Raw genomic sequence first — 44,015 nt, forward strand, 5'->3', positions numbered from 1 at the left:
CTGTAGGGGAGGCGGGGGGGACGGCGGACACGGTGCGGTTCACCTCCGGAGGCCGGTGGGTGATATCCAGGTCCCGACGATGAAATCCATTCGCATCTCCCAGCTCCTCGAGGACCAGGGCCACGACCTGCGGCTGACCCTGATGGCGGGCACCCAGGGGCTGGCGCGCACGGTGGACTCCTCGCGCATCCAGAAGCCGGGCCTGGCGCTGGCGGGCTTCACCGAGCACCTCCACCCGCACCGCGTCCAGGTCTTCGGCAACACTGAAATCTCCTACCTGGCCACCCTGGCGGAGGACGCGCAGCACGCCTCGCTGGCCAAGCTCTTCAGCGAAGAGGACCTGGCGTGCGTGGTGGTCACCAAGGCGCTGGACGTGCCGCGCGCGCTGGTGGACGCCTGCGAGGCCGCGGGCCTGTCGCTGATGAAGACGCCGCTGCTCTCCAGCGAGTTCATCCAGCGGGTGCAGAACTTCCTGGAGGACGCGCTCACGGAGTCCAGCAGCCTGCACGGCGTGCTGATGGACGTCTTCGGCGTGGGCATCCTGCTCCTGGGCAAGAGCGGCATCGGCAAGAGTGAAATCGCCCTGGACCTGGTGATGCGGGGCCACCGGCTGGTGGCGGACGACATCGTGGACGTCACCCGGCGCAAGGGGGCCGTCTACGGCGCGGGCAATCCGGTCATCAAGCACCACATGGAGATTCGCGGACTGGGCATCATCAACATCAAGGACCTCTTCGGAGTGTCCGCCGTCCGGGAACAGAAGAAGATTGAGCTTGTGATTGAGCTGCAGGAATGGGATCCGCACCAGGAGTACGACCGACTGGGCGTGGAGGACAAGCACCTGCAGATTGTTGGCGTGGACATCCCCCTGTCGGTCGTCCCCGTGCGTCCTGGACGCAACATGGCCACCATCGTGGAGGTGGCCGCGCGCAACCAGCTGTTGAAGCTTCAGGGCCACCATTCGGCGCGAGAGTTCGCCGAACGACTCAATCGAGCCATCGCCCAGGGGGCGATGCGCCGCACCTTGGGAGAAGAGGTCGAGTGACCGCCCCCGCGAAGCAGATCATCGTCATCACCGGCATGTCAGGTTCCGGTAAGTCCACGGCCATCCGCGCGCTGGAGGACGCCGGCTTCTTCTGCATCGACAACCTGCCGGTGCTCCTCCTGCCCAAGCTCACGGAGCTGGCGGGGGGCGGCAACATCGAGCGCATGGCGCTGGTCATCGACGCGCGCGAAGGCGTCTTCCTCAAGGACGCGCCCCGCGTGCTCGCGGACGTGCGCCGCGCGGGCCACCAGGTGGACGTGCTCTTCCTGGACGCCAGCGACGACAGCCTCATGCGCCGCTTCAGCGAGACGCGCCGCCGTCACCCGCTGGCCCCGGACGGCACGGTGGCGGAGGGCATCCACGCGGAGCGCGAGGCGCTGAAGGACCTGCGGGAGATGGCGGACCAGGTCATCGACTCGTCGGCGCTCAACGTGCACGACCTGAAGCGCATGGTGCAGGGGCGCTTCAGCCCGGAGCCCACGACGGGGCCCAGCCTGTCCATCATGTCCTTCGGCTACCGGTACGGGGTGCCGCCGCAGGCGGACCTGGTGTTCGACGTGCGCTTCCTGCCGAACCCGTACTTCGTGCCGGAGCTCAAGGGGCTCACGGGCAAGAACCCGAAGGTGTCCGGGTACGTGCTGGAGCGCGAGGAGACGCAGCAGTTCCTGGAGAAGGTCGTGGACCTCTGCCGGTTCCTGTTCCCCCGCTACCAGAAGGAGGGCAAGGCGTACCTCACGGTGGCGCTGGGGTGCACGGGCGGCAAGCACCGCTCGGTGTCACTGGCGGCGGAGATGGTGCGACGGCTGTCCGCGGACTACGGCCGCGTGCAGCTGTGGGACCGGGACATCGAGAAGGAGTAGGGCGCTGGAACGTCCTTGCGGACCCCCGGGTTTCAGTGCCGGGTGTCCGTGACGGGCGTGAAGCAGGCGCCGGTGATGCCCTCCTTCTCCAGGGCCTCCTTCACGGCCTCGGAGACGACGAGGGTGACGGGCCAACCCCAGGGGCGGAACACGCGGGCGCGGCCCACCTGGTCGGGGTCGATGCGCAGGCCTCGGACGGAGCGGTACTGGCCCACGCGCGAGGGGACGCCGTCGCCGGGGCCATAGTGGTGGACCTCCAGGCAGGCGGCTTCGTCCACGCAGCGGATGAGGCGTGTGGCGACGACGAGGAAGTACGGCTCCATCTGTCCCTCGATGTGCACGGGGATGAGCTGCACGTCCTCCGGCGCCAGGCGCGCGAGCACGGCGGCGACGCGCGGGTGCACCACGGGGGTGAGGCTGGCGCCGGCGAGGCTGAAGTCCAGCGGGGCGGCCTTCTGCTCGTTGGAGATGTGGAGGGGGCCGGGCGGGTTCACGGGGCGCCCGGCGGTGAACATCCACATGTCGCCCACCTCCTTGTCCTCCGGGTCCAGCGGGTCGCCGGGTTCCCAGCGGCCGGGGGCGCGGAAGTCGTCGTGCAGGTCGTAGAAGCGCGGGGGGGTGACGCCGGCGCGGCTGGACGTCTTGCGGTTGCTGACATGCGGAGCGGCCCCGTGCGCGACGATGCGGACGGCCGGGCGGCGTGGGCGGCTGGTGCGGACCGGAGGCGAGGACTCCTCCGAGACCGACGCGCGCGAGCGCCGGGGCGTGGCGACGGTGGGGCCGGTACCGTCGGGCAGGCTCTGCCGGTTCGGGGGGCTGCTTTCGGTGGGGCGGAGCCACAGCCGTCGCAGCGCGTTGGTGAGACGCCGGAACATCAAGCGATGTTACCCAAGCGCCTGCTGGAGGGGAGCCCTTCCTGTGGGCTTCCTCGCTCGTTCTCAAGGCAGGCCGGCGGCCGTACCGGTTTTCAACGAGGAGGAGGCTTCCCGGGGGCCGTTTCCAGCGTGGCTGGGCCGCGAGGGGCCATGCCATGGTCCGCGCCATGACGACTCCGAGCCCGAAGTCCGAAGCCCCCGCCACGCCGGAAGCCGTGTTCTCCAGCCTGCTCCAGGAACTGGGGGAAGCGGGCCGGGCCCCCACCGGAGCGGCCGCGTCGCCGAGGACGCCGGAGGCATTGGCGGCGGCCCTCTTCGACGTCGCGGGCAGGACGGGCGCGGCGATGTTCTCCGTCTGGGCGGCGGACGACACGGACAGCGTCTCGGAGGAGGACGACGGCGACGGCGACGAAGCCCGAGCGGAGACGGGCGGCCGGGTGATCAACGCGGGCATCACGCTGTTCTTCATCGCGAAGGACACGCCGGGCACGGTGGGCTTGCTGGGCGCGGAGCGGGTGCCCGTGCGTCAGCCCATGGCGTATGAGCTGTATCGGCCGTTGGGGAAGGCGCTGACGGCGCACGCGAAGCGGGGTGCGGATCCGGTGCTGCCCGACCGGGGTCACGTGTCCTTCCCGGCGGGCGCGGCGGATCCGGACATCGAGTTCCGAGTGTCGTTCCGCGAAGACGAACTGGGCACCTGGACCACGGTGTTGGCAAGGGACCGGGAGACGCGCCAGGCGTACCCGAGCATCGCCAGCCTCCCGCTCTCCGCCGAAGCGGCGGAGTTCCTCAAGGGGCTCTTCAACCGCCTGGACAAGACGCTGTTCAACGGCCAGTTGGTGCTGCTCACGGGAGCATCCAACACGGGCCGCAGCACGACCCTGCGGGCGGTGATGGATGCGCTGCCCGACAACGTGCACGCGCTCGCGGCCGTGGAGGATCCGAAGGGAGGGCCGGGAGGCGCCATCGGCGTCGTGAAGGTGAGCGCTGAGTTGAAGCTGGTGCAGGCGCTGCGTTCATTCCTGCGGCAGGACCCGGACCTCCTCTTCGCGGACGAGGTGCGCACGCTGGAGGACATGCAGATGCTCTGCACCGCGGCGCAGACGGGACACGCCACGATCGCCGTCCTGGAGGCGAAGACCCCCGAGGAGGGCTACGCGTGGCTGACGGAAGCCATGCCGGGGATTCCCACCCCTGCGCTCATCGTGCATCACACGCGTGACGCGGCAGGCGCCCTCGCGATGACGCTCCACGAGGCGAAGCCCACGGAGGACGGCAACAGGCTGCACGTCGTCCCGTGGGCGCCGCGCGGGTGAGGCGGGTTGGGACCGGCGCCACGGTGACGAACAGGCGAAAAATCGCCTCGTGACTCGCGCTGCCGCGAACATCCGGTGTAGCGGTCCCTCGTGCTGGTGCGCTTCGAGGTCAGGATGCCACCACAATGCCGAGAGCGGGCTAGCGGTGCCGGATCATTGCAAAGCCTCGTCAGGCGGGGCGTAAACACGGCGACGGCCCTACGCACGCGAAGTTTCCATCTGTCCACCTGTAAGGCCTGCCTCAGAGCGCCAAGAGGCTGAGTTCGCTCCATCGGAGCGCTGTGACAGGGTCCCCGCCATCTGATGCGTCCTGCGCGGCGGACTCGGGTCCCGCTCTGGAGACCCTGCGCGACGCCGTCAGTCAGAAGCGGCTGCCACTTCCGCTCTGGACACGAAATTGCAGTCGCCTTCGGAGTCATGGGTGCCCCTTTAGGAAGTGAAGGGGGCAGCGCCATGTCCATGCACTCGGGAATCGAATTGTCCCGGCTCGCGAAGGCCGTTCTGAACTCTATGCATACATTGATTCCGTGGGGGCTGTTCCGGGCTGTCGTGGCAGGCACATCTGCGCGGTTGCTATTGATCTCCCTGGCGCTCTGGGCTGCCGCCAGCGATGCCAACACTCCATCCAATCAGGTGGACCCCTCTGCCACTTGTGAGACCTGCTGCCAGCATCCCCCATGCTCGACGCCCCCCCCGCCCAGGGCGTGTACCTTCACGTCAGGGGTGAATAACGGTTGTTCGGGACTGAGCTATGCCAATGAGCAAGGGATCTATGGCCCCTGCGAAGTCACGGAGACCAGCAAGCGTGCGTGTAGTTGTGGAGCGACAGGCCAGGGAACCCAGATGTGCCTGGGGGATGGCAACTTTGGCGTCTGCCAGAGCCAACTCGCGCCCAGACCTGAAACGTGTAACTCGTGTGATGATGACCTTGACGGCATCGTTGACAACATCACCCCCCAAGGCTGCTCCGTGAACAAACCGGGTGCGTGCTCCGCCGGCCGGTTGATTTGCTCCAACGGAGACTACGCCTGCGAGCAGGTCATCTTTCCCACTCCGGAAGCGTGTGACGGCGTCGATAGTGATTGTGATGGCGTGCGCGACGAGGACGAGTTTGGTCGGATCTCTTGTGGTGTTGGAGATTGCTATACCTCGAAATACGCCTGTCAGGGCGGTGTCTGGCAGGTCTGCTTCCCTCTGCCGTCCTCCCCTGAAGTCTGTGACGGGCGGGACAACGATTGCGACGGTGTGAGTGATGAAGGGCTGGGAACATTGAGCTGTGGGCAGGGGCAATGTGCGGCATCCGTCCCGGCGTGTCGTGATGGCCAGCCCCAGACATGCATCCCGCTGGCTCCAGAGCTTGAGCGCTGCGACGGTCGGGACAACGACTGCGATCTCGCTGTGGACGAAGGCGATGTCTGCCGGTTTGATGACATGTCCTGCGAATGCACGCCAGTGCCACAGACGGAGGCCTGCGCCCATACCGCTTGCGGTGTCGCTCCGGATGGCTGCGGTGGCAGCCATGATTGTGGAACGTGCCCGACGCTGTGAATCCCATCCGCTCTCCTGATTCTCCGCATGGGGGCGTGCGAATCCGTCGGTGTGTAAATAATTTTCACTGAAACATCATAGATTATCTCGGGAATCACCATGAAACGAGTCTCTGCTTGCGCGGTGGTCTGGATCTATGCCACGCAACTCGTGGCCAGTTGTAGCCCTTCCGCTCCCATCAACGACACACGTCAACTCATGGCCACACGGCGCCAGCACATCGGTGATGCTTCGCCCCCTGTCGTCGATTCCGACACCGTCCTTCAGACCCAGACGAGTTCTTCGAAAGCCGCAGGCTCCACGATGCCTGGTGCATGGGTCACGTCGGTGGGCACCGCCCGCTACACGTTCCCATTGTGGACGTCTCCAGGGCGACTGGGCATCGAACCACGGCTGGCGCTGAACTACAGCAGCGACAGCGGCAATGGGCTGATTGGAATGGGTTGGAATCTCGCCGGCCTTTCACGCATCACACGCTGCCGCAAGACGATGGCCCACGATGGTGCCTCTGACCGGATCCGCTTCGATACGAGCGATCGCTTCTGTCTGGACGGCCAACGGCTGATGGTTGTCTCAGGCGCCTATGGTGCTGACGGAGCCGAGTATCGCACCGAGAATGATGTCTATGCTCGCGTTGTATCTCTGGGTGTAGGCGACAATGGACCCGCCACCTTCAAGATGTACACGAAGGATGGTCTGATCCTTACATTGGGGGGGAGCGGCTCCGCGACCCACCAGCAGCCCATACCGGAAGGGGGCACGCGCACCTTCGCCTGGGCCCTGTCCCGCGTCGAGGATCGCAGCGGCAACTTCCTCACGGTGACATACGACATTCCCGCTGCGGCAGAGGAGCAGCTGCCGGTGGAGATCCGATACACAGGTTCCTCCGTGGCGGGAGCACCTCCTGCGCTCGCGAGCGTCTCCTTCGCGTACGAACCGCGTACGGATGTGGTGGGCAGCTTCGCAGGCGGATTCTCCCTCCAGCTTCGGCGCCGGCTGAAGAAAATAGAGGCATGGGGGCCTACCGGGCTGGGCCAGACGCGCTCCTTGTTGCGTTCGTACACGCTGGGCTACCGCTACGACGGACTGCCGAACGAACCGAATGGGAGCGCCGCGGGAATCAGCACCCTGGGCGAAGTGACGGAGTGTGACGGAAGTAACATTTGCCGAAACCCCTTCCGGTTCACCTATGCCCAAAGCCTTGACCCCACTAGCTGGGGAAACCTGTGGAACTACGCGCTGACGACAGAGCCTCCAAATCCGAGCGCATATGCTGACCTGCAGTCCTTCTTGGGCGCTGACGTCAATGCGGACGGACGGGACGACCTCGTCTACCGCAAGCGGGTGGGAACCTCGGCCGTGCAATGGTTCGTGCGCTACAGCAATGGCACGGGTTTCGACGCCGAGAAGCCGTTGGCCTTTCTTCCGGTGCCCCCTTCTGCCGGGGAGTCCACCTCCGATGGGCGCTTCACCGACTGGGACGGAGATGGACTCCTGGACTTCATTGTTTCCACGAACAATGTCCCAACGGGCGAGCGGATCCTTCACCTGATGAAGAGCTGGGGCGGTGGCGCGTTCAGCCGAGAGGAGCAGCAAGCCGAACTTGGGACTTCGTTGCGCAACTTCTGGACCGTGGACCTGAATGGGGACGGACGGCTGGATTTGCTCCGCCCGACAGGGCTGCCGATGGGTGGCCAGGGCCTGGTTGGACTTGGGTACCGGCTGGGACCCATCAACAGCGGTGCTCCATTCTCCATGGGCCTCGCGCCTCCCAGTTTCCCCGCGTTGACAACGGCATTCCCGCTTGACCTGGACGGCTCGGGGCGCACGGGTCTGCTCATCCCCAGGTGGGAGAGCGATCCGGGTGATGACGCAATTCCCTATATGGTGGGCAGTAACTACTGGTTTCTGGGCATGAAGGCGGATGGAACCTCTCTTTGGAAGGAGACTTCAATCCCTCGTGAGGAGACGAGCGGACAGAGGCACTTGTTCGTTGACGTCAACCGCGATGGCCTGACGGACCTCGTGTCCTATCCTCAGGCCGGCGGAGACGCGACCCTCTCGCTCAACACGGGACTGGGCTTCGTGCCGCAACCCACACAGGGTTTCCCGGCTGAGGCCAAGGTGGGGCCGGCACTTGAATACCTCAATCCTCCGCCCGAAGGCTGGGGCAACACACGCCATTCCATCGATAACGGTGTGCGCGTGGCTGATATCAATGGTGATGGGCTTCAGGACATCGTGCTTTTGGATCAGGGTGTCGCGACTGTTCCGGGCTCCTTCGCACGGTCCCGGGCTCGGGTGCTTCTGTCGCGCGGGTCCAGCTTTGTTGATACCACGCTCTTCATCCCCATTGGCGCGGTGTCCGCGGATCGAGGGATGTATCGCTCGCTTGCGCTGGATGTGAATGGCGATGGGCAGATGGACTTCGTGCAGCCGGATAGCTCAGCCTCCGCACTCCAGATATGGATCCGACAGGGAGTAAAACCCTTTCTGTTGCGGTCGGCGACAGATGCCATGGGCGCACGGGTGGAGTTCGACTACGCGCCGCTCACGGACACGGCCACGTACACTCGAGGGCAGAGCTGCATCTACCCACAGCCCTGCGTGCGGCAGGGCATGTGGCTGGCTTCCGAGATGCGAACCGAGGCGGGGCCGGGCCACCCGATGCGCCGCGTTTCCTACCAGTACGAGGACGCCCGCCTGGATGCCATGGGAAAGGGGCTGCTCGGCATTCGCAAGCGAACGGTGACGGACCACTCTTCTGGATCCGTCTCGCGTGAGACCTATGCCCTCGCTCCTCTCGTGGGGACGAGGTACCCGCTGGCGCGGCAGCTTCTCAATCGTACGGTGCGCACCCCGCTGTCGAATGGCAGAACCTGGATCCGGGAAACCGTCGCCACTCCTGCGTATGTTGAGCGCACCGCGGCGGATGGAACTCGCTACTTCGCCGTCTACACGGCATCGAAGGCCGAGCATGCGTACGAACTGGGGCTGCCCACGCTGTGGTCCGTGACGCACACAGTGGAGGATTTCGATGCGGACTTCGGCAATGTGAAAGCGGAAAAGTGGGTGTGGTCGGATGGTTACGTGTCGCGGCGTGACACCACCTATGAGAACCGTGCCTCGACATGGCAGGTGGGACTGCCCAGCCGGGTCACGGAGACCGCTACGACTGCCCTGGGGGTATCTCGTGCGCGCAGCCGGAGTTTCACCCATGCCCCGGGCTCGGGCCTGCTCACGGACGAGGTGATCGAGCCGGACTCGACGGACCTCGACGTCTACCTGGCCGCCCACTACGACTACTCGCCGGACGGAATGGGGCTTCGCAGCGGCGTGACGCTGCGGACCCTGACCGGAGAGACACGGACCACGTCATACGAGTACGACGCCGCCACGAAGACCACTGTCTCCGCCATCATCAATCCGGCCGGGCATCGCCAGATGATGGCCTATCACCCTGGACTGGGTGTGCTGGCCGCAACCGTTGATGCGAATGGGGTGCGCCAACGCCGGCAGTACGACGCTTTTGGCCGCCTGCGCGTCGAGGACGGACCGACGCTCGCGGATGTTTCGTACGAATACCTGCCGGGCAGTATCCGGACGACTCGGGCGGGAGGCAGTGCGGAAACGGTCTTTCTGGATTCCTTGGGTCGAGTGGTGACACGGCAGCGCCAGGATTTCGCCGGCAGCCCTACTGAGGAGAACTACCTCTACAACGCTGCTGGACGCCTGGTGGAGGTGCAGCGTCCCTCTCCTTCGGGCGGGACGGCTGTGGCGAGCACGCGCTATCAATACGACGAGCTGGGGCGCCTCACCCGGCTGACGCAACCGGACGATAGCTTCCGTCTCCTGACCTATGAGGGGCTGACCCTTACGGAAACGGATGCGCGGGGCAATGCCACCAAGACCGAACTGAATGGTCGCGGGTGGGCCGTGAAGGTCAGCGAGCCGAACCCGGTGGGGGGTGTGCTCAACACGATCTTCGAATACGGCCCTTTTGGCACGGTGACGGGAACCGAGTCCGTGGGGCGACACGCCAGCATGGAATACGACGTGCGGGGCCGGCGTACCCGGTTGGCCGACCCTTCGAACGGCGTATCCGTGACGCGTTACAACGCCTTTGGTGACACGCGCTTCATGGAGGACGCGGAGGAAGAGCAGCAGGTCTTCCTCCGCGATGCCCTGGGCCGTACCACCAAGGTCGTCACTCCGCTTGGAGAAAGCACGTACTCCTGGGACACGGCGGTCAACGGCGTGGGCGCACTGGCGGGCACGACGAGCGCGGACGGTGTGTCCACCGCCTATGCTTACGACACGCTCGGTCGTCGCAGCCAGGAGACGACTCTGGTAGAGGGCGCTCCCTACGCCTTCGACTACACCTACGACGCGTACGGCCGGCTGAAGATGGTCGCCTATCCGGAAGTCCGGGGGGTCTCACGCCTCCAGCTCCAGTATGGCTATACGCCGCGTGGAGACCTGCTGGACGTGCGGAACGTTGCATCACAGCTTGTCTACTGGCAGGTGGGGGCTCGCACGGCCAGCGGGCATTTGAGCCATGCCGTTCTGGGAAACGGTACGGAGAGCCATTACGGCTATGACAGCGTGGGCTCATTGCGTCTGGTGGAGACGGGGTTGGGAACGTCCAACCTCCAGCGACTGCTCTTCAGCTATGACGCGAACGGCAACCTCACCGAACGCAATGACGGCGTGGCGGAGTCGACCGAGGAGTTTGATTATGACAGCCTGGATCGACTGACTCGATGGACGGTGTATCAGAATTGCCAGCGCGCCATCTTTGAGTACGGCTTCTCGCCGGACGGCAACCTCACGAGCCGCACGACCGTGGAAGGTGGCTCTCCCAGCGAGTCGTATGTCTATGGCCAGAACGGCGCCCCGCCGCACGCCGTGACTCAAGGCCCCCCGGGTTCATACGGATATGACGCGCGTGGCTTCCGGGTGACGGCCCCGGGGAGCACCAGCGTGGAGTACACGGTGGCAGGGCTCCCCCACCGCATCCAGCGTGGCGCGGAGGAGCTGACCTTCCAGTACGACGCCTTCGATGCACGTGTGCGCAAGGCGCGCTCCAACGGGGAGTCTTCCGTCATGGTGGGGGCCGGGCTGTACGAGAAGCAGGTGGAGAGATGGCGGACGCGCCACCTGTTCTCCATCACAGCGGGGGGACGGCCCGTTGCCCGAGTGACGCTGACCCGGAGGGAGTCAGGCCCGTTCGTGCAGGACATCGCCTACGTTCATCGCGATCCGCTGGGCAGCGTGGAGGCGCTCTCCGACCAGCAGGGGGCGCTGGTTGCTCGGATGAAGTTTGACCCGTTCGGTCGTCGTGTCTTCCCTCAGGCGCTTGCAACGGCCAACCTGCCCGTCCTGGGGAAGGGCCTGCCTGAGGGTTTCACCGGCCATTCACATGACGATGAATTAGGGCTCATCAACATGAAGGGACGCGTCTACGATCCATCCGTAGGCCGCTTCCTGACTCCGGACCCGTTCGTCCAGTCGCCGTTCAGGAGTCAGTCCCACAACCGCTACGCTTACGCGTGGAACAATCCGCTTCGCTACACGGATCCAAGTGGGCTCATGAATGATGGGGGTTGCGTTGGAACCCCTGATGATGGCGGATGCTGGGAGAACGTCGCGGTAGGAGGTGACGGAGGCGGGCAATCGAGTGACCCCAACGTCTACGGCCCCTACTTCGGCTGGCAGAACGACACCTGGTATGCGACGGGGCCAGACGGTCGGAGACGAGGACCGGGGCGTGTGCCAGGAAGTGTGACGGCGGGCGAACTCGAGGCGATGACGTCCGAGGCGCGTCGGGCATTCTTCCAGGCCGAATCGACAGGGGGCCAGGTGCCCGCCAACTTCGGTACGGATGAACTGGATGCTGCAGTCGACCAGGTCGACGATCAGTTCCTACTTGGCATGGCGAAGATTGTTGAGCGCCTCGGGCAGGTTGCAGGCAGAGGGGACTCGGGAGACGATGCGACCCAAGCGACGGCTGCCGTGATCGCCGTCAAGGTTGGAGGGGACGGTGGACGCGGCGCAAACAATCTGAAGCCTGACCTTAGGGCGGAGGGGCCGCATACGACGTTCAAGAAAGATTCGCAGGGGCGTGTCACTGGTTACGCGGAATGGCAGCCGAACCCGCGGAATCCGACGGGCTTTGACCAGGCAAAGCGAGTGGATACGCAGCACGCGAACCCCCACACGCACAACAACGTTCCAACGCCGCACGTCCATGAAAAGTCCGCGCCAGGGGGCGTACGGCCCCCGCGACCGGATGAGTTGCCTCGATAGGGGAGCGCACCATGCCAATGCCGCCGCACAAAGTGGGGATCGTGGTTGATCAGGGGTTCGGAGACCGGGTGGCTGAGCTGGCTCGCGCCTTTCACGTATGGGTCGTTGAATCGCGCGAGAACACTCCAGTCATCCAAGGAGTTTGGAAGAGCGGCTTGGGGGATGCGGCAGCCGATCCTCTTGCGGTGGGCGTCACGTCATTCGCCGCTCTCGAGGGAGAATCTCCTGAGGCGATGTGCGCCAGGATTGCCGGTGATGTGGCCGAGCACCATGGTGAGTTCGCACACGACCCCCCGTGGTCCGAAATGGAGGTCTTCGGGGTCAAGTTGACTTCAACCTTGCGGCACGTCTTCGAAGAACTCGAAGCAACGGCCTGCATTCCAACTCCGGAGGGGTTCGTCTGTCGGCGGTTGTTGCCGAGCGGCACCTGAGCGCCCGGCCACGGATGCAGACAAGGCACCGCACATCGTCTCCTTCTCAGCTTGTGCATCCGCGCCCTCTTCCTTCGGGAGGGGGCGCGGTCTTCTGGGCTCGGGCTCTTGGAAGAGGGTTCCGGGAGTATCCAGCGGAACGCTGTATTCGACGCGGAACGGAGCCCCCGCGACCAGGGGCCTCCACCCCGCCGTGAGTGCCCGCCGGCTCATGTCGCGAACCTGGCCCGGAGTGACGGCCCTCTGGTGCGACTAGAAATGGGGCTCACCGAAGCGAACCCGGCAGGTGCCCTTCCTGGGAAGGGTCATGCCGCGTGAGCCTCCCGGGTCGCCGTCAGCTGCCGCATGCCCCAGCGCAACGGAACGCTGCCATCCGCGCGTCGCAGCGGTTCCACGGCCTGAAGGAACGAGGCCTGGAGCGACGCCTGTGCAGCCGGGGACAGACGGTCCGCATCGTACGTCGTGAGCAGCGACTCCCAGACCTCATGGGGCGACCCATCCCCCTGCACGGAGAGGGACTGCACCGCGACGTCCACGAAGCCTTCGGCGAAGAGTTCTCGCAACCCATCGCTAGTACGGACCCTCGGATCGCCCAGCCGAGTGGGAGGAACCGCCGCCGCGCTCTTCATGAGTCCGGCGAACACCTCCAGCGCGTTGCCCGGCACCAGGTCTCCACCCACGACGATGGACACCCGTCCGCCCGGCTTCAGCACGCGCCGCATCTCCGCGAGCACGGTCTCCACGTCGTCCATCAGCATGAGCGCCAGGTGGCTCAGCACGACATCGACATTGGCATCGCCGAGAGGAAGCGACTGCGCGCGTCCCTGGAACAGTGCCGCAGCGCCGTGCAACCGCGCCCGTGCCGCGACAAGCTCGTGCTCGCTCATGTCGAGCCCCATCAGGGACAGCCCGGGCTGCTTCCTCCGTGCAAGCAGCTCCAGGAGGTAGCCATCCCCACAAGCCAGGTCGAGCACCGCCAGGGGCCGCGCGTCGTGAGGCACGACCGCCTCCAGCAGCGCATAGGTTGAAGGCGCCGTCTCCTCATCCCGCTGCACGGGCGCGTGCCCGAACCATCGGGACGTCACGCCCGCGAGGCGCGCATGGAAGTCCAGCAGGTATGACTCGGAAGGGGAGGGCATGTGCACCTCTTCAGCGCTGGGGTTTGTCTCAGGGAAGATCCATCAGCCAGGAGTGCCAGTCTGTTGGAGCCGTCCATCGCTGGTTGTATTGCTGCCGCTCCTCAGGAGACAAGCGTTGCCAGAACGGAGACCAGACGTGAGCAAACCAATACTCCCCATTGCCCTGTCGCCATCCTGAAGACACGGGCTCGTACCCGGGAAATGCCTTCCAGGGGGGCGCCATGTCCCCGGTCTGGTTGAGCTCCCGGGTCTTGAGGAGAAACGCTTCGTTCTGCCCGATCAGCGCAACCTGGCAGACCCACTCGCTCCAGGAGTTCACCTGGACCAGGAGTCGCGCTTCGTCCTGGCGCCCATGCTCTTCACAATGGGGAACCGCCGCCAGGATCTGCTTCCGGCGAAGGAGGCCCATCCATCCTGGGGCAGCATGGACTGGCAGGAAGCGCTGCACTGCTCGCAGACAGACGCAGCACTCCTGGGGGAACGCCAGAGACTGTTCCGTCCGCCAGCGCTCCAGTGCAGGGACGGAAAGGAACACCTCCGCCTGCCGCAGCATGGGATAGCCCATGAATGCTAGGCTCGTATCGCTCACGGGCAGGGGCTGCTCTCGCACGGGGACCGAAGATTTCTCGAGCCCGAAGACGCGGTGGATCTGTCGGTCCAGATTCATGATCCCCAAGAGTCAGACCCCTCAACCGAGGGTACCTTCAGCGCCGGGGCTTCTTCTGTCCCGCGTTCGTGGCTTCCGCATTGAGCGCCAGCACGGAGTACAGGTTCATCGTGTAGACGCTGTTCTCCGGCTCCAGGTCCGAGGCCATCTTGAAGAACGCACTGGCGCGTTCGTAATCGCGCTGGTGGTTCAGGATGATCATCCCCATGCGGTTGTAGAGAGGCGCGGGCTTCGGCAGGAGCCCGATGCTGCGCTCCAGCAGGTCCAGCGCCTCCGCCATCTTCCCCGCCTGCTCCAGCCTCACGACACGCTGGAGCACCTCCTCCTGCGCGTCCTCCTTCCTGGCCACCGGAGCCGGTGCCACGGAAGGAGGCTTCGACGTCAGTGCCGAGGCCAGTGAGACCGAAGGCATCGGCGCCTGCCGCGGAGCCTGGGTTCGCGCCGCCGGAGCCGCCGCCACCTTCGCGGCCGCAGCCGGAGGCACGGTCTTCGGCTCGCGCGAGAACGCAGGCACGCCATCCCCCGTGAACGCCACCTCCGCCGACGCCAGCGTGCCCACCAGCTTCGTCACGCCGCGCTCCGACAGCGACTCGAACACCGCGCGCAGCTCCAGCTCCGTCAGCTGGGTGATCATCGCCATGTCCGCCAGCGCCGTGCGCCCGTCCACGAACGACAGCACGTACGCCTCGAACGGGCTCAGCGGCCGGTTCACCAGGTCCAGGCTCGCGACGATGACCGGCCGCACCGGAGGCCCCTTCGTCTTCGGCTGGGCGTGCGCCTGGAACGTCACCACCCGCGTCGCCTCCTGCTGCGGCGGACGGGGCACTCCGCGCGCTCCCGTCTGCTCCGGCCTCGTGAGCAGCGCGCGCACCAGCGACACGTTGTCCCGGGGCGGCAGGTCCTCCACGCTCCTCACGAGCAACAGCTCACAGCGCGCGCACTGGAAATCCCCCGGCTTGCACGACGCGCCACAGTGCGGACACGCCAGGTCCTCCGGCGGGTGCTCGAAGGCGTGCGCGTCCGCGTAGTAGTGCTTCCGGATGGCCGCGCGGATGGACCTGCGCACCGCCACGAACGGCAGCACCTGCGCCACGCCCACCGTCTTCGCGATCTCCTCCAACGCCCGCTGCCGCTGCGGCTCGGAGATGGCCACGTACAGCGCGTCCTGCACCAGCCGCAGCGGCATGAAGTCGAAGCCCTCCGCCAGCCGCACCGGCACCCGCTCCAACAGCGCCGCGTCCACCTTCGCCTGCGCCAGCTTCTCCGTGGACACGAAGCGCGTCTTCAACTCCTGCGCCAACAGCCGCAACACCGGCGTCTCGTCCACGCCCAGCCGCACCAGGCACTCACCCAGCTTCAGCCCCGTCTCCTTCTGCCGCGCGAGCGCCCGGGACAACACCTCCGGCGTCAGCACTCCATCCAGGACCAACTGCTCCCCGAGCTTGCGCGTCATGCCCCCGATTCAAGGACGCCCGGGCCCACCCCGTCCACCGGCATCCACGCCACCTACACCGCTTTCCCGCACGTCCTGTTGCGAATGTGTATTAACAACACTAAGATGGTGTCCAGGTTACACAAACCAAACGCAGCAGGTGAGGGGGATGCGCGGATGTTCTTCGGGTACATGAAGTCGACGCCGACCACGTACGTGATGCAGTACCGGGACGGCGAGGTGGTCCGCGAGGGCGCGGGCCTGTCGTTCCTCTATTGGAAGCCGGCGACGACGCTGGTGGCGGTGCCTCTGTCGAGCGCGGACGTCCCGTTCGCCTTCAACGAGGTCACCCGCGACTTCCAGCCGGTGACGATCCAGGGGCAGCTGACATACCGGGTGGAGGACGCGCGGAGGCTGGCAGGGCTCTTGGACTACTCCATCACCCCGGCGGGGCGTCACCGCTCCGACGACCCGGAGAAGCTGTCGGACCGGCTGGTGCAGGCCGCGCAGGTGCGGGCCCGCGCGGTGGTGCAGTCCCTGAGCCTGCGCGAGGTGCTGGTGCAGTCCGACATGCTGGAGGCCCGGGTGCTCGCGGCGCTGGCGGAGGCGGAGTCCGTGAAGGCGCTGGGTGTGCACGTGATGGCCTTCTCCGTGCTCTCCATCCAGCCCACGCCGGAGATGGCGCGCGCGCTGGAAGCCGCCGCGCGTGAAGGGCTCCAGCGTGAAGCGGACGAGGCCATCTACGCCCGCCGCAACGCGGCCGTGGAGCAGGAGCGCCGCATCAAGGAGAGCGAGCTGGCCACGGAGCTGGTGGTGGAGGAGCGCCAGCGCCAGATTCGCGAGGCGAAGATGGCCGCGGACATCGCGGTGGAGGAGCAGCGCGCCGCCCTCATGGAGCGTTGGGTCCAGAACGAGCGCCAGTCCGCGGATGCGCGCGCGTACGCCTTGGAGAAGACGCTGGCGCCGGTGAAGGACGTGGATTGGAAGACGCTCCTGGCCACGTCCGCCAACGGCGCCGACCCCGCGCTCCACATCGCCCTGGCCTTCCGCGAGATGGGCGAGAACGCGCAGCGCATCGGCGAGCTCAACGTGTCGCCGGACCTGCTGCGCTCGCTCTTGCCCGCAACCTCAGGCCCTCGCGGCAACAACCCCGGCCCCGCGCCCAAGCCCGGCCGCCCGGACGTCCACAACTTCGACCCCCGCGACCGCTGAAGTCCCGCGAAGGAGGCTCGCCATGTTCGAGAAGGTCGTCCTCGTCACGCGCAAGACGCGGCTGGCGGACCTGGTGGTCCGCTTCAACACCAAGAAGCAGGCGAAGTTCTACGTGGAGCACAACGGCCAGGACTTCAACGGGTTCGAGGCGGAGGACGACACCTACCGCCGCGCGGTGGACGCCCTTCGCTCGCAGCTGGACGTGGGGTTGCCGGTGCAGCAGGTGGACCGCTCGCTCGTGCCCACCTTCCTCTTCACCGGCAAGGAGGTGGTGGTGGCGATAGGGCAGGACGGGCTCGTCGCCAACGTGGCCAAGTACGTGGGCAGCCAGCCGCTCGTGGGCGTGAACCCAGACCCGGAGCGCTTCGACGGCGTGCTCCTGCCCTTCCTCCCGCGCGACGCCCGGAGCGCGGTGCAGCGGACCCTGGAGGGCCGCGCGAGGATGCGCCAGGTGCAACTGGCGGAGGCGCGGCTCCAGGACGGCCAGCGGCTGCTCGCCTTCAACGACCTGTTCATCGGCGCGCGCACGCACGTGTCCGCCCGCTACCAGGTCCGCTACGGCGGCAAGGAGGAGTCGCAGTCCTCCAGCGGGGTGCTCGTGTCCACCGGCGCGGGTTCCAGCGGGTGGCTGTCGTCCGTGTTCGCGCTCGCGCAGGGGCTCACCCGCTGCACGGGCGGCACGCCGGGGAAGCCCTGGACGCTCGGTTGGGAGGACGCGCGGCTCGCCTTCGTCGTGCGCGAGCCCTTCGTCAGCCGTCACTCCGGCGCGGACATCGTCGGCGGCTTCGTCACCGCCCAGGCGGAGCTGGTGCTCGAGTCCCGCATGCCCCAGGGCGGCGTCATCTTCAGCGACGGCATGGAGGAGGACTTCCTCACCTTCGGCGCCGGCGCCACCGCCCGCATCCGTCCCGCCGAGCAGAGGGCTCGCCTGGTCGTCCACTGAGACACCGCACCCGATGCGACAGGTCCCAAGAATCCGGTATGCCCCGAGTACCGTTGGACCTCGCGGGCCCTCCCGGGATTCCCAGGTGATACAGCCGCTCCCGCGCGACGGCACGGTCGCCTTCCTACCCACCGAGCGGGGGCGCCGGGCTCGTCCCGCGGGGCACGCACCGCGGGGCCGCACCGCGCATCTCCTAGAGCGTGGGGAGACCGCGCCCGGCTCCCCGTCCGGCAGACGACACCCCGTCCCTTCCCCGGACCTGAAATTCCAGGCATGGTGGGCGCAGTCGCCTTACCTTCGAAGCGAAGTCGTTGGGGAAGCGGTTCCCAGGTGCAGGCGGAATACTTCGCCGGAGTTGCGTCCGGTCGTTGATGGGCGTAGGACGCAAATTCTCCCGGGAAGTGGCTCAGGGGTGATCAATGGTCGGCCTCGTCATCGCATCGCACGGGCGTCTCGCGGATGAGCTTGTCTCAACCGCTGAACAGATCGTGGGCAAGCTGCCCGCCGTGGCTACTTGCAGCATCGAGCCGGGGGCCCCTGTCGAGGACCTCCGCGCCAAGATGAAGCAGGCGGTGAAGACCGTGGATGAAGGGGACGGTGTCATCATCATGGCCGACCTCTTCGGAGGTACCCCCTGTAAGGAATCGCTGATGATGTGTCAGCGGATGAATCTGGAAGTCCTGGCCGGCGTCAATCTGCCCATGCTGCTGAAGGCCAACTCGCTCCGTTCGGAGCAGATGGCCCTGTCGGACATGGCCAACCAGCTGGCGTCGTACGGCCAGCGCAACATCACCTGTGCGTCCGCCCTGCTTCGCGAGGCCCAGCAGCAGCCGCGAACTTGACGGACCCGCACGGGTCGGCGATTCGAGACTGCCGTGATCACCCTGGTCCGCGTCGACAACCGCCTCATCCATGGTCAGGTTGTCGAAGCCTGGCTCCCCCACCTCAAGGTGTCCCGAGTGGTGGTGGCGGACGATGAGGCGGCCTCCAGTCCACTCATCCGTGCCGCCATGGCGCTCGCCGTGCAGAGCGCCATCGAGGTGCTGATCCTCCCCCTGGCCCAGGTGGACTTCGCCGCCCTGTCCAAGGACGGCGTTCGCACCCTGGTGCTCCTGAGGGATGTCGCCTCCGTGCCCTTCGCCTTCCAGCACGGGCTGGTCATGGACCAGCTCAACCTGGGCAACGTGCACTTCGGCACCGGAAGGCGGCAGGTGTCGCCGTCCGTCTTCCTGGCGGAAGGGGAGCTGCAGGCCCTCCAGCAGCTGTCCGCGCAGGGCGTGCGCGTGGAGGCGCGCGCCGTGCCCGCGGAGAAGTCCGTGGACCTGCCGGACCTGACCGAGCGCTGGTCGAAGGCCGGGTGAGCCGGTGAACGTCGGCTGGACCCAGGTGGCGCTCGCGTGTCTCTGGGGGGGGCTGGTGGCCGTGGAGCGCAAGGCGTTCCTCCAGGCCATGCTGTCCCGGCCCCTGGTGGCCGCCACGTTCATGGGCGCCCTGCTGGGCGACGTGGGCGGGGGCCTGTCCGTCGGCATGCTGCTGGAGCTGTTCTACCTGGGCACCGCCAACCTGGGCGCCTCACTCCCTGAGAACGACACGCTCGCGGCCACCGGCACCGCCGCCGCCGCCGCCACCCTCACCGCCGCCACCGGCGCGGGCTCCACGCCGGCCATCTGGTCGCTGGCCGTGCTGCTCTTCATCGGGCTGGGGCGGGTGGGGCGCAGGCTGGACCGGCTGCTGGAGGGCTACTCCGCCCGGCTGGCGCGCGTGGCGCTGTCGTCCGCGGAGGCCGGCAACCTCAACCGCGCCATGCGGCAGAACCTGTGGGGCATGTGGCCGCACTTCGTGTCCTACGGCGCCATCACCGGCGTGTGCGCGCTGGCCGGCTACTTCCTGGAGCCGCTGATGGTGGCGCTGCCGCACGGGCTGGTGCGGGGCCTGGCGTGGGCGTACCCGGCCATGGCGTCCGTGGCGGCGGCCATCGCCGCGCAGTCCAGCCACGCGAAGCGCGCGCCCCTGTACGCGGGCCTGGCCGCGGCGGCCGTCACCGTGGCGGTGGTGCTGGTGCAGTTGCAGGAGCAGCGGCCTTGAGCACGACGCCCACTCCCGTGCCTTCCGCGCCCGCCGCCGCGCCGGCCTTCACGCCGCCCGTGCGGCTGTCCCGGGGCACGCTGCTTCGCGTGTTCCTGCGCTCGCTCTTCCTCCAGGCGTCGTGGAACCCCAAGGGCATGCAGAACCTGGGGCTCGCGTACGCCGTCTACCCGGCGCTGGCGAAGCTGTACCCGCCGGGTCCGCTGCGCGAGGCGGCGGTGCGCCGGCACCTGGTCTTCTTCAACACGCACCCGTACGTGGCGGCGGCCATCGTGGGCGGCGTGGTGAACCACGAGCAGAAGATTGCCCGGGGGGAAGAGACGCCGGACCGGGTGGTGGGCTTCAAGGCGGCGCTGATGGGGCCGCTCGCGGCGCTGGGGGACGGGTTCTTCTGGCTGTCGCTCAAGCCCGCGGTGGGCGGCCTGTGCGCGGCCATGGTGCCGCTGTTGGGCGTCTGGGCGGTGGCGCTCTTCCTGGTGCTGTACAACCTGGTGCACCTGCTGCTGCGAATCCGGCTGTACTGGCTGGGCCTGAATCTGGGAGACCGGTTGGTGGAGGCCGTGGCGCGGGTGAACCTTCCCGCCAAGGGCGCCCGGCTGAGGGGCGTGGCGGCGGCGAGCGCGGGCGGCCTGGCCGCGTGGCTGGCGTTGAGCTTCGGGGCGACGGCGGGCGGGACCTGGGCGCCGTTCCTGGCGGTGGGGTGCCTGGCGGTGGGCGTGTTGGCGTACGTGCTCGTCAACCGGCGCGTCCCCACCTACGTGGTCCTCTACGTCGCGGCGGGATTGGCCTGCGCGGCGGGTGCCTTTCTGTGAGTACGAACAGTCGAGTGAAGCGGGAGTCGCACGATGGCCAGTGAAGCCGAGGGAACCTTCGAGATCATCAACGCGCTGGGGCTGCACGCCCGGGCCGCGGCGCAGATGGTCAAGGTGGCCAACCGCTTCAAGAGCGAGGTCTTCATCAAGGCCTCCGGACAGCGCGCCAACGCCAAGTCCATCATGGGCGTGCTGATGCTCGCGGCGGCCCAGGGCACCCAGGTGACCCTCACCTGCAAGGGCGAGGACGCCGAGGCCTGCTTGTCCGAATTGAAAAAGCTCATCGAGGACCGGTTTGGCGAAGCGCAGTAAGCGTCAAAAGGGGAGTTAGACTCCCCAAGAGGTCAGGAGAACCGTGAGCAGCCAGGCCACCCCTACACTCAGGCTGTCGGGCATCGGCGCCTCCCCGGGCGTGGCGGTGGGCCACGCCTTCATCCTGGACAGGAAGCGCATCCGCACGCCCAAGCTGCGCCTGGCGGACGCGGAGGTGGAACCCGAGCGGATGCGGATGAAGACCGCCATCGACCTGTCCGACCGCCAGCTGGCGGAGCTGAAGGACCAGATCACGCGCACGGAGGGCAGCGACCACGCCCTCATCCTGGAAGCGCACCGGCTGATGCTCCACGACCCCATGCTCGTGGATGAGGTGAACCGCCTCATCGTGGAGGACCGCATCAACGCGGAGTGGGCGGTGCGGCGCACGGCCCGCAAGATCAAGCACCTCTTCGACAACATCCCGGACGAGTACTTCCGCGAGCGCCGCTCGGACGTGGACTACGTGGCCGACCGCATCATCCGCAACCTGATGGGCCAGGTGGTGGATGAGGACGTGGAGGTGCCCGCGGAGGCCATTGTCGTCGCGCATGACCTGCCGCCCGCGGACGCTGCGATGATGGCTCGCAGCGGCCGCGTGGCGGGCTTCGTCACCGACCTGGGCGGACAAACGAGCCACACCGCCATCGTCGCCCGCGCGCGGGAGACGCCCGCGGTGGTGGGCGCGGGGCGCGCGAGCGAGCAGATTTCGCCGGGCGACCTGGTGGCCATGGATGGCACGCGCGGCGTGGTGCTGGTGAACCCCACGGAGGACCAGCTCGCGCTGTTCCGGGAGGAGCAGCGCCGCTACCTGGAGAGCGAGCAGCTTGCGCTGGCCACGAAGGACCAGCCCGCGGTGAGCACGGACGGCTTCCGCATCCGGCTCAACGGCAACATGGAGTTCCTGGAGGAGATCCCCTCGCTCCTGGCTCACGGCGCGGAGGGCATTGGCCTGTACCGCACGGAGTTCATGTTCCTGGACCGCAAGACGGCGCCCACGGAAGAGGAGCACTACCGCGCCTACAAGCAGGTGCTGGAGGCCATGGGCGGCCGTCCCGTCACCATCCGCACGCTGGACCTGGGCGGCGACAAGGTGCCGGGCAAGACGAAGCACGAGAAGGAACCCAATCCGGCCATGGGCCTGCGGGCCATCCGCTACTGCCTGTCCAACCGGGAGCTGTTCCGCGTCCAGCTGCGCGCCCTGCTGCGCGCGAGCGTGCACGGCAACCTGCGCCTCATGTTCCCGCTCATCTGCGGCGTGAGCGAACTGCGGGAGGCGCGCAGCGAGCTGGAGGCGTGCCGCACGGCGCTGGGGCGTGCGGGAGTGCCGGTGGGCAAGCGCTTCCCGGTGGGCATCATGGTGGAGACGCCCAGCGCGGCGACCATCGCGGACCGGCTGGCACAGGAAGCGGACTTCTTCTCCATCGGGACGAACGACCTCATCCAATACTCGCTGGCCATCGACCGCCAGAACCGCGAGGTCGCGTACCTCTACCGGCCGCTGCACCTGTCGGTGCTGCGCATGCTCCAGGGCATCGTGGACGCGGCGAAGGCCGCCAACATCCCCGTCTCCATGTGCGGCGAGATGGCGGGCGATCCGCTCTTCACCCTGGTGCTCCTGGCGCTGGGCTTCGACGAGCTGTCCATGACGTCCGGGCAGATTCCGGTGGTGAAGCGGATGATGCGCCGGGTGAGCCGGAGCGAAGCGGTGGAGATGCTCCAGGGCGCCATGGAGCTGACCACCGCCGAGGAGATCGAGCGCTTCGTGCGCACGGAGATGGACCGGCGCTTCGGCGGCGGCCAGGAAGGACTGCTGCTGCCGCCGGCGCATGATCCTGAACCTGAGTCCGTGTAGGCCCTGCTCCCTTCGCATGAATGCGAGGGGAGGGGGTCGCCGTTTCCAGGGGGAGTGAGCACGTTCGCCGGACACGAATGCAGGAGGCAGCAGCGTGTTCAAGCCAACGGACATTCAGCGGGGCATGACGGTGCGGGACCGGGACGGCGAAGCGCTCGGTGGCATCGTCGCGGTGGACCCGCGCGGCTTCACCATCGGCACGGGGCGCATCTTCGAGCGGGAATACCCGGTGCGCTTCTCCGACGTCGCGGACCTGGATGAGGACGACGTCTACCTGCGCCAGGACCTGGCCAGCCTCCCGGGCGCCATGCTGGCCGAGGGCGCGCTGGACCTGGATGATGACTCGCGCCACGACATGGGGGACGCGTCGCACCGGCCGGTGGCCTACACGCACGACCTGACGGGCGCGCTGGTGCCCGTGGAATAGGGGGCGGCTGGCGGGTGGCCGCACGCACCCCGCACGTCACTCGGGACGGGACTCCTCTTCACCCGTGGGGGGCCCGTCCTCGCTGTTCCTGCCGTCTGGCGGCTTCCTGTATTGCCCGGCGTGCCGTCCTGTTTCGGGCGACAGCATCCGGGAGATGGGGCGCAGCACCACCAGCGACAAGAGGGCCAGGGCCACGGTGGCGCCGGCCGCCACGTAGAGCCCCAGCCCGCAGGCCAGGCCCACCGAGGCCGTCAACCAGAGGTTCGCCGCCGTGGTGAGCCCTCTCACCGCTTCCCCGTGGCGCAGGATGACGCCCGCGCCCAGGAAGCCGATGCCCACCACAACCTGGCTGGCGATGCGGCTGATGTCCGTCTGCGTGCCGCTGGGGTTCGCGCCCGTCCGGAGCAGCTCCTCCGTGTAGACACTGGAGAGCGTGAAGCAGCACGCCCCCAGCGCCACCAGCGTGTGCGTGCGCAGCCCCGCGGCCTGGTTGCGCGCCTCGCGCTCCACGCCCAGCACGCCGCCCAGCAGCGTGGCCAGCACCAGCCTGCCAATGAGGACCAGAGGTTCCACCCGGGCGACGCTACTCGCCCAGGTCGATCTTCTCGTCCTTGTCCGCGTCGTTCAGTTCGGGATTGGGCAGCGTGTCCAGCGTGGCCACCAGCAGCTTGTAGGACGGCACCACGTAGGGCTCCACGTCCTTGCTCAGCTCCGTCACGTACTGCTCCTTGCGCTCCACGTACTTCTTGTCCTCGGAGTCCCAGCTGCCGCCGGCCTCCGCGGCCCAGACCTCCTCGCCGTCGCGGCAGCGGATGAGCTGCGCCTTCACCGCCACCTCCGCGCCGTCACCCACGCGCTTCACCGTGGGATCCAGCCAGAGCACGCCCTCGATGCCCTCCACGCACTGGTCCTGGAAGGTGAGGTCCGTGCGGCGCTCGGGGAGGGACGTGTTGGCCTTCACCAGGTAGTCCCGGTTCTGGTTCAGCCACTGCCGGGCGATGAGGCTCCACAGGTCGCCGATGTACTGCTGGCCCTGCGGGAACGGCTGCGTCACCACCGCCAGCCGCTTCACCTGCTGCCGGTCCACCGTCGCGTAGTCGGCACGCAGCCGCTGGCTCTTCACCGCGCTCGCGCAACCCGTGAGCACCATCAGACCCAGCACCGCGCCCACCCGCTTGAACGTCCCCATGGCTTGAAGCTCCCGAAGAAAAGAACGGCCCCGCGCTTCCCTTCAAGGGAAGGCGGGGCCGAAAGGTCCGGCGCGGATATTAAGCGCTTCCTCCGCGCTGTCAGGCGGCGCGTGTGGAGGACGTGTCACCGCCCGTGGCGGAACCGCCCTCTGGCGAACGTCCCGCGTCCTTCTGCCGCTTGTCGTGCATCAGCTGCATCACCGCCGCCAGCACCGTGAAGGACACCAGCAGCGTGGTGATGAGGCCGATGCAGGCGACGATGCCCATGGAGCGCAGGCCGTTGTGGCTGGCCACCAGCAGCGCCGCGAAGCCCGCCACCGCCGTCAGCGTGGAGGACACCACCGCCGCGCCCACGCTGCGCAGCGCCACCAGCGGGGACGTGCCCTCCAGGAAGCGGTGCAGGAGGTACAGGCCGTGGCTCACGCCGAAGCCCAGGAGGATGGGCAGGATGATGATGTTCATGAAGTTCAGGCGCAGGTCGAACAGCGCCATGAAGCCCATCATCATCGCCAGGCCCACCGTCAGCGGAATCACGGACGCCAGCGCCAGCTTCGCGTTGCGGAAGTCCGCGAAGTGCATCACGAGAATCCACAGCGCGGTGAGGATGACCGTGAGCTTCGCGTCCTTGAGCACCATGCGCGCCAGCGACGCGTACAGCTGCGTGGCGCCCGCGGCGCGGAACTCCTTCTCCACCGGCGCGCCCGTGGGGCCGCCTTCCGTGAACTTGCCCGGCGTCACCATGCCCTTGATGGAGCTGGTCTGGTCCGCGAACTGGAGCATCTGCTTGCCGTCCCACAGGTCCACGCTCGGGTAGATGAACGTGAGGTAGCCGTGGTTCTCCGGGCTCGTGGTGGGCAGGTGGCGGAACTGCGAGGCGTAGATCTCCGGCACCTGGTGCACGTCGAAGGGCCGGGCCTCCAGCATCTTGAAGAACAGGGCCGCCTTCTCCTGCGTCTCCGGCGGCAGCGCCTTCACGTCGATCTCCTTCAGCTCCTCCTGCCACTCCTCCAGGATCTTCGCGTTCGCCTGGGAGATGCCCTCCGGCGGCACGAAGGTGAAGAGGCTCATCACCTGGGAGATGGCGGGGCGCTTCTTCGGGTCCGCCGTCAGCTCCTTGTAGAGGGCCTCCGTCTCCGCCAGGTCCTTGGTGTAGATGGCGAGCGGGTCGCTGGCGATCTTGAAGCGCGCGTTGATTTCATCCTGCAGCACCACGGACGGCTGGTTCGCCGGCATCAGCGCGCGGGTGTTGTAGTTGAAGCGGACTCCGTACGGCAGCCGCGCGAAGAAGCCCGCGTCCGCCGGGGGCTCGCCGCTCTTCCACGGGATGGCCGCGCCGCACACCACCGCGACAATCACGCAGCCCACCGCCAGCACCAGGCCGGGGCGCGGGATGCGCAGCTCCTTGCCGGACGCGTTGGTCGTGGGCGGCGGCTTCATCACGCCGATGAGCTTCTGCGGCAGCTCCGGGTTCCTTCGGCCCGCGATGGCCAGCAGCGCCGGGCACCAGGAGAACAGCGTGAAGCCCAGCATCAGCGTGCCCGTGCCGGCCAGGAAGCCGAACTGGGAGAAGCCTTTGAACTCGCTCACCATCAGCACGTAGAACGAACCCGCCACCACCACCGCGGACACCAGCGCCGGGCGGCCCGCGTTGATGACCGCGTCGCGGATGGCCACGTCGTAGCGCTTGCCCGCGCCCAGCTCCAGGCGCGTGCGGAAGATGAAGTGGATGCCGTAGTCGATGCCGAACCCCATCAGGATGCCGCCCAGGATGGAGGTGATCATGTTGAGCTCACCCAGCGTCGCGTAGGTGAAGCCCAGCGTGTACAGCGTGCCCGCCACCGTGCCGCTCACCACGATGAGCGTGGGCGCCCACTTGCGGAAGAACGCGATGGTGATGGCGAAGATGGCGACGAGCGCGATGATGGTGACCGGCTGGAGCGAGTCCTCGATGGCGTACGAGTCGTCCACCGCCGTCTTGTAGGAACCCGTGAAGCCGTAGGCGACCGTCTTCTTGTCGCCCATCTTGTAGTAGTCCTCCACCAGCTGCACGCCCGCGGGGTTGCTCTTGGAGTACTGCTCCAGGTCCCCGCGCAGCTTGTCCACGTACTGCTTCGTCTGGCCAATCTGGTTGGTGTCCCACATCGGCTTGATGAGGAGCAGGAGCAGCTTGCGGTCCTGGGAGATGTAGTAGTCGTCCGCGATGCTCTTGTTGCCAACGCTGGAGTACTTGTCGACCAGGTCCTGCAGGTCCAGCTTCACCGGCTCCGTCTTCTTGATTTCAATGTAGAAGGGGTTCGCGCGGCGGATCTGATCCTTGAGGAACGCCATGATGCGGCGCTTGCCCTCGGCCAGGTCCTCCGTCTTCACGAACAGCACCATGTTGTTCTGAACGAACTCGACGGGAATCTTGTAGGTGATGGAGCGCGCGTTCTCCTTGTCCTTGCCCACCATCGCGGCCACGTCGTCCGCGACCTTCTTGAGCGTGGCCTCGTCGTCACCGCGGAAGGTGAGCATGAAGAAGCCGCTGCCGCCCACCATGTCGATGACGCGCTTGACGTCCTTCACCTCCTGCAGGTCCTGGGAGATGAGGTCCAGCTGGTTGGAGTTGATGGTCAGCTTCGACGTGCCCCACACCGAGATGCCGAGCAGCAACAGCAGCACGAGCATGACGGTGCCGGGGCGCCGGACCAGCATCTCTGCGTAGGCCAGGGCGAGGCGGGGCGGGGGATGGGAAGAAGGATTGCCGCTCATGGGCGCGGGACCCTATCGCCGAACGTCCCCGCCCGGAAGCAAAGCCCGGGGTGCCTGTCCGCCCCACCTCCGCGCGAGACAGGGCCTCTTGTCCCGAGGGAATAAACCGCGACTTCAGTGTCCTGGAGGCCCGGCCAGGGGGACGACCTGCGCCTGCGTCCCACCCGTGGCGGGCTCGTCGCGGGGCGGGATGAGGAAGGGGAGCGGGTTTCGCAGGAAGCGCAGGAACACCGCGCCCAGGAAGCGCAGGCCCTGGCTCACCGGGACGTCGCGAGCGCGCAGGGCCACGCCCAGGGCCAGCGTGAAGGACACGCCGAAGTTGACGACGCCCACGACGAGCACCCCCGCGGCGGCCGCCAGGAAGCCCGGCTCCATCACGGCGGAGGGGCCCAGCGCGCACCCGGCGAAGGCCAGCGCGCCGAAGGAGAAGGTGACGTGCCGCACGTCCAGCGGGACGCCGAAGAAGCCGCCCACGCCCGGCATCACCGCCAGCAGCACGCCCAGGGTGACGCCGCCGCCCACGCCCGCCGCGTGGTGCATCAGCGCGTCCGCCACCTTGCGCGCGCCCGTCGCTCCGAAGAGCGCGCGCAGCACGCGGTGGTGGGCGAGCGCCTCTGGCAGGCGGCGGTAGACGATGAAGTTCTCGAACCAGCCCGCGGCGACGCTGGAGGCCCAGAGCATCACCCCGGTCAGGATGGCGTGGAGGAGCGTCGCGCTCTTCCAGGGGTGCAGCGTCTCCACCACGTGCTGCGCCTGCTGCGCGGTCAGGTAGGCGTGGCCCTTGAGGAACTGGAAGCCCAGCGCCAGCGCCACCGCCACGGGAAGGACGCAGCCCAGATTGCCCAGGATGGCCGCGAGCTGCGAGCGGGTGATGCGCGGCACCAGCGCCGCCAGGCGCTCCATGCGCCGGGTGCCCTCGTCCGGGCCCGCGTCCTCGCCCACCGCGGCCGCCAGCGTGGAGGCCGTCATGGACGGCTGCTTGGTGGCCAGCGTGAAGCCCAGCAGCTGCATCACCACGAAGCCGCCCGCGTAGTTGAGCGCGACGAAGAGGCCCGCGAAGAAGGGGGCCAGCGGAAGGCCGGTGAGGAGGAACTTCAGCGCGACGGCGACCGCGGCGACGAGCCCGCCGCCCGCCGCCGAGTGCACCATGTGGTGGAACTCGGCCGTCGTGGAGGTGATGTAGTGCTCACCCGTGTTGCCGGTGCGCTCGATGATTTTTCGCGCCAGCAGCCGCGCGTTGCGGCGCACCAGCGCACGCACGGAGCGGTCCTCGTGCGCGAGCCGCAGCAGGTCCGACAGGAGCTCCAGCGCCTCGCGCCAGCGCGGCTCACCCCGGGGCGAGCCCAGCACCCGCGCGATGGCCTCCATCCGGTCCAGGCCGCGCTGGATGCACTCCAGGCGGTACACCAGGTCCACGCTGACGCCGAAGTCTTCCAGGTGCTGGGTGACGGTGCGCACCACGCCGCGGCAGTCCTCCACCACGCGGAGCAGGTCCGCCAGCGACTCCTGGGCCCCGTCGCGCGCCAGCACCGCGTCGCCCGCCATCCGCAGCCGCAGGAAGGGCGACGCGCGAAAGGACATGTCCGGAATGCGGTCGCGCACGTCCTCGGCCAGCCCCAGCCCCGTCACCTGCACGCCCAGCAGCACCAGCGCGTCCATCAGGTCCCCGCGCACGCGTGAGGACGGGGTGGGCTCTGGTGGGGGCGGGTCGCCCACCAGCGCCGTCAGCCGCGCCAGCAGCAAGGGGGACAGCGCGCTCAGCCACTCCGCGTCCTCCGGCACCGGGAACAGGCGCAGGAGCAGCTCCGACAGCTTGCCCGGCTCCGCCGGCGCGGGCAGCACGCCGCGCGCGAGGCGGTCCGTCAGCTCGGAGAAGAAGCCGTTGCCGGCGCTCAGGCCCACCTGGGCGAAGAGCTTCAGCCCCCGGCTGCTCGCGCACACCCCCGCCACCAGCCGGGTGACGGACGCGCGCAGGGCGCCCTCGCCCTCCAGCACGCGCACCAGCAGGGACAGCCGGGAGTTCGAGGGGGACAGCGCAAGGTCGTCCGCGTCCGTGAGGCCCTGGGCGGGGATGCGGTCGCGCATCCAGTGGATCCACCGCTCCACCCACTCCAGGCGCGGCTCCAGGCCGTCGTCGGGGACCTCCGACAGCAGCCGGAGCAGGTCCCGGACCGCGGGGTGGCCGGGGGCCCGGGGCGCGTACTGGACGCAGAACGCGTCCATCTCACGGTCGGACGGCACACCCCGGAGCAGCAGCCGCGGGGCGGGGGTCGAAACAGTCATTCGCCAGGCGCTCCGGGGGAGGAGGAACGCCCCAGCCTAACCGGCCCGCGCCTCCCCCGGAACCCGGAGGGACGGCGAAGGCATGATTGCCTGGCTGCCCAGGCGGCAACTGACTGGATTACTTCACCTTCACCGAACCCAGTTCGTTGTTCTTCGCACGCATGGCGCCGAGCAGCCCGTCCCAGCCGCCCTCCTTGAAGAGGGGGCGGACCTGATCATCGCGGATGCCGGTGAGCATGGAGTCGCCCAGCACGGACACGTCCACGACCTTCCAGCCGCTGCCCACCTTCTCCACGGCGTACTTGAGCTTCATCTCCTGCTTCTTCAGCGGGTGGTTGATGAAGATGGTGGAGCCCACGAGCGCCTTGTCGCCCGTCACCTGCGGCTCGTCGTAGGTGATGGAGTCCAGGTTCTTGAAGTTCTCGCGCACCTTGGGGAAGGCGATCTTCGCGAACAGGTTCTGGAAGAGCTGGGTGAACTCCTTGCGCTGGGCGTCCGTGGCCTTGGTCCACTCGTCACCCAGCAGGAAGAGTCCCTGCTGGTCGCTGCCCAGGTTCTCCAGGGCCTTGAGGTCCTTCTCGTAGCGCACGGACTGCACCACGGTCTTCACCGGCTTGGTGATGGCTTCGGAAGCCTTGGGCGCGGCGAGCGCGGGCACGGCGAAGGCGATGGCAACCAGGAAGGGAAGGGTGCGAAGGCGGGCGATGGCGTTCATATGGGTCTGTGACCTCCAGAAGAAGGGCGCGGGTCCTGTAGCCCAGGGGAACGCCGCGCGAACCAATAAATTCATCCGGCGAGCAGGCACACCCGCGGCATCGGGTCCGCCTGTCCGAAGGGCGCTTTCGCCGAATAAACCCCTGTACCGACAGGTTTGACTCTGCTGGGACCGCACGTTTAGTGTCCGCCCCCTGCGCTGCGTCACCGAATTAGCGCGAAGCCCGAGAAGACATGCCTACCGACTTCCTGTTCACGTCTGAATCCGTCACCGAGGGCCACCCGGACAAGATCGCCGACCAGATCTCCGACGGTGTGCTCGATGCCATCATCGCCAAGGATCCGCAGGCGCGCGTCGCCGTGGAGACGCTCGTGAAGACGGGCCTCGCCATCGTCGCTGGCGAGGTGACGACGAATTGTTACGTGGACATCCCGAAGATCGTCCGCTCGACCATCACGCGCATTGGCTACACCGACAGCTCCATGGGCTACGACGGCCACACGTGCGGCGTCATGGTGGCCATCGAGGGTCAGAGCCAGGACATCGCCCGGGGCGTGGACAACAAGAAGGACCAGGGCGCCGGTGACCAGGGCATGATGTTCGGCTACGCGTGCGACGAGACGCCGGAGCTGATGCCCGCGCCCATCCACTACGCGCACGCGCTGACCCGCCGCCTGGCGGAGGTGCGCCGCAAGAACCACCCGTGGATCCGCCCGGACGGCAAGAGCCAGGTGACGGTGGAGTACAAGGACGGCAAGCCGCTGCGCATCGACGCGGTGGTGCTGTCCACGCAGCACTCGGATGACGTCTCCAACAAGAAGATCCAGGAGGCCATCCGCGAGGACGTCATCCTGAAGGTCCTGCCGAAGAAGCTCATCGACAACAAGACCAAGTTCTTCATCAACCCCACGGGCCGCTTCGTCATCGGCGGCCCCATGGGCGACTCGGGCCTCACGGGCCGGAAGATCATCGTCGACACCTACGGCGGCATGGGCCGTCACGGTGGCGGCGCGTTCAGCGGCAAGGACCCGTCCAAGGTGGACCGCTCGGCCGCGTACATGGGCCGCTACATCGCGAAGAACGTCGTGGCGGCGGGCCTGGCCCGTCGTTGCGAGGTGCAGGTGTCCTACGCCATCGGCGTGGCGGAGCCTGTCAGCGTGATGGTGGAGACCTTCGGGACGTCCACGGTGCCGGAGGAGCAGATCGCCCGCGCCGTGCGCCAGACGTTCGGCCTGCGCCCGCGCGAAATCACCGAGCACCTGGACCTGCTGCGGCCCATCTACCAGAAGACCGCCGCGTACGGTCACTTCGGCCGCGCGGAGAAGGAGTTCACCTGGGAGCGCACGGACAAGAAGGACGCGCTCCGTGAGGCGGTCGCCGCCCCCGCTCCCAAGACGCGCACGCCCCGCCTGAAGGCGGTCTGACGCACCGGAAGCACTCCGGTTGAGCCCACGCGCTCGTCCCCTTCCCGGGGGCGAGCGCGTTTTCATTTCCGCGGATGGCGCGTGCGTTGGCCGGGCGCACACGGTGGGTGAATTGTTAGGACACGGCCATGCCGACTTCGGGTGCCGCGCCTGGCTGGCGCATCGTGCTGCTCACCGTGGCCCCCGCGGTGGCGCACGACTTCACGTTGGCGCTGAGGGCCCAGGGGCATGACGTGGTGGCGCTGGTGGTGCCGGCGGGCATCCGGGGCCTGCGCCCACTGGACATGGAAGGGTGGGCGGAGCTGGGGCGGCTCTTCGAGGCCGCGCCGCCGTCAGTGGACGTGTTGCTGGTGAGCGAGCGGGCACACCTGACGCCCCGGTTGGCGGGCCTGAGGCCGGACCTCCTGCTGTGCTTCTTCTTTCCGTGGCGGTTGCCGCCAGAGGCGCTGGCGCTGGCGCGGCTGGGGGCGGTGAACGTGCACCCGTCCCTGCTTCCTCGATACCGGGGGCCCTGTCCGCTGGGGTGGGCGTTGCGCGAGGACGCTCGCGAGCTGGGGCTCACCTTCCACCGCATGGACGCGAGCTTCGACACCGGACCCGTGCTCGCGCAGGGGGCGTTCCCGGTGACGGACGAGGACACGGAGGAGGTGGTCTTCGAGAAGCTGATGCTCGCGTCGCGCCGGCTGCTTCCCGGGGTGGTGGAGCGCGTGGCGCGGGGAGACGTGGGCGAGCAACAGGCGGGGGCCGACGCGACCTTCGCGCCCTTCTTCGAGCCGGCGTATCGGGACATCGACTGGCGCGACAGCGCGCGCTCCGTGCACTTGAAGGTGCGCGCGTGCCGCTTCGCCGGGTGGCGTGGGGGCAGGGGCGATGCGAGGGCCCGGCTCGATGGCCGCTGGGTCCGGGTGCGGCGCACGCGGATGTGGCGGGGCGAGAAGCCTTGCGCGGAGCCGGGCACGTTGCTGGCCCGACAGGGAGACGAACTGCTGGTGCAGTGTGGGGACACGCCGCTCTGGGTGGTGTCGCACGCGCCGGAAGAGGCCTGAGCGGGAGCGCCACGGCGGGCAGCCGGGCGAGCGGATGGGGGCGCGCGGGTGGCACCTGCCGACGGGCGGACACATCCAAGGGTATGGCGAAGAATCCCGGAGACCCCTACCCCCTCGTCCAGGTCGAGCACTACGAGCGCTACGTGGGCGCGGAGGTGGTGGAGCGCATCCTGGAGAAGGCGCGCCCGCTGCAGGACCTGCGGGTCGTGCACGTCAACTCCACGTACTACGGCGGCGGGGTGGCGGAGCTGCTGTCACCGCTGACGCTGCTGATGAACAGCGTGGGCATGGCCACCGAGTGGCGGGCCATCCAGGGTCCGCCGGACTTCTTCAGCATCACGAAGAAGATGCACAACGCGCTGCAGGGCGCGGACATCCACCTGACGTCGATGAAGGCGACCATCTACGAAGAGGTCGTCTACGAGAACGCGGTGCGCAACCGGTTGGACCACGACCGGGTCGTCATCCATGATCCGCAGCCGTTGCCCATCGTGCGGTACAGCCGCAAGCGCGGGCCGTGGATCTGGCGTTGCCACGTGGACCTGTCGAATCCGGAGCCGTCGCTGTGGGCGTACCTCAAGCAGTTCGTGGAGCAGTACGACGCGACGGTGTTGAGCATCCCGGAGTACGCGCGCGAGCTGTCCACCCCGCAGGTGTTCTTCATGCCGGCCATCGATCCGTTCTCCATCAAGAACCGGGAGATGAGCGAGTCGGAGATTGAAGAGCGGCTCCAGCATCACCACATCCCCACGGACCTGCCGCTGGTGGTGCAGGTGTCACGCTTCGACCGGTGGAAGGACCCGGAGGGCGTGGTGGCCGCGTGGCGGATCGCGCGCAAGGAGATGCCGTGCACGCTGGTGTTGCTGGGCAACATGGCGTCGGACGACCCGGAGGGGCAGCAGGTCTACGAGCAGGTGATGCGGCACAAGGACGAGCGGCTCATCATCCTCAGCCAGGAGGACACGGCGCTGGTGAACGCGCTCCAGCGCCGCGCGGCGGTGGTGGTGCAGAAGTCACTGCGCGAGGGCTTCGGGCTCACGGTGGCGGAGGCGATGTGGAAGGGCACGCCCGTCATCGGAGGGAACGTGGGCGGCATCCGTCATCAGATTGAAGACGGGCACAACGGCTTCCTGGTGGACTCGGTGGACCAGTGCGCCCAGCGCATCGTGCAGTTGCTCCGGACCCCGAAGCTGCGCAACCAGCTGGGGCACCATGCGCACGAGACGGTGCGCCGCCGCTTCCTGCTCACGCGCTACCTGGAGCAGTACCTGGACTTGTTCAACGCGTTCGAGGCCCGCTACCACCTGCGTCCGCTGCCGCACATGACGACGTGATTCAGAGCGAGTCCAGGAACGCGAGCAGCGCGGCGCGCTCCTTCGGGGATATGCGCTGCACGGTTTCGTGCGAGGCCTGGGCTTCGCCGCCGTGCCAGAGGATGGCCTCCAGCACGGAGCGCGCGCGGCCGTCGTGCAGCAGGCGCGTGTGGCCGTTCACGGTGGCGGACTCCTCCGCGCCGCCGTTGAGCTGCCACGTGAGGCCCGTGACCGCGACGTTGTCCGTGGCCCGGCCCGTGACGCTCACCTGGTACACGGTGAGGTCCTGGCCCTCGGTGGGGCTGGTGAGCGCCAGCGTCGGGGCCTGCGTGTCGACGGTGGGCGCGACGTAGGTGAAGTGCAGCGTCGCTTCCGTGGCCTGGCCCGCCGCGTCCACCGCGCGCAGGACGACGGTGTTCCCGCCCGCCACCGGCTCCACGGGCACCGTCACCGACTGCTCCGTCTGGCCCTGCGTGACGGGGACATTCGTGGCGGTTCCGCTGTTGGGCGTGACCGCCAGCGTCGCGAGCCCGCCCTCGGCGCGAACCACCGCCTGCACCTGCACCGGGAACGCCTCCACCTGGGCGCCCTCCGTGGGCGAGGTGAAGGACACCGTGGGCGCCGCGGCCTGCGGGCCCGCGTCCGTCTGCGTGCCGGCATCCGTGCCCGCGTCCACGGTCACACCCGCATTCGTGTTGCCCGAGGGCTGGGGCGTCGGGTCGTCGTCACCACACGCTCCGAGCAGCAGCAGCGTCGCCACCCACGCACTCCACATCGCTTTGTGTCCCCGCATGGACCCGCCTCGCTGGCCGTTCACGGATTACCGTTTTGGCTGGCTTATTTGAGATTGATTCGCAAAGTCGATTCGAGGCGGCATGCGCCTCGCGCGCAAGGGGGTGGGGTGGGTGCGGCGATTGCACGGTGGCGCCGTGAGGCCGCGCCCGGTGCGCGCGGTGACACGACACGGTGGCGCGTCGCACATGACGTTCGCGCCAGAAAGACAGACATGCCCTCTCGAATCGGCCTCCGTCCCTGGCTCAAGACCTACAGCTGGTTGCTTGTCTTCGTGGCGCTGGTCCTCATCGGCTACGCCGTGCTGGCGCTGTCCATGATGAACCTGGAGCGAGGGGCGCAGCTGCGGATGGTGGCCCTGGACATGCGGCACCTGCTGAAGGCGGTGACTCGGTACGCGGAGCGGGCGGGACACGTGCCGCCGCCATCCGTGGGGCTCTCCGCGCTCGTGGAGGAACGCCTCCTGGAGCGCATCCCCGTGGACCCCTGGGGCCATGACTATGTGTACCGCGTGGAGGCGGGCACGCCGGTCATCCTGTCCTATGGCCGTGACGGCATCCCGGACGGCGAAGGCCCGGACGCGGACCACTCCTCTCGCGCCCTCCTGGCGGAGTGAAGTGGGCCCACGGGTTGCAATGGCAGTCATCCCGGAAGGCAGAGGGGCCTTCCGTGAGGGACACGTTGACCCCGGCCCGTGCCGGTCGGCGTGTCAGAAAGACAGACATGGACAGGAAGAAGCGACGTCAGCGCGGCATGACGCTGATTGAAATCATGGTCGTCATCACCATCCTGGGCCTCATCGCCGCCGCGGTGGGCGTGTCGGTGATGAGTCAGTTCGGCCAGGCGAAGCAGCAGCGCGTGGGCCTGGACTTCGGTTCGCTGGGGCAGGGACTCCAGCTGTACGCGATGAAGAAGGGCCGGCTGCCGGACACCACCTCCGGGCTGCGCGTGCTGGTGGAGGAGAGCATCCTCCCGGAGCTGCCGCGCGACCCGTGGGGCAATGACTACGTGTACACGCTGGACAGGGGCGTGCCGGCCATCGTGTCACTGGGCGCGGATGGCGCACCGGGCGGTGACGGCGATGACCGGGACCTCTCGTCACTCGACCGGGACGCGCGGTCCCGAGGGTGACGGAGGGAGGAAAAGGGTGCTGCCCGAGTGGAGAAGCCACGATTGGGTGGCGTTTCAGGCCAAGGCGGATTCGAACCGCAAGCTCCCTGTGAGGGGAGCCGTACCAGAGCGTGTAGGGCCTCTCCGGCCGGGCAGCACTCCCAGGGACGCAAATGCCGCGAAAATCCTGACGGGGGATTTTCGCGGCCGCGCCTTCATGCCGCGGGGAAGGTTTCCAGCGTGAGGGACTCGGGCGGGACCTTCAGCTCGCGGGGCAGCTTGAGGACGCCGTCCAGGTAGCGCCAGCCGGTGCCGTCGTGGCGGAAGTCAGAGCGCTCCACGAAGGACTGGTCCTTCCCCTTCTCGAACACCTTGGCGAAGAAGAGGACGCGGGCGAGCCCCGTGGTGTCCGGAGGCTGGTGGCCCAACACCGCCAGCCCCGGGTACTGGTGGGCCTGGGCGAAGGCGCGCAGCTCGCGCACGACGTCCGCTTCTGGACGGGCCCGCATCGGGTGGTCGGGGTGGAGCGTCTTCCACAGGTAGGCGGCCTCGCGCCAGGCGAAGGCGCTGTAGCGGCTGCGCATCAGGCGCTCGGCGTCCGGGGCTTCCGCCTCGCCTTTGTGGAAGGGGGCGCAGCACTGCTTGTAGCGCTGGCCGGAGGAGCAGGGACACAGGGGGACGGGGGGCATGGCGGGGCCAAGCCTACCCGGGTTCCCCTCCCGGCTTCCCAGGCTGGACGGTCGGGTGGCGGACCTGGGCCGTGGTGTGGGGAACCTTCGCGCTTGCGGGGCAGGGGGGCAGGGCATATCCCTGGCGGCCACGTCCCCTATGAGCCTGCTTGAAGCCATCGTCCTGGGTCTGGTCCAGGGTCTCACGGAGTTCCTGCCCATCAGCTCCACCGCGCACCTGCGCATCGCGCCGGAGCTGTTCGGCTGGCCGGATCCGGGTGCGGCGTACTCGGCCATCATCCAGCTGGGCACGGTGGCCGCGGTGCTCATCTACTTCCGCAAGGACATCGTCGCGCTGGTGAAGGCGTTCGTCGTGGGGCTGGTGAGGCGGGACCCGTTCGGCACGATGGAGGCGCGGCTCGCGTGGTTCGTGGGCGTGGGCACGCTGCCCATCGGCATCTGCGGGCTCGCGTTCAAGAAGGTCATCGAGACGCAGTTCCGTTCGCTCTACGTCATCGCGGGCAGCCTCATCGTGCTGGCCATCGTGCTGTTCGTCGTGGAGAAGCGCGCGTCACACCAGCGCACCGTGGCGGACATGACGTGGAAGGACGGCATCATCATCGGCCTGTGGCAGGCGCTGGCGCTGGTGCCGGGGTCGTCCCGGTCCGGCACGACGCTCACGGGCGGCCTGTCGCTGGGGCTCAAGCGCGAGGACGCGGCGCGCTACTCGTTCCTGTTGTCCATTCCGGCGACGACGCTGGCGGGCATCTTCGAGCTGAAGCACCTGCTGGAGGCCACGCAGCGTCCGTCGACGGTGGCCCTGGTGGTGGGGACGCTGGTGGCCTTCCTGTCGGGCATGGCGGCCATCGCGTGGCTGTTGAGCTTCCTGAAGCGGCGCACCACCTTGGTGTTCGTGGTGTACCGCATCGCGCTGGGCGTGCTGTTGCTGGGGCTGTTGCAGGCGAACATCCTCAAGCCAATGTCTGGCGTGGAGAACCTGGCGACGCCGGATGCGCCGACGAAGCCGCCGGTGGAGAAGCAGATCACGGACTGAGGAAGGGGGAGGTCGTGCGTGTGCAGGCCCTGTTCGATGCGCTGGAGACGCGGCTGACGGCGAGGCCGGCGCGGACGTTCGAGTGGAAGGGCCGGGCGCTGCGAGAGGCCGCGGTGCTGGTGCCCCTCTTCGAGCGGGACGGCGTGCCCCACGTCGTCTTCACGCGGAGGCCCGCCACCCTGCGCACGCACGCGGGGCAGTACGCGTTCCCGGGCGGAGGCCAGGAGGCTCGGGACGTCACCCCGCTGGAGACCGCGCTGCGCGAGACGGACGAGGAACTGGGCGTCGCGCGCACCCACGTGCGCGTGCTGGGTCTGCTGGACGAGACGCCCACCACGTCCGCGTACCGCATCCGTCCCTACGTGGGCGTCATCCCGGGGGATGGGAAGTACGTGCCCAACCCGGCGGAGGTGGACCTGGTGCTGGAGGTGCCGCTGGTGCGCCTGCTGGACCCCTCCATCCTCCGGGTGGAGCGACACACGTGGGAGGGGATGGAGCACGACGTGCACTTCTACACGCACGGCGAGCACGTCATCTGGGGCGCCACGGGGCGCATCCTGCGCAACTTCCTGCAGTTCGTGGTGGAGGTGCCGGGCATCCACGACCTGCTGGACGCTCCCTCGCCTGCTGACCGCTGAACCGCGAAGTCCGTGCTGGCGGGCGGCCCTGGCGGAAGGTGCCTTGTCGCCCTGGAGGGCCGGTCCCACGTTCAGGGGGAAACCCTTTGAAAGGGCGGGACGTGGACGGTGGCAATGGGGCCGGGGGCATGGAGGTGAGGGAGGCCGCGCTGGTGGCGCTGGGAGAGGTCCTGCGCGCCAGGGGGTACGTCTTCACCACGGTGACTCCGGAGACGCACCGGCGGGTGAATGCGCGGCCGGGGGCGAAGCAGGCCCATTCAGTCCGGGACGTGTTCGGGTGGAGCCGTCCCTTCGGGCCGGGCGTGCTGGAGCCTCGGATGGTGGCGCTGCTGGAGGAGGCGGGCGCGCTGGTGGACTGCAAGGACGGGACGCACCGGAGCCGGGTGCGGTTCTCCAGCCTGGGGGCGGGGCTGTATGTCCATTCCGCGTGGCCCACGTCGGAGCAGGACGCGGTGTTCTTCGGACCGGACACCTACCGGTTCTGCGCGTTGCTCCAGCGGGTGCCAGGCAGCTTCCGGCGAGTGGTGGACCTGGGGTGTGGCTCCGGAGCCGGAGGCCTGTCGGTGGCGGGGCGGAGCGCGGAGGTGGTGCTCGCGGACCTGAACCCGTTGGCGCTGGAGTTCTCGCGGGTGAACGCGAGGCTGAATGGCGCGCAGGGAGCCCAGGCGGTGCACTCGGACCTGCTGCGAGACGTGTCCGGCCGGTTCGATCTGATCATGGCGAACCCGCCGTACCTGGCGGATACGGACAAGCGCACGTACCGGGATGGTGGCGGCACGCATGGCACGGAGTTGTCCGTGCGCATCGTGCGTGAAGGCGTGGAGCGCCTGGAGCCGGGCGGCACGCTGGTGCTCTACACGGGCGCGCCGGTGGTGGACGGCGAGGATTTGCTGCGCACCGCGCTGGAGCCGGTGTGGCGAGCCGCGCCGCTCGCGGAGGTTCGCTACGAGGAGCTGGATCCGGACGTGTTCGGCGAGGAGATGGAGAAGGCGCCATACGCGGGCGTGGAGCGCATCGCGCTGGTGGCGCTGGTGGCGCGGCGGGGTTGAGTGCCCCGCGTCAGGGCTGACGGCTCACGTCGCAGCGACCGGTGGACTGTCTCGCGAGGTCTTCCGCCACGGAGCGCAGCAGGCTCCCCAGGACTGGCGCGCCGGAGGACGAGGCCTCACCCTGGGTGAGCCACCGCGCCATGCGGCCCAGGCTCGTGGCCGTCACGACCTGGAGCCGCACCTCCACCTGCACGACGAAGTGCTCGTCCGCTCCGGGCCTTGAGTCCAGTGTCCAGGCCACGCGCTCCAGCTCCAGCGTGCCCACGCCTCCCGTCAGCTCGCGCCCGTCCAGCACGTAACCCTCGCGGGTGAACGCGAGCACCTGGGTGACTCGTGCGCTGTCCAGGTGCGCGTCGAACCAGAAGGAACGGCGCCGCCAGAGTGTCAGCTCCACCTCCAGCTTTCCCGCGAGTCCCAGCCGCACCAGCCGGTCCAGCTCCGGGGAGATGAAGGCGCGTGCCTCCGGCCGGACCATCACGCGCTTTCCGGAGAGCGTCGCGGTGCAGGCCGCGGACGCCTCTTCCGCGTGCGCTCCGGACGCGAGCAGGCCTGCCGCGACGACGAGCGCCGCGCCATGCCTGCTCTTTGTTGCGTGCCTTCCCATGGCTCAGAAGGTCCGGTTGAACAGCAGGCGCGCTTCGGGCGTGAGCTGGGCCTTTTCGTCGATGCGCCAGGCGGCCTCGAAGCGCACGGCGTCGCTGAAGTGGAAGCTGCCACCCAGGCCGAGCTGCGCACCCGACCACGCGTTCGCGGCATGCACCGCGCCCAGGTCCGCGAAGATGCCCAGGCCGTGCCAGCGGTACTCGGCGCTCGCGAGCACCGAGCTGTCGCCGCCTCGGAACTCCTTGAAGCCGAAGCCTCGCAGCGCGGTCCAGCCTCCCAGCGCCTCCTGCTTCTGGAGCGGCAGGTCGTGGCCCATCGCGGCTCGCAGGCGCAGGTTCAGGCCCGTGTGCCAGTTCATGGGCACGTCCATGGCGACGTCGCCCACCAGCTTCCAGAAGCGCGCATCCGCGCCGCCCGCGCCCGTGCCTTCACCCACCTCCAGCGTCACGAAGCCGCGCAGCGCGGGCTCGCGCTTCCAGTTCTTGTGGCGCTCGAAGAGGGACGTCTCCGGCGTGCGGAAGAGGGATCCCACGCGAGTGCCACGCTCCGCCGTGCCGCTGTACTCCAACCGCACCACCGCTGAACGGAACCGGCCCTCGTTCACTGGCGCGTTCGGGAACGGCGGGTCGTCGCTCCGGAAGAGGCTGAGCGGCGGCGTGAACGACTGGAGCGAACTCATCGTGTCACCGCGCACCTCCACGCCCGCGAGCCACGACTCCGCCCAGCGCCAGGTGGCGAAGGCCGTGAAGCCCTGACGGCGGAAGTAGTCCCGGTCCGGCCGGTTGATGAGGAACGAGTAGAAGTACGAGTCGAAGTCCCCCAGCCGCCAGCGGTCCAGCGTGTCGATGAAGTCGTGCACCTGCGCGCCGAGCTCCTCGATGCCCAGCGCGGGCAGCTGCACCTTGGCGCCGCCCAGCAGGTTGACGTGGCGCTGATTGCTGGTGCCTTCCGGATCGCCCGGGATGCGCTGCCCGCCCAGCCGCAGGGGGATGAAGAAGGCTCCCTCCAGCGTCGTGTGCACGCGGTCCCGCGAGTCGAAGATGCGCAGGCTCGCCGAGAGTCCCGGGGCGAAGCCCGTCACCTGCGTGTGCACGGGCAACAGGTCCACGTCCAGGTCCGGAGGACGCGGGCGCACGTGGACGATCAGCTTCTTCCCCTCCAGCGTGAGGCCGTCGCTCCCTGCGTCGACCTCTCCGAACATCCGGCTCCAGCCCACCTCGAACTCCACGCGCTCGTGGCGCCGCGACTCGCGACGGGGCTCCTCCTTCGTGCGGTAAAGCCGCGTGCCGTCGTCCTCGCGTTCCTCGACGATGCGCACGGTCGTGCGTTCGTCCTGAAGGTCATCGCTGTCCACCGCGCGCAGGAAGGGCAGCCGCGACTCCATGCGCTCCATGGCACGGCGGGCATCACTCCGGAGGAAGACGTCGCCGGGCTCCAGGCCCAGGGCTTCACGCACGCGCGTGGCCATCGCGTCGTCCACGCCGCGCACCTCCACGGACTCCAGCTGGCCTTCATCCACCATCACGACCAGCCGGCCTTCGGGGGACAGCGTGGCGGACACCGTCGCGAGCAGGTAACCGTCGTCCTCGCGAAGGGTCTTGAGGACCCGGTCGAGCGCGGCGTCCAGGCCTCCCAGCATGATGCCGGGGCGGAACGCGCCCTCCTCTCGTCGAGCCAGCCACGGACGGGGCGGTCGCGGCGCGGGGCAGGGGCTGACGACCCGCAGGGTCCCGTGGCGCTTGTGGACGCGCAGCGTGGTGACCTCGTCCTCGGCATCGTCCTCGTCGGAGGCAGGGGAGGACAGTTCGAACAGCGCTCCCCACAGTTCGTCGGGCCGGAGGTCCTGGAGGCCTTCGAACTCCACCGACGTGAGCGTGGGGTTCTCCTGCAAGGTCACTTCGAGCAGGGCCGGACCCTGATCACTGACGCGAACGCGGGGCTCCACGCGGGCGAAGAGGCCGGTGCGTGCCAGGCGATGCAGCAGGGACTGCACCTGCGTGGCCGTCAGGGGCCGCGAGTCTTCCGCGGGAGGCGCACCCACGAGCTTGCGGACCTGCGGATCCGTGAGCCGCTGGAGGCCGCGAAACTCCAGGCCCGCGGGCGTGAGTCCCCGGCCGTCGACCTCGACCTGCAGGGCTCCGAGGACCGTGGAGTCCGAGAGGTCGTCGTCATCCTTGTCGAAGCCCTCCGGGCACGTCGGGTAGCTCCAGTCCTCCGAGGCGGCTTCGCCCTCTGGTGGTGCGGTGGATGGGGAGAGGGCCACGGACGCGTCGGAGGTACCGGCATCCGGTGAGGGTTGGCCCAGGGCCGCGAGCGAGACGAAGCAGAGCGCTAGTGCGAGACGATTCATGGAAGGCGGCAGGAGCATGCTCCGTTCCAGGTGCGGCCTCACCGCAAGTGCCCGGAACGACGGAGGGCGAGCAGCCGGGCGGATGTCATGGACACATCCTGATGTGTCGGGCGGTTGTGGCCGTGACATCGCGCGGCTCACGAAGAGACGGGCAGGCCCAGGGCCTTGATGCGCCGGTAGAGGTTGCCTCGGTCCACCTGGAGGATGCGCGCGGCCCCGGCGATGCTTTCGCCCTCGCGGAGCGCGGCGCGGATGAGGTCCCGCTCGAAGTCCTCCACGTGCTCGCGGTAGCTCTTGTCCCCCAACGTCGTGCGCGGCGCGGGCGCGGTGCCCGTGGGAGTCGCCACCGCGTCTGGCCTCAGCTCCAGCGGACCGTCGCCTCGGAGCAGGTTCAGTCGTTCGATGACGTTGCGCAGCTCACGCACGTTGCCGGGCCACGGGTAGGCACGAAGCGCGCCCTCCGCTCCTGGCGCGAGCACGAGCGGCGTCTTGGGACCCGCGAGCTCTGCCGCGAAGACGCGCGCGAGGGGCAGCAGGTCCTCGGGGCGTTCGCGCAGCGGTGGCAGGTGCAGCGGCAGCACGTTGAGCCGGAAGAAGAGGTCCTGCCGGAAGCGGCCCTCTTTCACCGCGCGGCCCAGGTCCTGATGCGTGGCCGCGAGGATGCGCACGTCCACCGCCACCGGCAGCGTGCCGCCCAGTCGTTCCACCTGACGCGTCTCCAGGACTCGCAGCAGCTTGGCCTGGAGCTCCAGCGGCATGTCCCCCAACTCGTCGAGGAACAGCGTGCCGCCCTGTGCCTGTTCGAAGCGGCCCGCGCGGCGCGCCACCGCGCCGGAGAAGGCGCCTCGCTCGTGGCCGAACAGCTCGCTCTCCAGCAGCGTCGAAGGAATGGCCGCGCAGTTGACCGCCACCAGCCGGCCCTTGCGCCCGGAGGCCTTGTGCAGCGCCTGCGCCACGCGCTCCTTGCCGGTCCCTGTCTCGCCGGTAATCAGCACGGCCGTGTCGCTGGGACCCACGCGCGCGATGAGCTGGCGCAGGGACTCCATGGCCGGGCTTTCGCCCACCAGGTTCCCCGGCTGGGCCAGCGCGTCCAGCAAGCGTTCGCGCTCCTCGCGCAGGGCGCCCAGGGCCAGCGCGTTGTGCAGCGCCGTGAGGAGCCGCTCGGGGGACGGAGGCTTCTCCACGAAGTCCGTGGCCCCCAGCTTCAGGGCCTGCACTGCTTCGGAAGGAGAGGCTTCGCCGGACAGGACCACCACCGGCACGGGCAGTGGCTTGGGCAGACGTGCCAGCAGCTCCAGCCCCGTCTCGCCCGGCATGCGCAGGTCCAGCAGCATCAGCGCGGGAGGCGCGTCGGGCGCTTCGAGCAAACGCGCGGCCTCCGCCGTGGAGCGGGCCTCCACGGGGGTGAAGCCTCCGTCTTGGAGCAATCCACGCACGGCCCTCAGGACGCCGGGGTCGTCGTCGACGATGAGGATGCGGGCTCCGGTCTTCATGCGGCCACCTGGGAGGCGTCGGAAGGCAGCACCACCTGGGCCCGGGTGCCACCCCGGGCGCCCGGCTCCAATCTCAAGGTGCCGCCGTGCTCGTGGGCGATCTTCTGCGCGATGGGCAGGCCCAGCCCGCTGCCGCCGGGCTTGGTGCTGAACAGTCCTCGGGTGAGGACAGGGCCCTCCAGAACACCCGGGACACCGCTGCCGCCATCGCTCACGGTGACGTGCACGCGGCCGTCCGCCGCTTCGTGTAGCGCGACGTGGACGGGAG

Annotated in this window: 38 protein-coding genes; 23 read left to right on the forward strand and 15 right to left on the reverse strand. The window is 68.3% G+C overall.

What is annotated here, in order from left to right; genetic code table 11:
* Window positions 1-79 precede the first annotated feature (79 nt).
* Together hprK and rapZ are read left to right on the forward strand one after the other, a co-directional pair.
* Window positions 80-1,045, forward strand: coding sequence for an HPr(Ser) kinase/phosphatase (hprK, locus tag D7Y15_RS17045; RefSeq protein ID WP_120581488.1), 966 nt, complete (start codon window positions 80-82; stop codon window positions 1,043-1,045).
* Window positions 1,042-1,905, forward strand: a complete 864-nt coding sequence (gene rapZ, locus D7Y15_RS17050) for an RNase adapter RapZ (protein ID WP_120581487.1) — start codon at window positions 1,042-1,044, stop codon at window positions 1,903-1,905. The genes hprK and rapZ overlap by 4 nt, the downstream gene beginning before the upstream one ends.
* 32 nt (window positions 1,906-1,937) lie before the next feature.
* Here rapZ and D7Y15_RS17055 read toward each other — a convergent pair whose 3' ends face one another.
* On the reverse strand, window positions 1,938-2,780 hold the full coding sequence (locus tag D7Y15_RS17055) for a DUF1629 domain-containing protein (protein WP_121753255.1): 843 nt from the start codon (window positions 2,778-2,780) through the stop codon (window positions 1,938-1,940).
* Window positions 2,781-2,947: 167 nt separating this feature from the next.
* On the opposite strand from D7Y15_RS17055, the gene D7Y15_RS17060 reads away from it, so the two are divergent.
* From D7Y15_RS17060 to D7Y15_RS44175, 4 genes are all read left to right on the forward strand, one after another.
* Window positions 2,948-4,096, forward strand: a complete 1,149-nt coding sequence (locus D7Y15_RS17060; protein ID WP_126935701.1) for an ATPase, T2SS/T4P/T4SS family — start codon at window positions 2,948-2,950, stop codon at window positions 4,094-4,096.
* Between the two features lie 843 nt (window positions 4,097-4,939).
* A complete protein-coding gene (locus D7Y15_RS46760; protein ID WP_120580294.1) occupies window positions 4,940-5,644 on the forward strand; it encodes a MopE-related protein in 705 nt (234 codons plus the stop codon).
* Between the two features lie 99 nt (window positions 5,645-5,743).
* Window positions 5,744-11,953: an FG-GAP-like repeat-containing protein gene (locus D7Y15_RS17070; RefSeq protein ID WP_120580293.1), complete on the forward strand. Its 6,210-nt coding sequence runs from the start codon at window positions 5,744-5,746 to the stop codon at window positions 11,951-11,953.
* Between the two features lie 11 nt (window positions 11,954-11,964).
* A complete protein-coding gene (locus D7Y15_RS44175; protein ID WP_126935702.1) occupies window positions 11,965-12,384 on the forward strand; it encodes a hypothetical protein in 420 nt (139 codons plus the stop codon).
* Between the two features lie 305 nt (window positions 12,385-12,689).
* On the opposite strand, the gene D7Y15_RS17075 is transcribed toward D7Y15_RS44175, so the two are convergent.
* The 3 genes from D7Y15_RS17075 to D7Y15_RS46410 are packed head-to-tail and all read right to left on the reverse strand — an operon-like array spanning window position 12,690 to window position 15,643.
* Complete coding sequence (locus D7Y15_RS17075; RefSeq protein WP_120580292.1) at window positions 12,690-13,523, reverse strand: class I SAM-dependent methyltransferase; 834 nt, start codon at window positions 13,521-13,523, stop codon at window positions 12,690-12,692.
* Window positions 13,524-13,551: 28 nt separating this feature from the next.
* Complete coding sequence (locus D7Y15_RS45255; protein WP_199733934.1) at window positions 13,552-14,190, reverse strand: hypothetical protein; 639 nt, start codon at window positions 14,188-14,190, stop codon at window positions 13,552-13,554.
* Between the two features lie 37 nt (window positions 14,191-14,227).
* Window positions 14,228-15,643: a general secretion pathway protein GspE gene (locus tag D7Y15_RS46410; protein WP_120580291.1), complete on the reverse strand. Its 1,416-nt coding sequence runs from the start codon at window positions 15,641-15,643 to the stop codon at window positions 14,228-14,230.
* A 156-nt stretch (window positions 15,644-15,799) separates the two neighbouring features.
* Here D7Y15_RS46410 and D7Y15_RS17090 point away from each other — a divergent pair, with 156 nt between their 5' ends.
* The 9 genes from D7Y15_RS17090 to D7Y15_RS17130 all read left to right on the forward strand — a co-directional run bounded on the left by D7Y15_RS17090 (window position 15,800) and on the right by D7Y15_RS17130 (window position 23,268).
* Entirely contained in the window at window positions 15,800-16,834 is a 1,035-nt protein-coding gene (locus D7Y15_RS17090) for an SPFH domain-containing protein (protein WP_120580290.1), read from the forward strand.
* 22 nt (window positions 16,835-16,856) lie between these two features.
* Window positions 16,857-17,777: an NAD+ kinase gene (locus D7Y15_RS17095; protein ID WP_120580289.1), complete on the forward strand. Its 921-nt coding sequence runs from the start codon at window positions 16,857-16,859 to the stop codon at window positions 17,775-17,777.
* A 419-nt stretch (window positions 17,778-18,196) separates the two neighbouring features.
* On the forward strand, window positions 18,197-18,619 hold the full coding sequence (locus D7Y15_RS17100; RefSeq protein ID WP_120580288.1) for a PTS sugar transporter subunit IIA: 423 nt from the start codon (window positions 18,197-18,199) through the stop codon (window positions 18,617-18,619).
* A 33-nt stretch (window positions 18,620-18,652) separates the two neighbouring features.
* Complete coding sequence (locus D7Y15_RS17105; RefSeq protein WP_120561225.1) at window positions 18,653-19,138, forward strand: PTS sugar transporter subunit IIB; 486 nt, start codon at window positions 18,653-18,655, stop codon at window positions 19,136-19,138.
* Between the two features lie 4 nt (window positions 19,139-19,142).
* On the forward strand, window positions 19,143-19,862 hold the full coding sequence (locus D7Y15_RS17110) for a PTS sugar transporter subunit IIC (RefSeq protein WP_121753257.1): 720 nt from the start codon (window positions 19,143-19,145) through the stop codon (window positions 19,860-19,862).
* A 59-nt stretch (window positions 19,863-19,921) separates the two neighbouring features.
* The gene (locus tag D7Y15_RS17115) at window positions 19,922-20,674 is read left to right on the forward strand and encodes a PTS system mannose/fructose/sorbose family transporter subunit IID (RefSeq protein ID WP_120561717.1); all 753 of its coding nucleotides are present in this window, start codon (window positions 19,922-19,924) and stop codon (window positions 20,672-20,674) included.
* Window positions 20,675-20,707: 33 nt separating this feature from the next.
* Window positions 20,708-20,986, forward strand: a complete 279-nt coding sequence (locus D7Y15_RS17120) for an HPr family phosphocarrier protein (RefSeq protein WP_120561227.1) — start codon at window positions 20,708-20,710, stop codon at window positions 20,984-20,986.
* Between the two features lie 43 nt (window positions 20,987-21,029).
* Window positions 21,030-22,841 carry a phosphoenolpyruvate--protein phosphotransferase gene (gene ptsP / locus D7Y15_RS17125; RefSeq protein WP_120579871.1) on the forward strand — a complete coding sequence of 604 codons (1,812 nt, stop codon included), beginning with the start codon at window positions 21,030-21,032 and terminating at the stop codon, window positions 22,839-22,841.
* A gap of 94 nt (window positions 22,842-22,935) precedes the next feature.
* Entirely contained in the window at window positions 22,936-23,268 is a 333-nt protein-coding gene (locus tag D7Y15_RS17130) for a hypothetical protein (protein ID WP_120579872.1), read from the forward strand.
* A gap of 36 nt (window positions 23,269-23,304) precedes the next feature.
* Here D7Y15_RS17130 and D7Y15_RS17135 read toward each other — a convergent pair whose 3' ends face one another.
* The 5 genes from D7Y15_RS17135 to D7Y15_RS17155 all read right to left on the reverse strand — a co-directional run bounded on the left by D7Y15_RS17135 (window position 23,305) and on the right by D7Y15_RS17155 (window position 30,207).
* Window positions 23,305-23,841: an MgtC/SapB family protein gene (locus tag D7Y15_RS17135; protein WP_233604983.1), complete on the reverse strand. Its 537-nt coding sequence runs from the start codon at window positions 23,839-23,841 to the stop codon at window positions 23,305-23,307.
* 10 nt (window positions 23,842-23,851) lie between these two features.
* Complete coding sequence (locus D7Y15_RS17140; RefSeq protein WP_121753258.1) at window positions 23,852-24,457, reverse strand: MXAN_6521/LA_1396 family lipoprotein; 606 nt, start codon at window positions 24,455-24,457, stop codon at window positions 23,852-23,854.
* A gap of 100 nt (window positions 24,458-24,557) precedes the next feature.
* Window positions 24,558-27,209 carry an RND family transporter gene (locus D7Y15_RS17145; protein ID WP_121753259.1) on the reverse strand — a complete coding sequence of 884 codons (2,652 nt, stop codon included), beginning with the start codon at window positions 27,207-27,209 and terminating at the stop codon, window positions 24,558-24,560.
* A gap of 114 nt (window positions 27,210-27,323) precedes the next feature.
* A complete protein-coding gene (locus D7Y15_RS17150) occupies window positions 27,324-29,492 on the reverse strand; it encodes a site-specific recombinase (protein WP_121753260.1) in 2,169 nt (722 codons plus the stop codon).
* 118 nt (window positions 29,493-29,610) lie between these two features.
* Complete coding sequence (locus tag D7Y15_RS17155) at window positions 29,611-30,207, reverse strand: ABC transporter substrate-binding protein (RefSeq protein ID WP_120579876.1); 597 nt, start codon at window positions 30,205-30,207, stop codon at window positions 29,611-29,613.
* 233 nt (window positions 30,208-30,440) lie between these two features.
* Between D7Y15_RS17155 and metK the strand changes: the two genes are divergently transcribed.
* The 3 genes from metK (at window position 30,441) to D7Y15_RS17170 (ending at window position 34,011) form a co-directional block, all read left to right on the forward strand.
* A complete protein-coding gene (gene metK, locus D7Y15_RS17160; RefSeq protein WP_120579877.1) occupies window positions 30,441-31,631 on the forward strand; it encodes a methionine adenosyltransferase in 1,191 nt (396 codons plus the stop codon).
* Between the two features lie 128 nt (window positions 31,632-31,759).
* A complete protein-coding gene (locus D7Y15_RS17165; RefSeq protein WP_121753261.1) occupies window positions 31,760-32,677 on the forward strand; it encodes a methionyl-tRNA formyltransferase in 918 nt (305 codons plus the stop codon).
* 83 nt (window positions 32,678-32,760) lie between these two features.
* Entirely contained in the window at window positions 32,761-34,011 is a 1,251-nt protein-coding gene (locus D7Y15_RS17170) for a glycosyltransferase (protein ID WP_121753262.1), read from the forward strand.
* A gap of 1 nt (window position 34,012) precedes the next feature.
* Here D7Y15_RS17170 and D7Y15_RS17175 read toward each other — a convergent pair whose 3' ends face one another.
* A complete protein-coding gene (locus D7Y15_RS17175; RefSeq protein WP_304988682.1) occupies window positions 34,013-34,750 on the reverse strand; it encodes a di-heme oxidoredictase family protein in 738 nt (245 codons plus the stop codon).
* 246 nt (window positions 34,751-34,996) lie between these two features.
* On the opposite strand from D7Y15_RS17175, the gene D7Y15_RS17180 reads away from it, so the two are divergent.
* Together D7Y15_RS17180 and D7Y15_RS17185 are read left to right on the forward strand one after the other, a co-directional pair.
* Window positions 34,997-35,398 (forward strand): type II secretion system protein GspG, encoded by a 402-nt coding sequence (locus D7Y15_RS17180; RefSeq protein WP_121753263.1) that lies wholly within the window; start codon window positions 34,997-34,999, stop codon window positions 35,396-35,398.
* A 107-nt stretch (window positions 35,399-35,505) separates the two neighbouring features.
* Window positions 35,506-35,913, forward strand: coding sequence for a type II secretion system protein GspG (locus tag D7Y15_RS17185; protein WP_120579881.1), 408 nt, complete (start codon window positions 35,506-35,508; stop codon window positions 35,911-35,913).
* Between the two features lie 194 nt (window positions 35,914-36,107).
* Here D7Y15_RS17185 and D7Y15_RS17190 read toward each other — a convergent pair whose 3' ends face one another.
* Window positions 36,108-36,581: a YchJ family protein gene (locus tag D7Y15_RS17190; protein WP_120579882.1), complete on the reverse strand. Its 474-nt coding sequence runs from the start codon at window positions 36,579-36,581 to the stop codon at window positions 36,108-36,110.
* A 139-nt stretch (window positions 36,582-36,720) separates the two neighbouring features.
* On the opposite strand from D7Y15_RS17190, the gene D7Y15_RS17195 reads away from it, so the two are divergent.
* From D7Y15_RS17195 to D7Y15_RS17205, 3 genes are all read left to right on the forward strand, one after another.
* Complete coding sequence (locus tag D7Y15_RS17195) at window positions 36,721-37,614, forward strand: undecaprenyl-diphosphate phosphatase (RefSeq protein WP_120578427.1); 894 nt, start codon at window positions 36,721-36,723, stop codon at window positions 37,612-37,614.
* Between the two features lie 14 nt (window positions 37,615-37,628).
* On the forward strand, window positions 37,629-38,252 hold the full coding sequence (locus tag D7Y15_RS17200) for a CoA pyrophosphatase (protein ID WP_120578426.1): 624 nt from the start codon (window positions 37,629-37,631) through the stop codon (window positions 38,250-38,252).
* A 101-nt stretch (window positions 38,253-38,353) separates the two neighbouring features.
* Window positions 38,354-39,301 (forward strand): methyltransferase, encoded by a 948-nt coding sequence (locus D7Y15_RS17205; protein ID WP_233604984.1) that lies wholly within the window; start codon window positions 38,354-38,356, stop codon window positions 39,299-39,301.
* A gap of 10 nt (window positions 39,302-39,311) precedes the next feature.
* Here the strand turns inward: D7Y15_RS17205 and D7Y15_RS17210 are convergent, their stop codons facing one another.
* From D7Y15_RS17210 to D7Y15_RS17225, 4 genes are all read right to left on the reverse strand, one after another.
* Window positions 39,312-39,905: a hypothetical protein gene (locus tag D7Y15_RS17210; RefSeq protein ID WP_121753265.1), complete on the reverse strand. Its 594-nt coding sequence runs from the start codon at window positions 39,903-39,905 to the stop codon at window positions 39,312-39,314.
* Window positions 39,906-39,908: 3 nt separating this feature from the next.
* On the reverse strand, window positions 39,909-42,254 hold the full coding sequence (locus D7Y15_RS17215; protein WP_233604985.1) for a hypothetical protein: 2,346 nt from the start codon (window positions 42,252-42,254) through the stop codon (window positions 39,909-39,911).
* A gap of 137 nt (window positions 42,255-42,391) precedes the next feature.
* Entirely contained in the window at window positions 42,392-43,747 is a 1,356-nt protein-coding gene (locus D7Y15_RS17220; RefSeq protein WP_121753267.1) for a sigma-54 dependent transcriptional regulator, read from the reverse strand.
* On the reverse strand, window positions 43,744-44,015 hold a 272-nt coding region (locus D7Y15_RS17225), incomplete at its 5' end, for an ATP-binding protein (RefSeq protein ID WP_148712794.1). The genes D7Y15_RS17220 and D7Y15_RS17225, both read right to left, overlap by 4 nt.

Origin of the sequence: Corallococcus sp. AB030 (assembly GCF_003668965.1) — a bacterium.
GTDB lineage: Bacteria > Myxococcota > Myxococcia > Myxococcales > Myxococcaceae > Corallococcus > Corallococcus exiguus.

Coding starts and splice junctions, on each gene's coding strand:
- hprK (WP_120581488.1), top strand. CDS start 80: ATGAAATCCATTCGCATCTCCCAGCTCCTCGAGGACCAGGGCCACGAC.
- D7Y15_RS17055 (WP_121753255.1), bottom strand. CDS start 2,780: ATGTTCCGGCGTCTCACCAACGCGCTGCGACGGCTGTGGCTCCGCCCC.
- D7Y15_RS17060 (WP_126935701.1), top strand. CDS start 2,948: ATGACGACTCCGAGCCCGAAGTCCGAAGCCCCCGCCACGCCGGAAGCC.
- D7Y15_RS46760 (WP_120580294.1), top strand. CDS start 4,940: ATGTGCCTGGGGGATGGCAACTTTGGCGTCTGCCAGAGCCAACTCGCG.
- D7Y15_RS17070 (WP_120580293.1), top strand. CDS start 5,744: ATGAAACGAGTCTCTGCTTGCGCGGTGGTCTGGATCTATGCCACGCAA.
- D7Y15_RS44175 (WP_126935702.1), top strand. CDS start 11,965: ATGCCAATGCCGCCGCACAAAGTGGGGATCGTGGTTGATCAGGGGTTC.
- D7Y15_RS17075 (WP_120580292.1), bottom strand. CDS start 13,523: ATGCCCTCCCCTTCCGAGTCATACCTGCTGGACTTCCATGCGCGCCTC.
- D7Y15_RS45255 (WP_199733934.1), bottom strand. CDS start 14,190: ATGAATCTGGACCGACAGATCCACCGCGTCTTCGGGCTCGAGAAATCT.
- D7Y15_RS46410 (WP_120580291.1), bottom strand. CDS start 15,643: ATGACGCGCAAGCTCGGGGAGCAGTTGGTCCTGGATGGAGTGCTGACG.
- D7Y15_RS17090 (WP_120580290.1), top strand. CDS start 15,800: ATGTTCTTCGGGTACATGAAGTCGACGCCGACCACGTACGTGATGCAG.
- D7Y15_RS17095 (WP_120580289.1), top strand. CDS start 16,857: ATGTTCGAGAAGGTCGTCCTCGTCACGCGCAAGACGCGGCTGGCGGAC.
- D7Y15_RS17100 (WP_120580288.1), top strand. CDS start 18,197: ATGGTCGGCCTCGTCATCGCATCGCACGGGCGTCTCGCGGATGAGCTT.
- D7Y15_RS17120 (WP_120561227.1), top strand. CDS start 20,708: ATGGCCAGTGAAGCCGAGGGAACCTTCGAGATCATCAACGCGCTGGGG.
- D7Y15_RS17140 (WP_121753258.1), bottom strand. CDS start 24,457: ATGGGGACGTTCAAGCGGGTGGGCGCGGTGCTGGGTCTGATGGTGCTC.
- D7Y15_RS17145 (WP_121753259.1), bottom strand. CDS start 27,209: ATGAGCGGCAATCCTTCTTCCCATCCCCCGCCCCGCCTCGCCCTGGCC.
- D7Y15_RS17150 (WP_121753260.1), bottom strand. CDS start 29,492: ATGACTGTTTCGACCCCCGCCCCGCGGCTGCTGCTCCGGGGTGTGCCG.
- D7Y15_RS17155 (WP_120579876.1), bottom strand. CDS start 30,207: ATGAACGCCATCGCCCGCCTTCGCACCCTTCCCTTCCTGGTTGCCATC.
- metK (WP_120579877.1), top strand. CDS start 30,441: ATGCCTACCGACTTCCTGTTCACGTCTGAATCCGTCACCGAGGGCCAC.
- D7Y15_RS17165 (WP_121753261.1), top strand. CDS start 31,760: ATGCCGACTTCGGGTGCCGCGCCTGGCTGGCGCATCGTGCTGCTCACC.
- D7Y15_RS17170 (WP_121753262.1), top strand. CDS start 32,761: ATGGCGAAGAATCCCGGAGACCCCTACCCCCTCGTCCAGGTCGAGCAC.
- D7Y15_RS17180 (WP_121753263.1), top strand. CDS start 34,997: ATGCCCTCTCGAATCGGCCTCCGTCCCTGGCTCAAGACCTACAGCTGG.
- D7Y15_RS17185 (WP_120579881.1), top strand. CDS start 35,506: ATGGACAGGAAGAAGCGACGTCAGCGCGGCATGACGCTGATTGAAATC.
- D7Y15_RS17190 (WP_120579882.1), bottom strand. CDS start 36,581: ATGCCCCCCGTCCCCCTGTGTCCCTGCTCCTCCGGCCAGCGCTACAAG.
- D7Y15_RS17195 (WP_120578427.1), top strand. CDS start 36,721: ATGAGCCTGCTTGAAGCCATCGTCCTGGGTCTGGTCCAGGGTCTCACG.
- D7Y15_RS17210 (WP_121753265.1), bottom strand. CDS start 39,905: ATGGGAAGGCACGCAACAAAGAGCAGGCATGGCGCGGCGCTCGTCGTC.
- D7Y15_RS17215 (WP_233604985.1), bottom strand. CDS start 42,254: ATGAATCGTCTCGCACTAGCGCTCTGCTTCGTCTCGCTCGCGGCCCTG.
- D7Y15_RS17220 (WP_121753267.1), bottom strand. CDS start 43,747: ATGAAGACCGGAGCCCGCATCCTCATCGTCGACGACGACCCCGGCGTC.